This is a genomic window from Pseudonocardia sp. (assembly GCF_025465255.1).
Classification (GTDB): Bacteria; Actinomycetota; Actinomycetes; order Mycobacteriales; family Pseudonocardiaceae; genus Pseudonocardia.
On record NZ_JAODNI010000102.1, the window covers coordinates 1 to 54,924 of the forward strand.

Genomic DNA, 54,924 nt, shown 5'->3' on the forward strand with positions numbered 1-54,924 from the left:
ACCACCCGCTGTCCTCGCACTTCGAGGAGGCGGACTGCCTCGTCGTGTTCGACGACGTGCTGGTGCCGTGGGACCGGGTGTTCCTGCACGGCGACGTGGAACTGGCCAACGCCCTCTACGCCGAGACCGACCTGCGCCAGCACACCGCGCACCAGACCGGCGTCCGCGGCCTGGTCAAGCTGCAGTTCGTCACCGGGCTGGCGATGAAGCTCAGCCAGTCGGTGAAGATCGACGGTTTCCTGCACGTGCAGCAGAAGCTCGGCGAGTGCATCGCCGCCGTCGAGCAGGCGCACGCGCTGCTCGTCGCGGCGGAGGCCGAGTACGAGACCACCGCGACCGGCACGGTCCGACCCCGGTTCAACGCGCTGCAGACGCTGCGGGTGGTGCTGGCCACGCAGTACCCCAAGCTGGTCGAGGTGCTGCAGACCCTCGGTGCGGGCGGCCTGCTGATGATGCCCTCGGCCGAGGACTTCGGCTCGCCGATCGCCGAGGACATCGCGCGCTACTACCGCGGCGCCGAGATGTCCGCGGTGGACCGGATCCGGCTCTACAAGCTGGCCTGGGACCTGTGCGGCGACGCGTTCGGGCAGCGCGCCGTGCAGTACGAGCGCTACTACGCCGGCGACCCGGTGCGCATCCTCGCCATGAACTACCTGGCCTACGACAAGTCCGAGTGCTTCCGTCTGGTCGACCGCGCGCTGGCACTCGCCGGCGATCCCGACACCCCGGCACCGTGACGGCGGCCCCGCGAGCGGTGGAGCCCGGACGCTTCCGCCACGCGCTCGGCCAGTTCGCCACCGGCGTCACCGTGATCACGACGACCACCGCCACGGGGCCGGTCGGCTGCACGGTGAGCGCGTTCTGCTCGCTCTCGCTCGACCCGCCGCTGGTGCTCGCCTGCCTCGGCCGGGACCGGTCGATGCACCGCGCGCTCATGTCGGCGCCGGGGTTCGGGGTCAGCATCCTCGCCTCCGACCAGGGGCCGCTCGCCCGCGACTTCGCCCGACCGGCGGACCGGTTCGCCGGCGTCGCCCACTCCCCCGGCCGCTACGGCCCGCACCTCGACGGCGCCCTCGCCCACCTCGACTGCGCGGTGCACGAGATCCGCGAAGGCGGCGACCACGTGATCGTCCTCGGGCTCCTCGACGCGGTGGCGGTGCACGTGGGCGAACCACTGCTCTACGCCCAGGGCGCGTTCCTGGACCTTCCCGGCCCCGACTGGGAGCGCGCCGCCGCGTCCGCCCCACAGGAATGGTTGCTCTCCGCCCCCTGGTGAGCCGCTCGCACGCCCCTCTCTACCTGCAAAGGAGCAGTTGATGGAGTTCTTCATCGGCACATGCGCCAAGATCGACCAGGTCGGCATCGTCAAACAGGCCGAGGACGTCGGGGTCACGCACTTCGGCGCCGGCGAGGGGCCGCTGCTGTTCAGCGACCCCTACCAGTACCTCGCGCTCGCCGCCCGCGAGACCTCCACGATCAACCTCGGCACCTGGGTCACCAACCCGCTGACCCGCATCCCCGCCGTGACGGCCAACTCGCACGCCACGCTCAACGCCCTCGCCCCCGGCCGCACCTTCCTCGGCATCGGCACGGCGAACAACGCGCTGCGCTCGATGGGCCACAGCCCGGCGAGCATCGCCCAGCTCGACGACGCGCTCCGGGTCACCACCGGCCTGCTCGCCGGCGAGCGGGTCACCGAGAAGTGGCGGGGCAAGGAGCGCGAGCTGGAGTTCCTCGACAAGGACGGCAGCTGGTACAACCTCGACGACCCGATCCCGGTATGGATGGCCGCCGGTGGCCCGCGCGGCATCCAGGTCGCCGCCCGCTACGCCGACTACGTGGCCTACTGCCTCGGCCCGGACCCCGAGATGATCAAACTGGTGCGCCGGGAGCTGGACAAGGCGGTCGCCGACGCCGGCCGCCCGCCCGGCTCGGTCAAGCTCGTCGCGGTCAGCTGGTTCTACCAGCTGCGCAACGGCGAGACCTGGGAGGACGGCGTCGACCACGGCTTCGCCTCCGGCCCGATCAGCTCGTGCCTGACCAACATCGGGTTCATGCGCCAGCACGCCGCCGAGCTCGACCCCTCGATCGTCGAGGCCAGCGCGGCCGCGGCCACCGCCTACCTCGGCGACCCGAACACCACCGAGCAACCGCACTACCTCGACACCTGGTCGAAGTACCAGAAGGGGCTCGACGACTCGCACCGGCCGCTGATCACCAAGCAGCTGTGCGACTACTGGTGCCTCTACGGCTCCCCCGACGAGATCTGGGAGAAGGCCCAGGGCATGGTCGAGGCGGGCGTGGACATGCTCAGCGTGTTCCTGTCCAACCCGTTCACCGCGGAGCGGGACATCGCCGACATCGGAACCTCGATCCTCGCCCGCGCATAGCTCCTCCCGGCGATCGGCCGGGGCTCCGGAAACTCGGCCGCCGGCTCAGCCGGGGACCAGCCCGAGCCGGCCACCATCCCGGCAAGATGGGGTTTTCTCGCCGGAGGGTCGCGAGGACATTCGGGCGGCGTGGCCTGGAGAGCGGGCGGCGCGCGGGCCGAGCGCGATGTCGTGCGCCTGTGCCATCGCGGCCTCGACATCGACCGGTTGCCGCAGCAGCTGCTGCAGTCGCTGCGCCGGGCGGTGTCGATCGACGCGGCGTTCTTCACCACGGCCGACCCCGGGACGCTGCTGTTCACCGGCGCGTACCAGGAGGAGCCGCTCCCGTCCGCGGGGCTGCTGCTCCTGGACAACGAGTTGGCCGGGGAGGACGTCAACACCTTCACCTCGCTGGCCGGTTCGGCACCGCACGTGGCATCCCCGGACAGGGCTGCACCCCGCCGAATCAGCGAACTCCCGAGGGCGTTTCCGCGCTGCGGCCGGCTCGAGGCCGACTCGGGGCAGGCGCGATGTTCTGGTTCAACCGGAAGACGTTCGCGGGATCGTAGACCTGTTTGAGTTCCGCCAACCGCCCGCGATTGGGGCCGTAGGCGGACCGAACGCGGTCGGGGCCCTCGACACCGAGATTGTTGACGTACACGGCGTCCTCGAGGTGCGGAGCCATTGCGGCGAACGATTCCCGGGCCCAGGCGATGGTCCGCGCAGATTCCTCCGGATCCGCCCATTGGGCGAGGATCAGGAAGTCGTACTGGTCGGCACGATGCGGGAACGCGGTCGCGGCGACGGGGACCCGGGCGGCCGCTCCGCGCAGGGCCTGCAGCCCGATCCCGCTCACGCCCGGCGGCATCCCCCGAACGATCTCGAGCAGTGTGCCGATCGCCTCGTCGGTGAGGTGGCGCAGGTAACCGGACTTCCAGTAGTGCTGCATGCCGAGCGGGAAGCCCGCATCCGGCGCGCTCTGCAGCGCGACGTACGGCATCACGGTGATCGCATCCAGCGCGGGCCGCCCGAAGGCGCGCAACGGGCGCAGTACCCGTTCTCCCTCGTCCGGCGATCCGCACCAGCAGACACCGAGGGACAGCATCGGGGCGCCGGAGGGGCCGAGCGCGAGCGAGACCGCCGTCGTCAGCTCGTCGGGGGCCGCCGCCATGAACTCGTCGTGGAAGCGCAGGACGTCCCCCGCCACGTCCCAGGGAAAGGACAGCCCGCCCGCGAGCACGGGCCCGACCGGATGCAGGCGATAGCCGAACGAGGTGACGACACCGAAGTTGCCGCCACCACCGCGCAGCCCCCACAGCAGGTCGGTGTGCTCCTCCGGGCCGACCCGCAGCACCTCTCCGTCGGCGGTCACCACCTCGGCGGCGACGAGGTTGTCGCACGCCAGGCCGTACCGGCCGTTGAGCCACCCGAGGCCGCCGCCGAGGGTGAGGCCGGCGATGCCGGTCCTGGACATCACCCCGAGCGGGGTGGCCAGGCCGTGGCGTTGGGTCGCGCGGTCGAGGTCACCCAGCAGCAGCCCGGCTCCGGCCTGTGCGAGACGGCGCTCCGGGTCGACGCGCACCCCCGTCATCGGTGACAGGTCCAGCATGATCCCGCCGTCGCAGACGGCGCTGCCCGCGACGTTGTGCCCGCCGCCGCGGACGGAGAGCACGAGGTCGTGATCGCGCGCGAACGCGATGCCGCGTACGACGTCCGCGGCGTCGTGGCACCGGACGACGGCCAGCGGCCTCCGGTCGATCATCGCGTTGAACACGGCACGGGCGGAGTCGTACCCGGCGTCGCCGGGCCTGAGCACATCGCCCGGGACGTCGAGGGTCGGTTGCGTGGTCACGGCATGCTCCCGGTTGTCGGAGTGGGCCGCCGAGTGTCGGCGGCCCGGCTAACCGGCGGCTAACCGTGCGGGGCGTGGAGCGGCCGGGTGGGAAGGGGGACGCCGATCTCGGCCCGCAGCGCCGCGGCGTCGGCGAGCAGGCCGGCCGCCGTCCGGTCGTCGCCCCCGGCGGTCGCGACGCCGGCGAGGCCCTCGAGCGCCGCCGCCGTCCCGGCACGGTGACCGATCCGCCGGCACAGCTCCAACGAGCGCCCGAAGGCCGCACGGGCGGGCGCGCGCTCGCGCGCGGCCAGCGCGATCCGCCCGGCCAGGTGCAGCGCGGAGGCCTCGCCCTCCCGGTAGCCCACGAGCCGGTAGTGGCCGAGGGCCTCCTCCACCAGCCGCCGGGCCTCGGACACGTCGCCCCAGCGGTGCTCCAGCGAGGCGAGGACGTCGACGGCCAGTCCGCGCGCCAGCTCCTCCCCCACCTCGTCGGCGTGGGCCAGAGATCGGACCGCCACCGCCCTGGCCGCGTCCGGCTCGTTCCGGTCGCGGTGCAGCCGGGCCAGCTGTGCCTCCGCCATCGCTGCCCGCCACAGGTCGCCACCGGCGATCGAGGCTTCCACGGCGTCCTCGTAGAGCTGCCGAGCCCGGTCGAACCGGGCACGCGCCCACTCCACCGTGGCCTCCATCGCGAGCGCGTCCCCCTCCCACGCACGCTCCCCGGTGGTGCGCGCCAGCCGGAGCTGCTCGCCGGCCAGTACCGCGCTGGCCTCGAACTCGGCCCGGCCGAGATGCATCAGGGCTCCGGCCGAGAGCAGGGGCAGGCGGTCCGACGGCCGGTCGGCGCCGACCGCATCGAGACCGGCGTGCACCCAGTGCAGTCCCTCGTCGCGTGCCCCCCGCAGATCCCAGTAGTGCCACAGGCATCCGACGAGCTGCGCCCCGGACTCGGGGTCGCCGCCCCGCCCGAACGACCATTCCAGCGCGGACCGGAAGTTGTCGCTCTCGCGGTGCAGCCGGGCCAGCCAGGGGGCGGAGTCCGCTCCGAACAGGTGCGCCCCGGATTCGGTCGCCCACACGAGGTAGTGGCGGGCGTGCCGCTCCCGCAGCAGGGGGAGTTCGCCGTCGGCGAGCCGCTCGCGGGCGAACCGGCGGGTGGTCTCCAGCAGGTGGTAGCGCATCTCGCCACCCACTCCTTCGTCGAGCTGGACCGTGCTGCATGCCACCAGCCGGGAGAGGAGCCGGGCGACATCGGCGCCGACGAGCTCGCCGCCTCCGGCCACCGCCTCCGCGGCGTCGAGCCCGAAGGCCGCAGGAAACACCGCGACCCGGGTCAGGAGCACCCGCTCGGCCGTCGCCAGCAGGTCATGGCTCCAGGCCACGGTCGCGGCCAGGCTGCGGTGCCGCGGGTCCGCGGTCCGGGTGGCGGAGTCGAGCAGCCGGAAACGGTTGTCGAGCCGGTCGGCGAGGTCCCGCAGCGGCATCGACGCCGCGCGGGCGGCCGCGAGCTCGAGAGCGAGCGGCAGCCCGTCGAGGCGACGGCACACGTCCAGCACGAGACGTGCGTTGTCCGCCGTGACGGCGAACCCGGGACGGGCCGCCGCCGCGCGCTCGGCGAACAGACGCACCGCCTCACACGACGCGATACGGCGCCAGTCGTCGTGCTCCGCGGCCAGCCCCAGCGGCCGCACCGGGTGGACCTGCTCCCCCGGCACGCCCAGTCGCTCGCGGCTGGTCGCGAGCAGTCGCATCCGCCCGACGCGGGCGAGCACGGCCTGGACGAAGGCCGCACAGTCCTCCACGAGGTGCTCACAGTTGTCGAGGACGATCAGGGTGTCGCGTCCGGACAGGGCCGCCGCGATCGTCGCGGTGAGGGCCTGGCCGGGCTCGGCGTGGACGCCCAGCGCGGCGGCGAGGGTCTCGTCGAACAGCGCCGACGCCGTCAGCGGTGTCAGGTCGACGAGGAACGCCTCGGCCGCACCACCGTCGGCGAGCCGGCCGGCCACCTCCAGGGCGAGCCTGGTCTTGCCGGAACCACCGGGCCCGGTGAGGGTGACGAGACGATGCGTCCCGAGCAGCGCCGCCACCTCGTCCCGCTCGCGTGCCCGCCCGATGAAAGTGCTGACGGGCGCGGGAAGCCCGCTGCCGGGACGCCGGCCCTCCACCCGGGCCCGCAGCTCCAGGTCCCCGCTCTGCCGCAGGATCTCCCGCTCGAGACGTCGCAGATGCGGGCCGGGCTCCAGGCCGAGGTCGGCGGCCAGCCTCCGCCGCACCGCCCGGTACGTCTCCAGTGCCTCGGACTGCCGGCCGCAGCGGTACAGGGCGACCATGAGCCGGCCCCGCAGCCCCTCCCGCAACGGATGCGCCGCCACCAGAGCCTCCAGGTCCGCGACCACCTCGTGGTGGCGGCCCAGCCCCAGCTCGGCGTCCACCCGGAGCTCGGCGCACTGCACGCGGAGCTCGTCGAGGCGTACGGCCGCGTCCCGGGCGAATCCCTCCTCGAGACCGTCCAGCGCGGGCCCACGCCACAGGCCGAGTGCCTCGGCAAGTACCGGCGCCGCCCGCGCCGGGGCCCCTTCGACCAGCCGTCGCCCCTCCGCGAGAAGCGTCTCGAATCGGGAAGCGTCCAGCTGCTCCGGACGCACCTGCAGGGCGTACCCGCCGCCACGGGTGAGGAGCAGCGGCGGCTCCCCGCTCCCGCGAGGTCCCGCGACGGCCCTGCGGAGCCCGGCGATCGCGCCGTGCACCATCGTCGACGCGGTCGGCGGGGCGACACCGGGCCAGAGCATGTCGACCAGCTGATCGACCGGGACCGTGCGGCCGGCCTGGACCAGGAGCGCGGCGAGCACCGCACGCCGGCGCGTCGACCCCAACGCCAGCGACGTCCCGGTGGCGTCGTACGCGGTGACGGCGCCGAGGAGACCGAACGTCACCCTGCCCGGCCCGGCGTCCCCCGCTGCCCCGCCCATGAGCGCTCCACCCTCGACCGCCCCGACCCCGGCGGCCGCCCGGTGGAGAATCCCGCGACTCACCCGGCCTGACAAGACGCCCATGCCCCCGGCCGCCTCGGTGGCGGACCCGGAGCGATCGGGGCTCCCGTCACCCCTGGAGGTCGCGGAGCCGCTTCTCGATCTCCTCGCGGAGCCGGTCGAGGCCTTCGCCGGTCGCCGCGGAGACGGGGACCGACCCCGGGTAGGCGTGCTCCAGGGCGGCGACCCGGTCGGGTTCGGCGACGTCGATCTTGTTGAGGGCGAGCAGCTCTGGCCGGTGTGCGGCCTCGATGTCGTGCAGGACGCCCCGGACCGTCGTGATCTGGTCGATCGCGTCGGGAGCCGAGGCGTCGACGACGTGCAGGACGAGGTCGGCGGCGGCGATCTCGTCGAGGGTGGACCGGAACGCGTCGATGAGCTGGTGGGGCAGATGCCGGACGAAGCCGACGGTGTCGATGAGGGTGGCGGTGGTGCCGTCCGGGAGGCGGGTGCGGCGCACCAGCGGGTCGAGGGTCGCGAACAGGGCGTCCTCGACCAGCGCGTCCGCCGTGGCGAGCCGGTTGAGCAGTGAGGACTTGCCCGCGTTGGTGTAGCCGCTGATGGCCACCGACGGGACGCGGTTGCGGGAGCGGCGGGCGCGGGTGGTCTCCCGGCGACGCGCGAGCCTGCCGATCTGGTCGCGCAGCACGGACATCCGCTGCCGCAACCGCCGGCGCTGCGTCTCCAGGCGCTGTTCGCCCGGGCCGCGGACGCCGATGCCGGCGCCGCCCGCCACCCGGCCGCCGCCGACCCGGGACAGGCCCTGTCCGCTGCCGCGCAACCTGGGCAGCTGGTAGGCCAGCTGGGCGAGCTCGACCTGGGCCTTGCCCTCGCGGGAGTGCGCGTGCTCGGCGAAGATGTCCAGGATCAGGGCGGTCCGGTCGGCGACCCGCACCCCCGTGCGGTCCTCGAGTCCGCGGACCTGGGCCGGGGTCGGCTCGCCGTCGACGATCACCAGGTCCGCCGCCTCCTGCTCCACCAGCCGGGCGAGCTCCTCGACCTTCCCGGACCCCAGGTAGGTCGCGGGATCGGGAGACCGGCGGTTCTGGGTGAGCTCGCCGACGACCGCCAGCCCGTCGGTCTCGGCGAGCCGGGCCAGCTCGGCGAGGGAGGGGTCGCCGTCGTCGTCGCCGTCGGTACCCGGACGGGGCCCGGCCGGGCGGAGCGCCAGCAGGACCGCGCGAGGGGGCTCGGTCCGGATCTCGCCGGCCTCCCCGCCGTCGGACCCGGTCCGCTGTCCCAGGAGCCAGGTTCCGGGCATCAGCGTCTCCTCCTCCTGGTGTGGACTCCTCAGACCGGGCGGCTACCCCGTCGCGCGACCGTGATGCGCCGACGCGGCGACTTTGCGCCCAGCGCCGCCCGCCCGGGTCGACGGGCCCGGGCGGGCTGCGCGGTGGACGTCAGCCCGTGTCGCGGCCGGTGAGCTTGTCCCGCAGCCGATCCACCAGTCCGACGCCGGGCCCGGCGACCTTGTGGAAGAGCTCGTTGTTCGGTGCATTGGGGTGCGGCCGGGTCGGCGCGATCTTCTTCGCCGTGTCCACCTTCTCCCGGAGCTCGACGAGCTTGTCGCGCGGAACCGACTCGCGCAACCGCGGGAACTGCTCCGTCTCCTCGGCGTTCGCGTGGTGCCGGAGCGTCTCGGTCATGTCCCGGACCAGGGTCTCGAACCGGGCGTCGGCCGGGTCGGCCCCCTCGAGCTGCTTCATGATCTTCTCGAGCTGCTTGTGCTCCTCGGCGTCGTGCTCCACGGTCCGCTCGCCGTCGGGCAGGTGTTCCTTCATCACCGGGTAGACGTACATCTCCTCCGCGACCGAGTGCCGGACCACCTCGGCGATCACGGTGTCCGCGAGGTCCCGCTTCTCGGCGGGATCGGTGCTGTTCGTGATCCGCTCGAGCAGCTCGAGCGCCTCGCGGTGGTCCGTAGTCAGCTCGTCGATGACGTCGATCTGGGTGGGCTGGGCCACGATGGCCTCCTCGAAGACGGGTCCGCCCCGGCCGTTCCGGGGCGTCGCCGTGGTACCCGCGCGGCGACGGCCCAACCACCACCGGGCGTCCGCGCGAAGTGGGCCGGCCCGTGGCGCGGGGGCCGTCCGTGTCACGCCGACTGCTGGGCCCGGGCGTACGCCAGGTGCAGGAAGTCCGCTCCGGTCAGCGCGGTGAACGCGCCCATCACGAAGCGGGTGTGCCGCGGGGCGAAGACGAGCCCCACGGCGAACCCGGTGGCGATCCACAGGTCCAGGCAGAACGGGCACGTGATCAGCTCGCCGATGCTGTGCCGCAACCCGTTCGCGGTGCGCACCTCCTCCGTCACCTCCGCGGGCCCGCCCGTCCCCGAGTACTCGGTGAACGGGGCGCGGAGGGGGCTGGTCACGGCGTCCTTGGTGAGGGTGCGCGACAGCTTGTGGGTGCCGGCGGCCATCAGCAGCAGGTCGCGGCCGTCGAGGCCGGACGGCAGGCGGCGTCCCGTCGCCGCGGCCAGCCCGGCAGCGCCGGCGACGAGGGCGGCGAACACCGCCATCACCAGGACGTACCCGGTCAACGGGCGGTCCTCGCCCTGACGATAGACGTCCGCCTCGGCCCGCGCGTCCGCGGTGAGTTCGTGCACGGTCTCGGACATTCGGATTCCTTTCGTCGGGCCCGCATACCCGTTCCGCACCCCTTGACCCGCCGACCGCGCGACCTCAGGAGGCGACCCGGAACGCGTGCCACACCGCCGCCATGTCCTCGGCGTCGTGGCCGGCGCCCGCCGCCGCGGCGAACTGCGCGTACAGGGCCTCCATCGGGGTGTCGTCGGTGCCCGCGGCGCGCATCGCGTCGGCGACGAGCGACGAGTCCTTCATCGCGCCGCCCAGGATGAACGCGGGCACGAACTTCCGCGATCATCGCCTTCGCCTTGAGCCGCGTGTAGTCGCAGTCCAGCGGCCCGCCGGCGATCGAGTCGAGGAAGAGCGACGGGCCGGAGAGCGCTCGGGCCTTCTCCGGGCTGCGGTTCCACACGGTCACGTCCGGCCCGGCGGAAGCGAGGTCGCGCGCCATCCCGGCGCCCATGGTCCCCGTCCCCAGCACGGTCACGGTCTTGATCACGTCGTCTCCCGCCGCCGTCCCGCCGGCGGACGGTGCGCCGCCAACCGGCGGCTACCCGTCCCGGGCCGTCCCACTCCTGCCGCCGGGACGGGCAATCCCCCGCACGAGGGGATGGCCGCCGTCTCGTGGGGTAGCTCAAGCGCTATCAGGAGAGGGGAAGCAGTGTGCTCAGCGGTGACGAGAAGCGCGCGCTCAGAGACATCGAGCAACGCATGGAACGTGACGACCCGGGCCTGGCCCGCCAACTGGCGCGCCTCGCTCCGGAGAAGCCGCCGGGCGAGCCCGTCCGCGCGGCCGGTGCCCCGCCGTACGGGCGGTCGCGCGGTGGCGACGGTGGCTCGGACCGGTACGCGGAGCTGCTGGGTGCCGGGGTGCTCATCCTGGTCGGCACCGTCGGCATCCTCGCCGGCGTGACGACGATGACGCTCAGCACCTTCCTGTGGGGTGCCGCCGCCGGAACGCTCGGCAGTCTGTGGTGGGCGTCGGCCCGTCGATCACGACGCTCGGACCGGACAGACGGCGACCCCCCGTGACGGCGGGAGCGTGCCGCTCGTCCTCACCTGGCGCGAGGCCTCAGCCGAGGCGGCGGACCCGGTCGAGGATCTCGGTGAGCACCGCGTCGGTGTCGGCGTCCAGCGCCACGTGCACGGCCGGGCCCACCGCATCCGGACGGCCGTCCGGGATCGTCGCCCCGCGGGCCGGCCCGAGGTCGCAGGCGACCCTGATCGGCATCGACGTCGTCCGCAACGTCCCGGGGAGGATCGCCTCCAGGACCGCCAGCGCGTCGTGCAACGCCACCGCGTCGACGCCGTAGCGCTCCCGGAACGCCGCGCGGTAGAGCTCCAGGACTCCTGCCAGCGTCGCGCACCGCGGTCCGCTCGCGGCCAGCGCGTCGAGCCACGTCGCGCCGGCGAGGCAGCGCATCGTGAGGTCCAGCGGCACCAGCGTCACCGGGACGTCCGGCTGGGTGAGCACCCGGTGCGCAGCCTCGGGGTCCGCCGAGACGTTGAACTCGGCGCGGCCGCGGGTGTTGCCCGCCCCGAGCGAGCCCGCCATCGCCACGATGCGGCTGATCCGGGGCGCCAGCTCGGGGTGCACCGCCAGCAGCAGCGCCACGTTGGTCAGGGGCCCGATCGTCGCGATCGTGACCGGTTCGGTGGCCTCCGCCAGCACGTCGGCCATCAGCGCGACCGCGCTCCGCGGGTCTGCGGCGACGGGGGCCGGGAAGTCCGCGGACCGCATGCCCAGACCGTCGGCGCCGTGCCACTCCGGCGCCCACTCGTCCTGCAGGTGGACGAGCGACCTCGCCGCCCCCGCCGCGACGGGCACGTCGGTGCGGCCGGCGAGCGCGAGCACGCGTCGGGCGTTGAGGAACGTCTTCTCGATCTCGACGTTGCCGAACGGGACCGTCACCGCCCGGACGTCCGCCTCGGGACTCTGCATCGCGAGGACCAGCGCCACCGCATCGTCCACGCCCGGGTCGGTGTCGATGATCAGCGGGATGCGCGGCATCGGGTCGTGCTCTCCTTCGTCCGGTTCGTACTCCCCGGGGACTTTATGGCAGCACGGGTGACGGCCGCGGAGCGGTCGGCGAAGAGGCCGGGCGGATCAGGTCGGCAGGTCGGGCCCGGCGTCACCCCGCCATTCGCCGCTCACGCCGGAGTCGGGCCCGCCCTCCTTGGGCCGCCGCTCCTGCTCGGACTCCTCGGTCTCGCCACCGTCCCCCTCGTCGTCGGCGACGGCGAGGTCGTCGACGTGGTCCTCGTGCAGCGGGGACGCCGGTTCCGGCTCGGTCGGGTCATCAGCCATGGCCGGGGATTCTGCCCGCCCGGGGCGCGCCGGCCAACCGGCCGCCTCCGGGTGCGACCCGGCCTGGCGGACCGAGCGAACCGGCCGCGGTTGGCCGTCCCATGACGGTGCGCACGCGGGCCGGCGTTCCCAGGATGTCGGGCGTGGAGCGCGAGGACGTGGGGCCGGGTGTGCACGAGGAGGTGGCGGACCTCGGACGTCCGATCGCCTACCTCGCGCTCGCCGAGGGCACTCCCGTCCTCGACCCGGACCGTCGCCGGGTCGGGGTGGTCGACCACGTGGTCGCCGACGTCGACCTCGACCTCTTCCACGGCGTCGTCGTGCACACGCACCCGCTGCCCGGAGCGCACCGCTACGCCGATCGCGACCAGATCGCCGGGCTCCACGAGCGCGCGGTGCTGCTGGCGGTCGGGGTCGATGACCTGCACGAGCCCACCGAGCCCGGTCCTCCGCGCCGGGACGACCATCCCCGCGGGCCCGAGACCCCGCTCGAGGCCGGGCTGCGCCGGGCCTGGGACTGGATCACCGGCCGACGCTGACGCAGGAGGAGCGCGATGGACCACCAGCAGTTCCTGACCATGGTCGCCCAGATCGCCGAGGCCGACCCGGACACCGCCGAGCGCGCGTCCGAGGCCGTCCTCACGGTGCTGGGACGGCACGTGACCCGCGGCGAGGCCGCCGACGTGCTGCGGCGCCTCCCCCCGGAGCTGCAGCCGTTCGCCTGGTCGCCCGGCAGCCCCGAGTCCTTCCCGCCGGAGGAGTTCCTGCGCCGCGTCGGCGAGCAGGAGGGTACCGATCCGGTCACCGCCGAGCGGCACACCCGGGCCGTGTTCATCGCGTTGCGGCAGACCATCGGCGACGACGAGTACGCCGACGTCCGGGCCCAGCTCGGGAGGCACTACGACGCCCTGCTGGACGCGGAGACGTTCGTGCCGTCCGTCGAGGCCGTCGTCGGCGCGGTCGCCGCGAAGAGCGGGCTCGACCAGGACGCCGCGCGGAGGCTGACCGAGGCGGTGCTCGAGACCCTTGCCGAACGTATCGCCCCCGGCGACTCCGACGACCTCGCGACCCGGCTGCCGGTGGCCCTGCACCCCCCGCTGCACCGCGGCCGCGACGCCGACGACCTGTCCCGCCGGATGGAACTCGAAGAGTTCGTCCAGCGCGTCGCCCGGCGGGCCGACCTGCCGCTGGGCGACGCGGTACGCCGCACCCCTGCGGTGTTCGCCGTGCTGCGCACCATCGTCGGTGACGAGTTCTTCGACATCACCGTGCAGCTGCCGGACGACTACCGCCCGCTGCTCGGCGCCGCCCGGACCGGCTGAGGAGGAGGGGCCGTGCTCCCACGTATCGATCGGGTGGTCACCGCCGCGACGATCGCGACCGACGACGGGCAGCGGACCGTGGAGACCACCACGTGGCTGCTCGGCGACGAGGAGCAGGTCCTCGTGGTCGACGCCGCGCACGACGCCGCGCCGATCCGCGCCGCGGTCGGCGACCGGCGCGTGGTCGGGGTCGCGTGCACGCACGGCCACCGTAACCATGCAGACCAGGCCGTGGCGCTGGCCGATGCGGTCGGGGCGCCGACGATGGTGAACGAGGAGGACCGGCCCCTGTGGGACGAGGTCCACCCCGACCACGGACCCGACGAGGACCTCGCGCACGAGGAGGAGATCGCCGTCGCGCACGTCCAGGTCCGGGTGCTGCACACCCCGGGCCACACGCCCGGCTCGGTGTGCCTGTACGTGCCGGCCCTCGACGTCGTGTTCACCGGCGACATGCTGCTCAAGGGCGGCCCGCTGCGCGTGGACCGGACGCTGAGCCGCTACCCGCCGATCACCCGGTCGCTGCGCGAACGGGTGCTGGGGCTCCCGCCGCAGACGCGCGTCCTGCCCGGGCACGGGGACGAGACGACGATCGGCGACGAGCGCGACCTCCCGGAACTCGTGCCGCCGCTGGAACCCTGACGGGACCGACCTCCGAGGGCCAACGGCGGCGCGGCACCTGGGCTCGCCGGACCGGTGACCGGTTGGGCCGCCGCGAGCAGCATCGTCGGCATGTCTGCGAGCCGAGCCGCCGCCCCACCGGTCCGTGTCCCGCGCGGCGCCACCCCCGAGGGGGACGGCATCGTCGTCGGTGCCGGGCCGGTGGACGTCGAGGCCTACATCGACTTCGGTTGTCCCTTCTGCAAGCAGTTCGAGCTGATGGCGGGGCCGACCCTGGACCGGCTGCTCGAGGACCGGATCATCAGCTTCGTCCGCCACCCGATGGACTTCCTCGACGCGGTCTCCACCACCGAGTACTCGACGCGCGCCGCCGCGGCCTCGGGGGCGGCCTCGGACGCGGGCAGGTTCCACCAGTACGCCCAGACCCTGTTCGAGTACCAGCCGCCCGAGGGCGGGCCCGGCCTCACGGACGGGCAGCTCGTCGAACTCGGCCAGACGATCGGGATCACGGACCCCCAGTTCCCCGAGACGATCCGGCAGGGCACCTACCTGCCCTGGCCGCCGTTCGTCACCCAGCGCGCCACCGAGCGGGGCGTGGCGGGGACGCCGAGCGTCTTCGTGCGCGGCGTCGCGGTGCCGGCCCGGCCGGGTCCGATCCTGGCCGCGGTCGAGTCCGCGCTCGCCTGAGCGGCACCGAGAAGGTTCCGTCGTCGATCCGCCCTCGGGAGGTCCCCGTGCGACCGCACGACATGCAGGCCTTCGAGGAGGCCCGCAGCGAGGCCTACCGGCTGCTCGGCGATGTCCAGGACCTGCTCGACACCGACTTCTCGCCGGGAACGGCGCCGACCGGGCTGGCCGCCGCCGCGCTCGCGGAGGCGCTGCGGCACATCGACGCCGCCGAGGACGCGCTGGACCGGGCAGGGCTCGGGTGAGCCTGCGACCGTCCTGCCGGGCCGAGCCGCCGACGCCGGGTTCGCCCGTACAGGTCGACGCACCGCCGGGCCGTGGACGCCACCGTTGCCCGGGAACCGGCGGAAGGAGCTCGCGATGGCATCGGGACCGGCAGTGATCGGGTTCGACGGGACCGCGGCGGCGGAGCGGGCGGTGCGCGAGGCGGGAGAGCTGCTCGCCCCGCGCCAGGTGCTCGTGGTGGTCGTCGTCGAGGAGGGGGAGACGTTCGGGTCGGCGGTGGCTCCGATGTTCGCCGCCGGGCTGCCGGTCACCGAGGTGGAGATCCGCAACGCGCTGCTGGCCGAGGAGGAGGTGGTGCAGCAGGCGAAGCGACTGACGCAGAGGGGCGTCGTCCTCGCCCTGGAGGCGGGGCTCAAGGCCGTCGGCCTCACCGTCGCCGACGACGTCCCGATCGCGACGACCCTGCTCCGGGTGGCCGAGGAGCAGGACGCGCCGGTGGTCGTGGTCGGTGCGCACCGGCGCGGGGCCCTCAGCGAGCTGCTCGTCGGCAGCACGACGAAGGACCTGCTCAAAAGGGCCACGATCCCCGTGCTGGTGGTGCGCGAACCGGACGACGACGAGCGCGCGGACGGCTGAGGCCCGCGTCCCCTGCGCGGCACGTGTCGATCACCGAGGAAGGGTCGTGCATTGCAGACCGAGACGATGTCGCGCGGTCCCTCGCCCACCCGGGCCGCCGACGACCTTGACCGGCCGGCCCCGCACGTTCTCGTCGTGCTGGGCGCGACCGGCGACCTGGCGCGACGGAAGTTGTTCCCGGCGTTGTTCCGGCTGTGGCAGCTCGACCTGTTGCCCCACGAGTTCCGCATCGTCTGTTCCGGTCGAGAGGCTCCCGACACCGCGGACACGTTCGTGGCGACGATCCGGGCGGCCATGGAGCTCCACCGCGGCGCGCTGATCGATCCCGACGCGTGGCAGGCGTTCGCCGAGCGGATCAGCTTCGTGGCCACGTCGGAGGACGGCGGCGCCGAGCTGGGCCGGGCGGTGTCGGCCGCGGTCGAGGAGCTGCCCCGTGATGTGGAGTGCCTGTACTACCTGGCGGTTCCCCCGTCGGCGACCGAGTCCGTCGTGCGCATGATCGGCACATTCGAGGTGACCTCGCCGACGAAGGTGGTGCTCGAGAAGCCGTTCGGCACGGACCTGGAGTCGGCCAAGAGGCTCAACGCCACGCTGCACGAGGTCTTCGACGAGCGGCAGATCTACCGGATCGACCACTTCCTCGGGAAGGAAGCCGTGCAGAACATCCTGGCGCTGCGCTTCGCCAACGGGCTGTTCGCCTCGGTGTGGAACCACCAGCACGTCTGCTACGTACAGATCGACGTGCCGGAGGAGCTCGACATCCAGGGCCGGGCCGCCTTCATGGAGTCCACCGGGACGTTCCGGGACATGATCTCGACGCACCTGTTCCAGCTGCTCGGCTTCGTGGCGCTGGACCCGCCGTCGCGGCTGGAGGCCGACTTCCTGAACCAGGAGACCACCAAGGTCTTCCGCTCGCTGCGCCCGCTCGATCCCGACCGGGTCGTCTTCGGCCAGTACGAGGGGTACCGCGACGAGGCCGGGGTGGACCGGTCCTCGACGGTCGAGACATTTGTCGCCATGGAGGTCTACGTCGACGACTGGCGCTGGATCGGCGTCCCCTTCTACCTGCGGACGGGCAAGGCGCTCGCCGAGGGCCGGCGCACGATCACGATCGGCTTCAAGCAGCCCCCGCTCAAGGTGTTCCCCGGAGACGTCGACGACTCCTGCAACGAGCTGGTCCTCGAGCTCACGGACGACCCGAGGATCTTCGCCGACGTGCGGTCCAAGGTGCCCGGCCCCAGGCTCACGGTCGGCCGCGGCCGGATGCGGCTCGACCTGCTGGAGGCCTTCCCCGGCGCCGAACCGCTCGAGGCCTACGAACGCCTGCTGCTCGACGTGATGCGCGGGGACCCGACGTTGTTCATCAGCACCGAGCAGGTCGAGCTGCTGTGGCAGCTGTGCGACCCGCTGCTGCGGAACCCGCCCAAGCCGAGGACCTACCCCCGCGGGTCGTGGGGCCCGAGCGAGGCCCTGCGCATTCCGGGCTGGAACGGCTGGCGGTTGCCGGACTCGTAGGGAGCCGGTGCCGCCCGTCCTGGACCTGCCGGGGCGACCGGGAGCCGGCAGTTCGGCCATGCCGGGCCGATCAGCGCGCCCCGCCGCGCTGGCACCGTAGGCGCCGCCGGCAGGGAGCCGGCCGCCGAGCCGCACGCGCTGACGATCATCCTCGACGGGGTGCCGGTCAGCGGAGGAGGACCGTGATGCTGGAGGTCGAGACGGTCGACCGGATCCTGCGGGTGCACGGTGACGGGCTGCCGGTGCTGAGCCTGTACGCCCGGTTCGACCCCGACGACCGCAGGGCCTTCCCGAGCCGGGTGGACGAGCAGCTGCACGAGGTGCGTCTGCTCCTCAAGGACCCCGCGCTGAACCGGGACGCCCGGCTGTCGCTGCGCGGCGACGTGGCGCGCATCGAGGAGGCCGTGACGGAGGAACGCCTGCACCCGCAGGCGGTCGCGTTCTTCTCCTGCTCCGGACGGGACCTCTTCGAGGACGTCGAGCTGCCCCGCCCGGTGCACGACCGGCTCGTGACCGACGAGACGGCCTGGGTCCGGCCGCTCGTGGCGGTCCTCGACGAGTACCACCGCTGCCGGGTCGTGCTGGTCGACCGCGGCCTCGCCCGGTTCTTCGACCTCTACCAGGACGAGCTGGTGGAGCGTGGTGGGCCGCTCCGGGACCGGGCGCTGCGCAAGCCCGACTACGCGGCCGGGATGCGGGAGCACACCACGCAGAACAAGGCCGAGCTGCTGGCGAAGCGGCACTACCGCGCCGTGGCCGAGCGACTGGACGAGGAGGCCCGCCGGCACGAGTTCGACATCGTCGCCGTCGGCGGCCACGAGCACGAGATCCCGGAGTTCCTCGACCACCTCCCGGCGGCCGTGCGCGAGCGCGTCGCCGGGACGTTCTCCGTGCACCCGCGCGAGGACGACCTCGGGACGATCCGCGGCCGTGCCGAGGAGGTGGTGCAGCGCTACGAGCGGGCGGAGGAGCAGCGGCTCGTGGCCGAGACCCTCGAGCGGTGCGCGGCAGGCGGGCTCGCGGTCGCCGGGCTGCCGGACTGCCTGTGGGCCGGTGCCACCGCCGCCGTCGGGCAGCTGCTCGTGCAGGACGAGGTCGTGCAGCCGGGGCTGGTCTGCGACACCGACGGCTACCTGGCGGTCGAGGGCGAGCGGTGCCCGGTGTGCGGCCGGGAGCTCCGCCGGACCCCGGACGTCATCGACGAGCTCGTCCAGGCCGTCATCGACGAGGGCGGGGGCGTCGAGCACGTCGAGGCGGACACGCCGCTGCGCGAGCACGTCACCGCCGCCTCGCTCCGTTTCCCCCTGCCTGCACGCCCGGCGAGCTGACCCGCAGGGAGGCTCGGTGACCGCCCCGGCACGCGATCGTCTCGAGAGTCTGATCCTCGTCGAGGCGCCGAGGGACCCCTACCTCGCCGCGTTGGAGCAGGTCTTCCGACGGCTCGGCGAGAGCGTCGCGGCGGCCGAGACGCGCTCGGGCGTCGTCGGCTGCCTGCGGTGCGGACGGCGCAACCGCGTCCCCGCCGCCGGGACAGGGGTGCCCGTGTGCGGGAACTGCCGGCACGCGCTGCCGTGGGTCGCCGCCGCGCGCGACGACGACTTCGCGCCGGTCGCCGAGCAGGCGTCGCTGCCGGTGCTCGTGGCGCTGTGGGCGCCCTGGTGCGGGCTCAGCTGGCTGGTGCGGCCGGTCGTCGAGCGGTTGGCTCTCGGCCGCCCCGGCGAGGTCAAGCTGGTGGAGGTGGACGTGACCGCCGCGCCGCGGCAGGCACAGCGCCTCGTGGTGCGCGCCGTCCCGACGCTGCTGGTGCTGCGGCGTGGGGAGGTCGTCGCCCGCCGCTACGGCGTCGCGCCCGCCGCCGAGCTGCGCGACTGGGTGGACGCGGCACTGCCGGGCGCGCGCGTCGACGAGAGAACGTGACCGAGCGGGTTCCTCCCGCTGCGGGTCCGGTTCCGGCTGGTGGCCGGACGTCAGACTTGGCTCGCGCCGCTCCCGTCCCGCCCGCCGCTCGCCCGCTCGTGGGCGAGCAGCAGACGGCCGGCGAACCACACGAGGGTCCGCCCCGACGTGTCGACGCCCGGCATCAGGCGCAGCGACTCGTAGGCGGTCTCGACGCAGCGCACCAGGAGGAGCCGCTCCCGCTCGATGGCGGCCGCGACCTCCTCGGTCTCGGCGAAGGGGTCCTGGCGGGTCGAGGTCATGAGTATCGCCTTTGCGGAGGATGGGTCGGGCAGGGCAGGACGATGGTCGACCGCGGCGCGCCCGTCCGCACGGTTCCGGTGGGACGAAGACCCGCGAGGCGAGTCGGCCCGACGGGGCAGGACGCCGTTGCCTGCTCCCTCCCGGTCGCGCCGATTCACCCGGCCGGCGGGAGGCGGTGTCGAGGCCCGTGCGCCGGCGAGCGGCATCCGCCCGTCCCGGCGGGGCAGCCCGGGCGCCGGACGTCGCTCTCCCAGGCTCATGCCACGGGTGCGACCGCGGTCGCATCATTTCCCCCGGGTGTGCGCGTGCACCGCGTGTCCTCAGGAGGTGCCTCATGAAGCTGAAGAACTCGGCCCCACCGCTCATCGACGATCCGTTGACCGACCCGCTGGTACGGGGGGTCACCTCGGCCCGCACGGTCCTCGTCGTCCGGGCCGTCCTGGCGGTGGCCTTCGGACTCGTCGCGCTCTCGTGGCCCGGCCTGACGGTGCTGGCCCTGGCCATCGCGTTCGGGATCTACGCGATCCTCGAGGGCGTGGCGAGCGTGGTCGACGCGGTCCGGAACCGCGGGCGGTCGCGTTGGTGGTGGGGCCTTCTGAGCGGACTCGCGGGCGTCGCGGCCGGTGTGCTGGCGCTCCTCTGGCCGAGCATCACCGTGATCGTCCTCGCCGTCGTCGTGGGTGTCTGGGCCCTGGTGACGGGGGCGACGGAGATCGGTACGGCGTTCCGGTTGCGGAGGGCCGGCGGCCGCGTCCGGCTGCTCGCGCTGGCCGGCGTCCTCGCGGTGGTCGCGGGAGTCCTCATCCTGCTCCAGCCGGCGGTGGGCGCGATCGGGCTGGCGGTGCTGCTCGGGGCGTTCGCGGTGGTCTACGGCGCGACGCTCGCGGTGCTCGCCGTGACTCTCCGCCCCGCGGTTCCGTGACGGAGCCGGGCGGTCCGGTCTCGGTCTTCCGGCTGGACCCCGAGCTGGTCGACGCCGTCGTCAGCGGCGACGCCGACCCGCAGGCCGTCGCCGCGCTCGCCGACCAGGTGGCCACCGTGCTGCCGTGGCACGCCTCGCTGCCGCCCGACATCGCCGGGCACCTGACCCGGCTCGTCCGGCACCTCGGCGGGGACGACGCCCTGCTCGGCTGGCTCGACGAGCATCCTGGCCGGCCGCGCGTGGCGGCGCGGCTCTACCGGCTGATCGGGCTCCTCGACGGGATCAGCGGCTCGAGCGCGGTCATCACCGCGCTGCGCGAGCTGCGCGAGCGCACCCCGTACCCGGCAGGGCTCGAGGGCTACCTCGTGCCCGACACCGACTCGTCGACACTGGGCTCCCTCGCCCAGCAGATCGAGGAGCTGCTCGGAAACGGCCGTCCCGACGACGCCGTGGCGCTCTCGCTCGCCACGATCGCCGCGCTGCGCGACGTGGTGCCGCGCGCCGTCGAGCTCGACCCGGAACTCCAGGGTCTGGACACGCTGCTGGAGCAGGTCCGACGCGGGGTCGAGGAGGCCGGGCAGCCCGGCTGAGGGGTCTCGACCCGGCGGGGTGAGCGGCCTCGCGGACGTTCGTCCCGCGGGACCGGTTCGACGGCGGCGCCTGCGCTGCCATCGTGAACCGCCGGTCCGGGCGCCCCGGGCGCCCGGACACCGCACCACCGACCCGCTCTGGGAGAGCACGATGACACTGATGCGATTCGACCCGTTCCGCGAGCTCGACCGCCTGGCCGAGCAGGCGCTCGCCGTCGGGGCGAGGGCGACGCGCAGCATGCCGATGGAGGCGCTGCGCCGGGGCGAGGAGTTCCTCGTGTTCCTCGATCTGCCGGGTGTCCAGCGCGACGACGTCGACGTGACGGTGGAGCGCAACGTCGTCTCGATCCGGGCCCGCCGTGTCCCGCAGCGCCAGGAGGACGACGAGGTGATCGTCGACGAGCGGCCGTACGGGGAGTTCGCCCGCCAGCTGTTCCTCGGGGAGAACCTCGACCCCGGCGGCCTGACGGCCGACATGGACAACGGCGTGCTGACCATGCGCATCCCGGTCAGCGAGGCGAGCAAGCCGCGCCGGGTGTCGCTGGGCTCGTCCGAGACCTCGCAGGAGAACGCGGGCTCGACGGAGGGCGACCGCGCGTCCACCTCCGCGTCCACCTCCGCGTCCAAGAACGCCACCACGACGAGCTCGTAGCCGGCCGTCCTCCGGGAGCCCTGCCATGACCGAGGAACCGCGCACCGGCACCGTGGCCGGCCGAGCGACGAGGGTGGAGGCGACGGCATGACCCGTCCGGCGGGGATACCGGTGTTCGAGCGTTTCTTCCGGTCCGTGGGGCGGGTCGACATCGACAAGGACGACGTGCGCCGGTACAGGCGCTTCGTCGACGACAAGATCGACGACATCGCGATCGCCGGGCGCAACTCCGCGAAGTGGAACGGGCGGGACGTGATCGCCCCTCAGGACCTGCCGATCACGAAGGGCCTGCAGGAGCGTATGCGCGACTTCGACAAGCTCGACGTGGCGGACGAGGTCCGGGAGCTGCTGCGCCAGTCGATCCGCAGGCCCCCGGCGGACGTCACGTTCGCCGAGGACACCGAGGAGATGCTGCCGGAGGTGTTCGGGGGGTTGAGCGTCGCGCTGGCTCGGTCGTTCCGGGTGCTGGACCCGAACCTGTCCAACCCGGCGACCGAGCACTGGGACCGGGCCTTCGAGATGTTCGATCTGATCTTCTGACGGGCCGGGCTCGAGGGCCTCGTGCCGGCCGCCGCTAGGGTGGCGGCGTGGGCGTGGCGGGACGACGGAGCTGGAGGCAGGTGCTCCTGCTGTTGACCATCGTCCTCGGTGTGGTGCTCATGCACTCGCCCGTCGCGGGCCCCGCCGCCCCGGCCGCCACGGACCCGGTGTCGCCCGGGCCGATGGCGGTCGCGCCGATGCCCCTGGACCAGAGGCCGCCCGGCGTCGTCCTCACGACGGGCACGGGCCTCGCCTCCGTCGTGGACGCGCACCTGTCAGGTACGCAGGGCGGGTCTGTCGGCGGCCACGACTCGATGCCGGCGGGCGCGCTGCACGAGCTGATGCACTTGTGCCTGGCCGTGCTCGCCGGGCTCGTCGTGCTCGGGCTCGTGGGCCTGGCCTTCCTGCTCCGCCGGCCGACCCGCTCGGCCGCCGCTCTCCTCCCGGCCCCTGTGGTCGTCCCGCCCAGGCCGCCGCCGCGGACGGCGGTTCGTCTGGCCCAACTCTGCGTACTGCGGAACTGAGTCGACCAGCGCGATCCGCTGGCTCGATTCGCTGACGCACGTCCACAGAGGAGTACACGCACGTGAACCGCACTTCCGTCCTCGGCATGCTCGCCGCCGCCTCGACCGCCGTCGTCCTCGCCGGCTGCAGCAACTCCGAGACACCCTCCACCAGCACGGTCACCGCGACCCCGACCACCGTGGCCGCTCCGTCCGTGAGCGGGTCGACGTCGGCCCACGACGACGCCGACGTCGCCTTCGCGCAGGGCATGATCCCCCACCACAGCCAGGCCGTGGACATGGCGGGACTCGCCGCGGACCGGGCCGGCAACGACCGGGTGAAGCAGCTCGCGGCCTCCGTCGAGAACGCCCAGGGACCGGAGATCGAGCAGCTGCGCGGCTTCCTGGCGGCCTGGGGGCAGCCGGAAGCCCCCGCCGGAACGGACCACGCCGGCATGGGCCACAGCAGCACGGGTGGGAGCGGGATGACGACCGACGCCCAGATGCAGCAGCTCGAGCAGGCCCGGGGCGCGGACTTCGACCGCATGTTCCTGCAGATGATGACCGCGCACCACGAGGGCGCCGTCGAGATGGCCCGGACCGAGCTCGCCGGCGGTCGGAACCCCGAGGCGAAGGCGCTCGCCCAGAAGATCATCGACGAGCAGCAGGCCGAGATCGCCACGATGGCGAACCTGCTGAGCACCCTGTGATCCCGGGGCGGGGTGGTCGGTCCCGGACCGCCCACCCCGCCCGCACGGGCTCCCGCAGTCACCCGGGGTCGGCCGGGTCCGCGTACCGCATCCCGCTGTACGTCAACGCCGCCTGCGTCCGGTCGGTGACACCGAGGCGTCGGTAAGCGCTGGTGAGGTGGCTCTTCACGGTGCGCAGGTAACCGATCGCGCCCGCGCGCAGGGCCTCGCGGATGCGCTCCTGGTCGAAGAACGCCGTGAGCACCACGACGGCCGTGTCCGGCAGCGCCGCGGTGATCGTGGCGGTCGCCGTCTCGCCGGACATCCCGGGCATGGACATGTCCATCAGGACGAGGTCGGGCTTCCCCACGCGCACCGGACTCCCTCGGCGCCGTCGGCGGCGGTGGCGACCACGGTCATGTCGGTTTCGGCGTTCGATCAGGGGGGCCAGCCCGGCGCGGACGAGCTGGTGGTCGTCGACCAGGAGCACCCGGATCATCGGGGCACCTCCAGCCGGACGCGCGTTCCCCGGCCCCGGTGCGGAGTCGAGCGTCAGGGCGGCGGCGCCGTGGGGGGACCGGACAGGCTCATCGGAGGGGCACCTCCTGCTCGCCGCGCATCCGTCCGCCGTGGCCCGTGGAGGCCGAACCGCCGACGTCGATCGCTACCCACACGGTGTCCTCGCCACCCGGGAGTCGTCCTCGCGCCGCCGGACAGCCGCACGCGGTGCGGCGGCGGAGAGTGACCGCTCACAGACCGCCCGGTCAGCCGGGCACGTCATGGCACCGTGGAGTGCACGAGTTCCCCGTCTGAAAGCAGCTCCCCGTGTTCGAATCCTCGCCCGAGAGGGCGGTCCCCCGTCCGTCCCGCCCGACGCCCCGCGAGACCCCCACGGTCACCTTCGAGGAATGGCTGGTGACCCAGACCGACGCGCCCCGCCCGCGTCGCACGATCGCGCGGCTCGCCCTCGACCGTCGGCTGCACGAGGTGGACTTCGGTGCCCGCCTCGTCCGGGCGGAGTTCCGCCGCATGCTCGACGACTTCGAGGCCGCCACCCGTGGCCTGCCGGTACGCAGCACGCCCTTGCCCTTCCGCTCCGCCCGCCAGGGCCGCCGCCCGGCCCTCGACCTTCCCGGGCGGGACTGACCCACCCGGCCGTCCCGCCGCGTCCCGGGCCGCCGTCGGGTCGGGCCGGGACGGCGGCGCGGGTGCGCCGGTCGTCCCCCACGACCGGCCCGCGTGGACGGGCGGCTACGACGGCATCGTCAGGTCGAACAGGGCCAGTTCCATCTCGTGGACCTCCGATGCCGCCGGCCCGTCGGGAGCCGCGCCGCGTGCGGCGACGAGCGCGTCATGTCCCGTGAACGCCTCGACGCACTGCACGAGGCCGTTCTCGCGGTCGACCATCCCGAGGATCATCGCGGCCCCGTCGCGCGCCGAGAACGACGGGACCGCGTCGGCCAGGAAGGACGAGGCCGCCGTGTCGGGGTCCGCCGTCGGCTCGAAGCGGGTCACCCGGGCCCAGAGGTCCCCCGGACGGTCGGGGCGGTGGCCGTCCATGCCGATCACCTCGAAGAGCTCGACCGTCGTCTCGCCGGAGCCGATCTCCCGCCCGGCCGAGGCCCGCCTGGCGACGACGGCCTGATGGCTCGCGTCGAGCGACGCCCGGTCCTCCCAGCACGTCAGGACGGCCGCCCGCCCCGACGATCGGTCCACACCCATGACCAGTCCGAGGCTGCCCTTCATCTTGCTCGTGAAGGGCAGGACCTCGTCCCGGACGAAGACGATCCCGGCGTCGACGCGCTCGGGGTCGCCGCGGAAGACCGTGACGCGTACCCACATGATCCGACCGCCCTCGTACGCCGGCCAGGTCGTGCCGTGGCCGTGGGCTGCTCAGGGTCTCCCGACGAGCGTGGGCTGGCAATACGCTTCCGAGTGCGTTGCCGCTCAGGGTGCCGGTCGGCTCCCGGCGCGATGCCTCGCCCACGGACGCAGGGCGAGGCGCTCGGTACGCGGTGGGAGGATGGGCCGGTGGACGTGCTCAGGAGGAACCACGTCGTCCTGACCGGGCCGGAGGACGGCCCGCCGGTGCTGCTCGCCCACGGGTTCGGCTGCGACCAGCACATGTGGCGGCTCGTCGAGCCGATGCTCTCCGCGACCTGCCGGGTGATCATGTTCGACTTCGTCGGCGCCGGCCGGTCGGATCGAACCGAGTGGAGTGCTGCGCGGTACTCGACGCTGGACGGGTACGCCCGGGACGTCGCCGAGATCTGCCGCGACCTGGACCTGCGCGACGTGGTGTTCGTCGGGCACTCCGTCAGCGCCATGATCGGCCTGCTGGCCGACCAACTCGAGCCGGACCGCTTCTCGAAGCTGGTCATGGTCACTCCCTCCCCCTGCTACCTCGACGACGGGGAGTACCGCGGCGGGTTCAGCCGGGCGGACATCGACGAGCTGCTGGAGTCCCTCGACAGCAACTACCTGGGGTGGTCGGCGGCGATGGCACCGATCATCATGGGCAATCCGGACCGCCCGGAGCTGGGCCGGGAGCTGACCAACAGCTTCTGCCGGATGGATCCCCGCATCGCGCAGGTCTTCGCCCGCGCCACGTTCCTGTCTGACAACCGGCCGGACCTGGCCGCCGTGCGGGTGCCCACGCTGATCCTGCAGTGCGCCCAGGATGCCATCGCCCCACCCGAGGTCGGCGCCTACGTGCACGCCTCCATCCCCGGAAGCACGCTGGTGACACTGGACGCCACAGGACACTGCCCGCAACTGAGCGCGCCGGCCCAGACGGCGTCCGCGATCCGGTCTTTCATCGATGAACCACGATGACGCTCCGGGCGGCGCCCCTGTGAGGCGTCCGCCCGCTCCCGTACCGGCACCCGGCACCGCCGGAGCTGCAGACACCGAGCACGAGGCCGTGGATCGACGTCGCGCGCAGATCGACGCGGCCGTCGCCGAGGAGAACGCCGGCTCCGACGCGCTCTACGAGGACGCGCCGTGCGGCCACCTGTCCACGCTCCCCGACGGCACGATCATCAGGATGAACGACACGTTGCTGTCCTGGCTCGGGCGCGCGCGCGAGGACCTGGTCGGGTGGCGCCGGTTCAGCGATCTGCTCACCGTCGGTGGACGAATCCACTACGAGACGCACCTCGCACCGTTGCTGGCCATGCAGGGGACCGTGGGTGAGATCGCAGTCGAGCTCCGCACGGCGGACGGCGCACGGCTCCCCGTCCTCATGTCCTCCGTCGCCACCCGGGATGACGACGGGAACCTGAGCCGGATCCGTTCCGTGGTGTTCGAGGCCCGCGACCGCCGCACCTACGAGAGCGAGCTGCTGCGCGCTCGCCGAGAGGCCGACGGGGAACGGGACCGTTTCCAGCGCCTGGCCGGCGTGTTGCAACGAACGCTGCTGCCGCCGCAGCTGCCGGAGGTCCCGGCTATCGAGACCGCCGCCTACTACCACCCTGCTTCCCTCGACGAGGTCGGCGGCGACTTCTACGACCTGTTTCGGTTGCCCGACCAACGATGGGGCTTCTTCCTGGGCGACGTCTGCGGCAAAGGCGCCTCGGCCGCGGCGCTGACCTCGCTGGCCCGCTACACCCTGCGATCGGCCGCGGTCCACGACCCCGACCCCGTCGCGGTGCTCACGAACCTGAACTCCGTCCTGGCCCAGGAGCAGGACGGGTTCAACCCCAGGTTCTGCACGGTGCTCTTCGGAATCCTCGCTCCCGCGCCGGACCACGCCACGATCACCCTCGCCGGTGGCGGCCACCCACCGCCCCTGGTGCTCCGCGCCGACGGAACAGCCGATTTCGTGGACCTCGCCGGCGGCCAGCTCGTCGGCGCGCTCGCGGACCCCGTGTTCGTCCGCGCCGACGTCGACCTCGCCCCCGGCGACACGCTCCTGCTCTACACCGACGGCCTCACCGAGGCTCGTGTCGATACAGCCAGGAATCGCTACGACGAGCACGATCTCCGCCGGCTCGCCGGATCGCTCGCTCCGGCCTCGGCGGCCGGGATCGTCGGGTCGCTCACCGGGCTGCTCGAGGGGTTCGGTGACGGCCTCGACGACGACGCGGCCCTCCTCGCCATCGGGGTCGCCCGAACCTGAGGGCGCGATCCTCGTGTCGCCACCGCCGTCCGGGGCGGCGCTGTCGAACGCGGACCGGGAGGAGGGCCTCCCCCTCCGGCCGGCTGGCAGCATGAGGGTCGTGGGCACCAACGGCGGTACGGCCATCGTCCTGGGCGGGGGCGGCGTGCTCGGCGCCGTACAGGCGGGCATGCTCCGCGCGCTGCTCGAGTTCGGCGTCCAGCCGGACCTGGTCGTGGGCACCTCGGTCGGGGCACTCAACGGAGCGGTACTCGCGGCCCTGCCCCGGGACGAGGTGGCCGACCGGCTCGAGGCGCTGTGGCTCTCCCCCGAGGCGCAAAGCCTGTTCGCGGCGGGGACGGTACGACGGCTGCGCACGCTCGCCCACAGCGGCGTGGCCGCCCACTCCCCCGAGCCGCTGAGGCGGGCGGCGAGCACGGTTCTGGGCGGATGGCGGATCGAGGACCTGCCCGTGCGCTTCACCTGTTGCGCGGCGAGCATCGAGGACGCCGCGGAGCACTGGTTCGAGCACGGCCCGGCCGTCGACGCCGTGCTCGCGTCGGCCGCGGTACCGGGCCTGCTCCCGCCTGCGGTCGTCGAGGGGCGCCACTACCTCGACGGCGGCCTGGTCAACAGCATCCCCTTGGGCCGCGCGGTGGAACTGGGCGCCGAGCGGGTATTCGTCCTGCACGTCGGCCGTGTCGATCAGCCGCTGCGGCCGCCGAGGCGGCCTTGGGAGGTGGGGCTCGTGGCCTTCGAGATCGCCCGTCGACACCGTTACGCACGCGATCTGGCCGCCGTGCCCGGGGGCGTCGAGGTGCACGTCCTACCCGCCGGCGAGGGCGGCGCGCCGCGGTGGGACAGCCGCGCCGCCCTGCGCTACCGCGCCACGACCGCGTCCGCCGATCGGATCGACGCGGCCTACCGGGCGTCGAAGGACTATCTGCGGTCGTGTCTCGGTACCGGAGGCCGGCGGTGAGCCTGCCCCCACGCTGGGTGCGACGACTGGTCCTCGCTCCTGCCGTGGTCATCGCGACCGTCGCCGTGCTGACGACGTTGCCGCTGTGGCTCCTGGTCGCCGGGGCGCTGTCGCCGTTCCTTCCGGGCCGCTTCCGCGCGGTACGCGTGCTGTGGGTCGCGGTCGTCGCGCTGGTCATGGAGAGCGTCGTGCTCTGCGCACTGCTGGGGCTCTGGCTCGCCGCCGGGTTCGGCCTCGCACTGCGCACCCCTTTGCTGCAGTACCTGCACTATCAACTCGTGGGCTGGTACCTCCGAACGCTCTATCACGAAGCGGCTCGGGTTCTCCGGCTCCGGGTCGAGATCGAAGGACCGGACCCGGATGAGTACCTCGACCGGCCCCTTCTCGTGTTCTGCCGGCACGCCGGACCCGGGGACTCCTTCCTGCTCGTCCACGCGTTGGTGAACTGGTACGCGCGAGAACCCCGGATCGTCCTGACCGAGCGGCTGCAGTGGGACCCGGCGCTCGACGTGATGCTCAACCGGCTGCCCAACCGGTTCATCCCCGCCGGCGGCGGCGCGGGACTCGAACGCCGCATCTCCGAACTGGCGACCGCACTGGACCACAACGACGCCTTCGTGATCTTCCCCGAGGGCGGGAACTTCACCCAACGCCGTCGAACCGCCGGCATCGCCCGCCTGCGGGGGCGCGGACTGGAGCGCATGGCCCGCCGCTCCGAGGCGATGCGCCACGTCCTCCCGCCCCGCCCCGGCGGTGTCACCGCCGCGCTGGCCGCGGCACCCGACGCCGACGTCGTGTGGGTGGCCCACGCCGGCCTGGACCATCTCTTCACCGTGGCCGACATCTGGCGTGCGCTACCCCTCGACTCCACCGTGCACATGCGGTGGTGGCGGGTGCCGGCCTCCGACGTGCCGCACGACGAGGACGACCAGGTGGACTGGCTCTATCGATGGTGGGGACGGATCGACCAGTGGGTGGACACCCACAGGCAGCCGTCCTGAGGGTCCGGTCGGTACAGCTAGGCGCGCCGGGACGCGCGCCTCGCCTCTTCGAGCTGGTCCTCCAGCACGACGATGCGGCAGGCGGCGTTCAGGGCCATGCCCTCGTCGAGCAGTTCGCGGACCCGAGCGGCGAGCCTGAGCTCGTGGCGGGTGTAGCGGCGGTGCCCGCCCGAGGAACGCTGCGGGGCGAGCAGCTTCGCCTCGTCCAGGCTGCGCAGGAACCCGGGGGTGGTGCCGAGAATCTCGGCCGCCCGCCCCATCGTGTAGGCGGGGTAGTGCTCGTCGTCGAACTTGTCGGCCGCGGTCGGCGGGCCTTGATCCATGGAGCCTCCACGAACGAGGGGCCCGGTGCAATGTGCACCGGGCCCCAGGGGTTGACATTCACACCATCAACCGACGCTCACGTCGGTCTTCTCGATCCGCCGGACCATGTCCCGCGGCTGTCGCATCCACGCAGTAACTGAAGATCACCTTCCGTTCCGACGAGATTGCGGTGCCCGCCCGGCCTCGACGGCCGTCACGAGCGATCGGACAGTGTGGGTTCCCTCCTCCTCGATCGAACTCTTTCCACGAACGGCGAGATCTTGTTCCTGACGGGGACAAGACTACCGCGGGCGATCTGCGAATGTCTAGACCGGCCAGGACAGATTCTCGCGGCTGAGACGGCGAGGTCGCCGTGGGCCGATGCCGCCGGGTCCGGCATCGAGAATGATGACCGGAACCTGATCGAAGGAGCACCGCATGCCCAAGCCGTCCGAACCGTTGGAGAAGCTCGGCTTCCTCACCATCGGCTCGTTCGACGGCGACGATCCCCGGCCCGGGCACGAGACGACGCTGCAGGTCATCGAGCTGGGCGAACGGCTCGGCTTCGACAGCGCCTGGGTCCGCCACCGGCACCTGCAGTACGGCATCTCCTCCCCCGTCGCGGTGCTGGCGGCCGCCACCCAGCGCACCCGGCGGATCGAGCTCGGCACGGCGGTGATCCCGCTCGGCTGGGAGAACCCGCTCCGCCTCGCCGAGGACCTCGCCACGGTCGACGTCCTGTCCGGCGGGCGGCTCAACCCCGGCGTCAGCGTGGGTCCCCCCATGCGCTTCCCCGACGTCCGGGAGGCGCTGTACCCCGACACCGCCGGCGCCGAGGACTTCAGCCACGAGCGCGTCTCCCGGCTGCTCCGGCTGGTCGGCGGCGAGCCGGCCAGCGGATTCCGGGGAACCGTGGGGATCGAGGAGTTCTCCGACCGGGTGCAGCCCCACTCGCCGGGACTGCGCAGCCGGATGTGGTACGGCGCCGCCAGCCTCGGCTCGGCCCGCCTCACCGGCGAGCACGGCATGAACCTCCTGACCAGCAGCGTGGTCAAGGCCGAGGGGCCGGGAACCTTCGCGGAGATCCAGGGAGCCCACATCGCGGCGTTCCGGGCGGCCCACCCCGACGGCACGGACGCCCGGGTCTCGCAGGGACTGGTCGTCATCCCCACCGACAGCGCCACCGCGGCCCAGCGGGCGAAGTACCGGGCCTACACCGACGCCCGGACCCCACGGACGTCGGAACCCCAGGGACCACAACGCCTGTTGTTCGCCCGGGACATCGTGGGCTCCTCCGCGCAGATCGCGGAGGAGCTCTACGCGCACGCCGGGTTCCAGCAGGTGCGCGAGGTCGTGTTCGCGCTGCCCTTCAGCTTCGCCCCCGACGACTACCTGCAGATCCTCACCGACCTCGCGACCCATCTGGGCCCGACCCTGGGATGGGGGCCGTCGGCCGCGACGTGAGCGGTGCGGAGCACCCCGCCGAGGTCCCTCGTGGAGGAACACCGCCGCGGCGCCTCCGGTCGAGCGCGAACCGGTTCGCCTCACAGGACGGCAGTGGCGTGCTCGAGCGGGATGCCGGGGTCTCCGAGCCGGAGGGTGTCGACCCGCTCACCGGAGCGGATCAGCTCCCGGATCGGGTCACCGACCTCCCAGACGTTCACGTTCATCGCCGCGAGAACTCGTCCGTCGCTCACCCAGAAGGCGATGAACTCGCGGGCCGGAATGTCGCCGCGGACCACGACCCGGACGTCGCCGACCTCGGGATCGACGTGCCCGGTGTACTCCATGCCGAGCTCGTACTGGTCGGAGAAGAAGTAGGGAAGACGCTCGTAGGTGGCAGCCTCGCCGAGCATGGTCTTCGCGGCCACGACCGGTTGGTAGAGCGCAGTGGCCCAGTGTTCGACGCGCAGCTGCCGGCGCAGCAGCGGATGGTAGGCGTTGGCGACGTCGCCGACGGCCAGGATGTCGTCATCCGACGTGACCAGGTGCCGGTCCACGAGTATGCCGTTGTCGCAGTTCAGGCCGCACGCACGCGCCAGCCCGTCGTTCGGGCTTACCCCGATGCCGACGACGACGGTGTCGGCCTCGATCACGGTGCCGTCGGCGAGCCGCACGGCGCCCACCCGCATCGGGTCGGCGGCCGCGGGCTCGATCGCCGAGACGGCGACCCCACAGCGCAGCGTGACGGCGTGCTCGCGATGCAGGTCGGCGAAGACCTTCGCCATCCGGGAGCCGAGGACCCGCAGCAGGGGCAGCTGGGCCTGCTCGAGCACGGTGACCTCGGCACCGCGCGCACGGGCTGCCGCGGCGGTCTCCAGGCCGATCCAGCCCGCGCCGACGATGACGACCTTTGCGCCTTCGCCGAGTTCGGCCCTGAGGTCGTCGCAGTCGTCGAGGCTCCGGAGGCAGCGCACGCCACCGAGATCGGAGCCCGGCACCGTCAGCCGCCGTGGTGAGGCGCCGGTCGCGAGGAGCAGCTTGTCGTAGGGCAGCCGGTCGCCGTGGCCGGTGGTGACCTCGTGGACGCCGCGGTCGATCCCGACGGCCGCGACGTCGAGCCTCAGTTCGACCTGGTGCTTCTCGTACCACTCCGCGGGGTGCACGAAGACCGCGGATCGGTCCGAGCCACCCAGCAGGTATCCCTTGGACAACGGGGGCCGCTCGTACGGCCGGTGCGGCTCGCTCCCGAGCAGGACGAGGCGACCGTCGAAGCCTTCGGCGCGGAGCGCCTCGGCGGCCTTCGCGCCCGCGAGCCCCGCCCCGATGACGACGAACGTCGGAGAGGACGGGTCAGCCACGACGGCCACCGGTCGCGTCCGCACGCACCGACGTGGCGAGAGCCAGGAACTCGGCACGCGAGCGAGGGTCCTCGCGCAAGGTGCCGAGCATGGTCGACGTGACGGTGCTCGTCCCGCCGGCCCGGACGCCGCGAAGAGACATGCACAGGTGCTCGGCTTCGATCACCACGCCGACGCCGCGTGGCTGCAGATGAGTCCACAGCCAGTCGGCGACCTGCGTGGTCAACCGCTCCTGGACCTGGGGGCGGCGGGCGAACAGCTCGACCACCCGCGCGAGCTTGGACAGACCGAGGATCCGTGGACCGGGCAGATAGCCGATGTGGGCGGTGCCGAGGAACGGGAGCATGTGGTGCTCACACACCGAGTGCACGGGGATGCTGCGCGCCACCACGAGCTCGTCGTAACCCTCGTCGTTGGCGAACGTGGTGAGGTCGAAGGAACGAGGGCTGAGCATCTCGGCGTAGCCGTGTGCCATGCGGCGAGGGGTGTCCGTGGTCGCGGCGGTGTCCGTGGGGACGCCGAGGGCGTTCAGGAACGCGGCGGCGGCGCGTTCGGCGCCGGAGAGGTCGATGCCCTTGGCGGGCGGGACGACCCGCAACGGCGCGGGTGACGCGGAGGTGACCGGGGCGGCCGACATCACGGGGTACGCGTCCGGGGGCCACGGTGGTCGAACGCGACGGCGAGGCGGGCGAGGGCGAGCGCGCCGACGAACAGCCCGAAGTCGCGCAGGGCGACGTCGAAGAAGTCGCCGAGGAGCAACAGGTCGACGATGATCCCGGCCAACCAGAGCGCGACGACATACCCGCCGATCCGCGGCAGCACCGCGACCAGCAGCCCGGCCAGGATCTCCACGACCCCGACCGCGAGCATCGCCTGGTGAGCTGACCCGGGAAGGAGACCGTCGACCTGCGGAGCCAGGTAGCGCTCCCAGCCGGTGAGCAGCCCGAAGAACTTGTCCAGCCCGAAGACCACCGGCGCCACGGTGAACACGGTTCGCAGCAGCAGGAAGGCCTGCCGGGCCGCCGGGACCGAGCCGATGTGGGGGTTGCCGAGAGCCGGAGCCGGTGGGTCGCGGTGAGTGGTCATGGTCTCTCCCGGTTCTAAAGGACGATAGCGTGAACGCTAGAACCTCGACCCTCTTTAGTCAACGAAACTGTCCGATAGAAGGTGCAGATCGATGGACGACTTCGTCTCGCAGGTCAACGGCGTCGGCGCGCTCGCCGAACCGGCCCGGCGGGCGCTGTATCTCTACGTGGCCGCGCAGTCGGAGCCGGTGAGCCGGGACCGCGCCGCCGAAGGCGTCGACCTGCCTCGGCACACCGCCAAGTTCCACCTCGACAAGCTGGTCAAGGAGGGCCTGCTCGACACGGAGTTCCGACGCCTGTCGGGGCGACGCGGCCCTGGCGCCGGCCGTCCGACGAAGCTCTACCGGCGCTCCGCGCGACAGGTGACGGTGACGCTCCCGGAACGGCGCTACGACCTGGCCGGCCAGATCCTCGCCGCCGGCGTCGACCTCGCAGCCGGCGAGGGCACACCGGTCCTGGACGCCGTCCGCCGCGCGGCGACCGCCGCGGGGCGCCGCCTCGGCGCCGCGCAGAACCGGCGAGCCGGCGCCTCCGCCGCGGTGACACCCGACGACGTCATGACGGCCCTGGCCGCCCTCGGTTACGAACCTCGCCCGCAGGGCGACGTCACCGTGCTGGCGAACTGCCCGTTCCACGCGCTGGCCCGCGAGCACACCGCACTCGTGTGCGGCATGAACCTGCAGCTCATCGAGGCGATGCTCGACGAGCTCGGGAACCCTTCGGTACAGGCCCGGCTCGACCCGGCCCCCGAGCGGTGCTGCGTGACGCTGACCCGCGAGTGAGACCGCGCTCTCCGTGGCCGGTCAGGTCAGGCGTGCCCCGTCCGCCCCGCGGATCTGCATCCCCGGCCTGCGTCCGTGCACGGTGAGATAGGCGAGACCGTCGACACCGGTGGTGAAGCCGCGGGTCGAGCCGTGCGGCAGCCACACCACCGCGCCCGGGAGGAGCGGCCGCGCGCCGTCGTCGGTGTTCATCGTCGCGCTGCCGGCGACGACCACCATGAGGACATCGAGATCGGGTTCGGCGTGCGCCTCGATGACCGTGCAGGGAGGCAGGTTCAGGACGTTGGCGTCGAGCTGACGTCCGGCCTCGGCGAGCCGCCACACCACCCCCGCGGGAACGGCCGTGTTGTCGGCGACGGTGGGCTGCATGTCGTGCAGCACGCGCGGGATGTTCTGCGTCACCGTCTTACGCATACCAGGCCGAGGACCCGTACCCGTCGGCGTGGGCCAGGTTCACGCATCCGCGTCACGAGCCGTTCTTGGCCGGGGCGGCCGGCCCCGGGCGGAGCTGCGCGATCGTCTCCGCGATCTGGCCGGCGGTCCCGACGACGTCCGCCGGAACGGTCTCCCCCACCGGCCGGGCCTCCGGCACGTCATCGGACCTCACGGGAGCAGGGGCGTTCCCGTCGGTGGAGGCCGTGCCGGCAGGTGCACCGCCCGGGGGCGTGGACCGCTCGAGAAAGCGGAGCAGCTCGACGGGGAAGGGCAGCACGAGGGTCGAGTTCTTCTCCGCCGCGACCTCGACGACGGTCTGCAGCAGCCGCAGCTGCAGCGCGGCCGGATGCGCGGCCATCACCTCGGCCGCCTCGGCGAGTTGCCTGGAGGCCTGCAGCTCCCCCTCGGCCGTGATCACCCGGGACCGCCGCTCGCGCTCGGCCTCGGCCTGCCGGGACATCGACCGTTTCATCGATTCGGGCAACAGGACGTCCTTGATCTCGACGCGGTCGATGTGCACCCCCCAGCCGACGGCCGGATTGTCGAGCATCAGCTCGAGTCCCTGGTTGAGGCGTTCGCGGTTGGACAGCAGGTCGTCGAGCTCGCTCTTGCCGATGATCGACCGCAACGACGCCTGGGCGACCTGCAGGATCGCGGAGCCGTAGTCCTGGACGTCGACCGCGACGCGGAGCGGGTCCTCGACGCGGTAGTAGACGACGGCGTCGACGCGCACGGTGACGTTGTCGGACGTGATGCCGTCCTGGGCGGGGATCGGGAGCGTGACGATCTGCAGGTTGACCTTCTGCATCCGGTCCGCGATCGGCACGAGCACGGCGAGGCCGGGACCGCGGGTCTGCGGCTGGACCCGTCCGAACCGGAACACCACGCCCCGTTCGAACTGCTGGACGACCCGCATGCTCGTCGCCGCGCCGACCAGCAGGCAGAGGACTCCACTGACGATGAGAACCCAGAGAACGAACATCACGCCTCCTGGCGTCTGTGATGCCGGCTTTGTATCGTAACACGATAGAAAGCGGCCGGGAAGCCCCGCAGACCCCGGCACGTGGTCTCATGACGGCGTGACGGTGCAGGACAACGGCTCACCGATGTCGAGACCGCTGACGAAGCAGGACTTCGAGGCCCTGGCACGGTTCCGCTTCGGCATCCGGCGGTATCTCCGATTCAGCGAGGAGGCGGTTCGCGGCCACGGGCTGACCCCTCAGCAGTACCAACTCCTGCTGGCTCTGAAGGGCTTTCCCGGCCGCGAGTGGGCGACCGTCGGGGAGCTGGCCGAGCGGTTGCAACTGCGCCACCACAGCACGGTCGAACTGGTCAACCGGGCTCAGGGCCAGGAGCTGGTGGACAGGGCCGCGCATCCGGACGACGCCCGCGTCGTCCGGGTGGTCCTGACCCCTCAGGGCGAACAGGTGCTCGGGGAGCTCAGTGCGCTGCACCGCGACGAGCTCAGCCGGATGCGCAGCGTCCTCGCCCCGCCGCTGTGGCAGGAGCCCGGATAGCGTCGCCGGCCAGCGGTTCGGCGGCGGCGCCCCTAGCCTCGCGGTGTGCCTGCCGCTTCCTCGACCCCGGATCCGCGCACAGCCCGGGCGGCCGTCGTGGCCGGCGTGCTCGTCGCCGCCGTCGTGTTCGTCGCGACCCTGTTGTGGGCGAAGTGGCTGCCGTACGCGGCCCGGGTGAGCGACCTGCGGGCCGGCGGGGCGTGGAGCGGGTCGAGCGTCCTGGGTGTCGGAGGAGTCCGACCCGGTGACCCGCCGTCCTGGCACGCGGCCACGTCGTTCACCGCCGCCTACGTCCAGGCGGTGTGGAAGGCGCTCGTCGCCGCCCTGCTGATCAGCGCCGCGCTCCAGTCGCTCGTGCCGCGGGCCTGGCTGCTGCGGCTGCTCAACCGCCGTGGCCGGATGAGCAGCGCGCTGGCCGGCGGGCTGTGCAGCACGCCGTCGATGATGTGCACCTGCTGCACCGCGCCGGTCGCGGTCTCCCTGCGCCGGTCCGGCGTGTCGACCCCTGCCGCGGTGGCGTACTGGCTGGGCAACCCCCTGCTCAACCCCGCGGTCCTGGTGTTCCTCCTGCTCGTCGCGCCATGGCAGTGGACCGTGACGCGCCTCGTCGTCGGCGCGCTGGTCGTCGTCGGCGGCGCCGCTCTCGTCGCCCGGCTCACCGACGGCCGGCGGGAGACGGTCACCCCGGCCGCGTCGTCACTCGCCGGGAACGACGAGCCGGAACCGGTCGGCACCGAACGGCTGTCCCGAGCGCCGGCTCGCTTCGGTCGCGCCCTGCTCCGGCTGTCGCTCGTCCTGGTGCCGGAGTACCTGGTGATCGTGCTGCTGATCGGGGCCCTCCGCGGCTGGCTGTTCCCGCTCGGCGCCGGCCTGAGCTCGGGGTTGCTCGTCGTGCTGACGGCCGCGGTCGTCGGCACGCTGCTGGTCATCCCGACCGCCGGGGAGATCCCGGTTCTGCAGGGCCTGGCCCTCGCGGGCGTCGCGGCCGGTCCGATCGGCGCACTGCTGATCACCCTCCCTGCGGTGAGCGTGCCGGGGATCGTCATGGTCGGCCGCGCCCTGGAATGGCGGACCACCGCCGCGACGGCCGCGATGGTCGCTGCGGGCGGGCTGCTCGGCGCGGGCCTGCTTGCAGTGCTCTGATTCCGGGGCGTACTCCACCGGGGCCCACTCTCAGACTTCCCTTGTATAGGCCGTCGACACCGCGCCACTGCAGGAGGCCGACCTCTGGATGGGGCGGTCCCGCCACCTGTGGGGCCGTCATCTGGACGCGTTGGCCACCGAGATCGCTCGCGGGAAGCGCGAGCGGCGCGACGAGCTTCGTCACCCTCACGCTGAGCCCCGCCGGGAACGGAACACAGCTCCGCCTCGAGCGCACCGTGCCTCTCGCCTTGGTGGGGAGCGTGGCCGGCGCCCTGTTCGTCGGACCCGGGTGGGACGAGTCAGCTCGGCGCGGATCGGCGCGGCCGCGGGCGTGTTCGTGGTCGACTCGCCGGCCTTTGGCGTCGTTCACCATCCGGTCGTCGAGAACGTCCCCGTCGACGGGGAGTCAGCCCTGCGCGGGAGGGCGGTAGCTGGTCGAGATGCGCTGGATCCGCTCGAGCATGTCGTTGCTCGGGAAGCCGGACTCGCCGGCCTTGTCGATCAGCACCTGCACGTAGTCGGGGACCATCTCGACCGGGATCGACTCCTCGATGAGGTCGAGCTGCTCCCTGCTCGGGTAGGGGTCCGCACGGACCTTGTCCAGAAGGAACTGCACGAACGACGACCTGGGCTCGTCTGACGTCATTGCCGCGCTCCCGTTCGGTGGTCGTTTCGGCCGGGCCTGCAGGGGAGTACCCGGCACGGCGACGAACTACGCGGGCCGGGAGAACGGAATGGTTCAGCCCCGCGGTCGACCCGGATCCGGCCTTCGTACTCCTGCGCCCGCGCTCCCTCCGACCACACCACTGTCCAGGTCCGCCTGGCAGCGCCTCCGGCGGACGCTCACGGCCGGCCTGTTCGTGGTGGCGACCGTCGCCGGGATCGGCGTCGGGCTCCCCGAGGGCGTCGGTCTCGCCGGTATCGCCCGCCGTGGCCGCCGCGGTGGCCCCGATGACGGCCGACGTCCACGGTGCGCACACCGGCCACAGGCCGCACCGATGAGCTCTCGCTCCGGTTCGCCCGGGGTCTCGCGCTGGTCGGCGTCCCCGCTCCTCCACCGGGCGTCGAGCCCGAGCGACGCCCGGGCTCTCGCAGGCCGTACGCACGGCTCTCCACGACGCCGGCCTTCCCCGAGGCCGGCTGCACGAGGAGGTCTTCGCGTTCTCAGACGGCACCGTCTCGTCGGTGACCACCGGGCGCCGGGCTGCGACGACGCGGCGCCGTCGATCCTCACAGCCGGTGCACAGCAAGCACAGAACCGGAGCCCACCCTCCGCGACGACCATCATCTGCGGTCACCTCCTGAAGCGGCGCCGCCGGCCCCGCGACCACCCACCGCAGACGTCTACGGCAGAGCCGGCGAACAGCAGGCTCACGTCCGCCTGATGCCGAAGGAACATCGTGAGCAACGACTTCTCCACCGGCGGGTCCCGCCGGGAACCGCGTTCCGGCGCTGGTGGGATCGACGCGCCGGGGCCGTCCACGTGAGCGTCACCCTCGAACCGAGGCGCCACGGCTCGGGTGTGGACACCCGCGCGGCGCGCACCGACTCGGTGGTGCGCTACGTGGCCGGAGTCCTGGTGGCGGCGAGCCTCGCCTTCGTCACCTCCCTGTGGATCACCGGCGGAGGCGTCGGCGACCTCGGGGGCTGGGCCGACGGCCTGACCTCGGTGGGCCGGTGGACCGGTCTGCTCGCCTCGGATCTGTTGCTGGTCCAGGTGCTGCTGATGGCGCGCATCCCGCTGGTGGAGCGCGCGGTCGGGCAGGACCGGCTGGCCCGGACGCACCGCTGGGTCGGGTTCACCTCGTTCACCCTGATGCTCGCCCACGTCGGCCTGATCACCTGGGGGTACGCCGCGGGCCGCCTCGGCGCCGTCCCGGGCACCTTCTGGGACCTGACCGTCGACCATCCGGGCATGCTGCTGGCGCTGGCCGGCACGCTTTGCCTGGTCCTCGTCGTGGCCACCAGCGTCCGGGCCGCCCGCAGCCGGCTGCGCTACGAGTCCTGGCACCTGCTGCACCTCTACGCCTACCTCGGGGTCGGGCTCGCGCTGCCGCACCAGCTGTGGACCGGGCAGGAGTTCCTGTCCTCCACCGCGGCCACCGCCTTCTGGTGGACGCTGTGGGCCGCCGCGGCCGGCGCGGTCCTCGTCTGGCGCCTCGGCGCACCGCTGTTCCGCACGCTGCGCCACGACCTCCGGGTCACCGCGGTGGTGCCCGAGGACCACGACGTGGTCTCGGTCCACGTGACCGGACGGCACCTGGACCAGCTACCCGTGACGGCGGGACAGTTCCTCACCTGGCGGTTCCTCACCGGCCCCGGCTGGACCCGCGCCCACCCCTACTCGCTGTCCGCCGCCCCGGACGGGCGCAGCCTGCGCATCACCGTCAAGGACCTCGGCGACGGCAGCGCCCTCGTGCGCAGCCTGCGTCCCGGGGTCCGGGTGGTGATCGAAGGCCCCTACGGGCGGCTCACCGAGCGGCCCCGGACCCGCGACAAGATCGCCTTCATCGGTGCCGGTGTCGGCGTCACCCCGCTGCGGGCCCTGGCCGAGGGGTTGCCCTACGCCCCCGGCGACGCCGTACTGCTGCAGCGCGGCACCCGCCGGCCCCTGTTCGCCCCCGAGTTCGACACCCTCGCTCGCGAACGCGGCCTGCGGGTGCACTGGCTCCCGGGGCGCCGGCGCTCCGCGGACTCCTGGCTCGGCGACGGCGCCGGATCCGCCGACGACCTCACCCTGCTGCTCGGCTGGGTGCCCGACATCGCCCGGCGCGACGTCTACGTCTGCGGCCCCGAGGCATGGACCGACTCGGTCCGCCGCACCCTCTCCGCCGCCCGGGTCCCCGACACCCGGCTCCACGTCGAGAACTTCGGATGGTGACCGGATGAGACGCCTCCTCACCTGGATCCTGAGCACCGTCGCCGTCGTCGTGCTCCTCTTCGGCTACAAGACCTCCACCGGCAGCGCCGTGCAGCCCACCGGCACCGTCGTCGCCGCACCCGGCACCGGCACGACCACCGCCCCCGCCCCGGCCCCGGCCACGAGCGGGTCGACCGCGGGGACCGGCCGGACCTACACCGGTGCGGCCGCCCAGACCCATTGGGGAACCGTGCAGGTCTCGATCACCGTCACCGACGGGAAGATCACCGACGTCACGGTCCCCCTGTACCCGAGCGGAAACGACAAGGACCAGCGGATCAACGCCCGCGCGCTGCCGATCCTCACCCAGAACACGCTCACCAACCAGAACGCGGACATCGACATGATCAGCGGCGCCACCGTCACCTCCGACGGCTACGTCCAGTCCCTGCAGAGCGCCCTGGACCAGGCAGGCCTCGCATGACCCTCACCCCGGCGATCCCCTCGGCGGCGAGCGGGGCCCCGCGCCCGGTCCGCCACGTCGAGCAGGTCATGGGCATGCCGATCAGCGTCGCGTTCCGCGGCCGCCACGCCGCCGACGCCCGCGCCCACGCGGCCTGGACCGGCGCGCTGGCCGTCCTGCGCGAGGCCGACCGGGTGTTCAGCGCTTATCGCGCCGACTCCGTGATCTCTCGACTCGACCGCGGCGAGCTCGCCCTCGCCGACTGTCCGCCCGAGGTCGGCGAGGTGCTCGCCCTCGGAGAGAGGGCACGACGCGACTCCGACGGCGCCTTCGACGTCCGCCGCGGCGGCCGGCTCGACCCCTCCGGTGTCGTGAAGGGCTGGGCCGCCGAACGGGCGGCCGCCCACCTCGCACAGCTGCCGGACACCGACTTCTGCCTCTCCGCCGGCGGCGACCTGACCTGCCGCACCCTGAACCCCGACGACCCGCCCTGGCGGATCGGCATCGAGGACCCGCACGACCCGAGCCGGCTCGTCGCCGTCGTCCCCATCCACACCGGCGCCGTCGCTACCTCCGGCACCGCCCGCCGCGGCGCCCACATCCTCGACGCACGCACCGGACGGGCCCCGTCCGGGATCGCCTCCGTCACCGTGATCGGCACCTCGTTGACGGAGGTCGACATCGACGCCACCGCCGCTTTCGCCCGCGGCCCCGACGCCGCTCGCTGGCTCGACATCCGCGGCCGGACGGCGCTCATCGTCCGCACCGACGGATCCACCGTGCTCCTCTCCCACGACAGCGGCGGCTGACCGCGCCGAGCGAGCCGGCGCCCACACGACCGGGTCCGGACGAAGGATCCTCCGGGGCATCCGTGCCCCGCCCGCAAAGCCCGAATCGTGGGCGTGCGGTGGGGTAACCGCTGACGATGAGCTCTCTCACCGACCCTGCGGCCACCCCGATCGAACGTGTGCCGCTGTCCGTCCTCGATCTGGCACCCGTGTCGAGCGGCCAGGACGTCGCCGAGGCACTCGAGAACACCACCCGGCTCGCCCGGACCGTGGACGACCTCGGGTACCAGCGCTTCTGGCTCGCCGAGCACCACAACAGCGACACCTTCGCCAGCTCCGCCACGGCGCTGCTCATCGAACGGGTGGCGTCGGCGACGTCCCGGATGCGCGTCGGATCCGGTGGCATCATGTTGCCCAACCACGCGCCGCTCACCGTCGCCGAGCAGTTCGGGACGCTCGCGACGCTGCATCCGGGACGCATCGACCTGGGCCTCGGCCGGGCGCCGGGCACCGACCCGCGCACCGCCCAGGCGCTGCGCCGCGGCGCCGCGAACACCGACAGCTTCCCCCAGGACGTGCAGACGCTCGCCGGGTACCTGGCGCCGGCCGGGCCGGAGCGGAGCCCGGTGCGGGCGATCCCCGGGCAGGGCACGGAGGTCCCGCTGTGGATGCTGGGCTCGTCCGTGGCGAGCGCGGAGCTGGCGGGAAGGCTCGGGCTCCCCTACGCGTTCGCGAGCCACTTCGCGCCGTACCAGCTCGACGAGGCGCTCGCCGTGTACCGCGCGAACTTCGACCCCTCCGGCCCGCTCGCGTCCGTCGACCGGCCGACGGTGATGGCCGGGGTCAACGTCATGGTCGCCGACGACCAGGAGAGCGCCGAGGCGTTGTTCACCACCATCCAGCAGATGTTCCTGCGGCTCGCCTCCGGTGCCCCGGCACCACTGGACCCGCCGCTGCCGGAGCTGCGGAACATGCTCGACGCCCAGCAGGCCGCCGCCATGGAGGGCCCGCTCGGGGTCTCCTTCGTCGGCACCCCGGACGTGGTGCGCGACGGCCTGGACGAGTTCGTCGCCCGGACCGGAGCCGATGAGCTCCTCGTCGTCACCTACGCGCACGATCCGGTCGCGCGCCGGCACTCCTACGAGCTGCTCGCTGACGCCTGGGGGCTCCGCGGGCAGAACGCCGCGGCCTGAGGCGCGCCCTCGACCGGCGGTTCCCGGCCTCTCCGCCGCGTTCCGAGGATCCGCGGTGCGCGCGCTCCCACGAGCAGTGAATCTCCGGGTGCCGGCCGGGGTATCCCTCGGAGCAGCGATCGACATCAGGGGTAGGGAGAGAAGATGCAGGGCCCCAGCGCCGTCGTGCCCACGCCGCACGGCACCGAACCACCGCTTCCCGATCCACCGATCCCGCCCGGCCCGGAGCCGCAGCCGCCCGGTCCCGGGCCGCTCCCGGGCCCGCCGCCCAGCCCGATCCCGCCTCCCGGGCCACTGCCCCCGATACCACCTGATCCAGGTCCGATTCCGTGATCGCCACCCGTGTCGGGTGAGCGAGCCGGATCCCCGGCCTGGTGCCGGTGGAGCGCCGTCAGGCCGGGGAGGCCGGCCGCGGAGCCTGGACCATGAGCGCCTGAAGGCGGTCGGCGACCGTGCTCGGGGGGGCCGCCGCGACCAGGTAGTGCTGGGTGCCGTCGGGCGCGGCGGTCCAGGTGTTCGCCCCGTCCGGGGCGACGGTGTTGCGCCCCGCCCCGCTCAGCTCGAACAGCCCCGCCGTCCCCTTCGCGGCGACGTGGACCGCGGTCTGGTCCCAGCTGGCGCGATCGACCCCGGCGCCGGCGTAGATCTCGTAGGCCCGGCGCACGGGATTCGTCGTGGGTGTCCGCGCCAGCGTGGATCCGGTCTGGATCTCGACGCCGATCTCGAATCCGCTGAAGATCACCGGAGTCGGCCAGTCGTTGACGGCCCGGACCGCGGCGGACGGATCCATGAGGAAGTTCGACTCCCTGCCCTGCGGGTACCGGCCGCCCATCAGCACGAGTCTGCCGACCTTCCGGGCGACGAGCTGGCGCCCGGTGAGCGAGCTGACCGCGTCGGCGGGGGAGTCGAGCAGGTCGGCGAGGTTCGTCTCCGCGCCGATGGCCGCGATGACGACGCCGTGGTCGGGCTGGGCGGCGAGTAGCCGTCGGTAGAGCCCGACGGCTTCGGGGGCCCGCGCGCCGTCGGCCAGGTTGTGGGGGAACTCGCGCGCCAGCGGCCGGGCGTAGTCCTGCGCGGCGACGCTGTCGTCGACGGGCTTGAGGGCCCCCACCGGGACGTCCCCGTGCCCGTACCAGGTGTTGATCGCATCGACGGCGGGGGCGCCCCACCGGCTCCGCGAGTTCACCATGACCCCGAGCAGCCGGACGCCTCCCTGGTCCTGCAGCGCGTGGGCGACCGCAAGGGCGCCCGCGTCGTCGGCGTCACTGAACAGGTCGGTGTCGACGATCAACCGAACCGGAGCACCCGTCGGCGGCGCGGCGCCGGCCGGCCCGGCACCGGTGAGCATCAGTGTGGATACACCGATCGCGACGGCGAGGGCACCGGTGATCCGTCGTCTTCTCGTCACGTCGCCGCCCCTTCGTCCTCGGGCGCACCATCATCGGGGTGATCCCGGTCCGACGCAACGAGCCACCGTCGATCGCCTCGCTCCGGCACGCCGCCGCTTCCGTGCGTCTCCGCGGCGTTCGGGCACCCTCTCAGGACGCGAACGCCGGGATGACCTCCTTCGCGAACAACCGCGCCGAGGACATCGCCTGGTCCCGGGTGATGCCCGGCAGCTGCGTCCAGCACTGCATCTCGGTCACGCCGAGCTCGTCCCGCAGCCGCGTGACGTGCGCGACCGCGTCGTCCGGGGTGCCGATGATGTAGCGGTCCTTGAAGGTCTCGAAACTGACGGTGTCCGCGTCCGCGACGACGCTGCCGTCGTCGGCCCGCAGGACCCGCTCGCCCGACGCCGACTTCTTGCCGTAGAGCTCGCGGAACAGGTGGGTCACGGCGGGGGCCGCGATCTCCTCCGCCTTCTCGCGGGTCTCGGCGATGAACCCGCCCCGCATCACCGGGCGCTCGGCCGGGACGTACCCGACTTCGGCGGCGGCCGCGTCGTAGGCGGCGAGGTGTTCCGCCAGCTCGGCAAAGCCGTGCCGGGGTGAGCACACCAGCGGGCAGTGACGCTCGGCCGCCTTGCGAAGCAGCTTCGGCCCGGACACGCCGTACCAGATCGGCGGGTGCGGCGCCTGCACCGGCTTCGGGGAGAGCCGTGTCTCCGGGACGTGCACGAACCGCCCGTCCATGCTGAACGTCTCCTGCGTCCACGCCGCCTGGAGCACGTCCAGGTACTCCTCGAAGCGGCTGGCGCGGTCGTCGTAGGACACCTGCAGGCCCGCGAACTCCTCCCGCACGTAGCCGGGTGCCACGCCGAGCGTGAACCGCCCGCCGGAGAGGTTGTCCAGCACGGCCACGTCCTCGGCGAGCTTCACCGGGTTGTACAGCGGCGCCAGCAGCACGTTGGTGCCCAGCGTGATCCGGTTCGTGACGGCCGCGGCGGCCGCCAGCACCATGAGCGGGCTCGGGTTGTGCCCGTCCGCCTGGAAGTGGTGCTCGGTCACCTGCAGGGAGTCGTAGCCCAGGTCCTCGACCTCGGGGGCGACCTGCACGAAGTCCTGGACGGCATCCGCCCACGTCATCCCGCTCCCGGCGGGGGTCACCATGCCGAACACCATTCCGAAACGCACGGTCGGCCTCCTGTCGTCCTCGGCCCGGCTCCGGGTGCGGCCCACACTCCGGGCCCGGCTCCGGCGGCGCCACTGGCGGATACGCAGTGTGCGCCGCGGCGAATTGGGGAATCCGAGATTGCCCAGCTCATCGACGTGAGGAAGCCTTCGGCATCGTCCGACCACCTCCTCGGCGCACCTCCGGAAGGAGCCAGCATGACGGACCACCAGGCCCTGCGGGCCGTGGACATCAACTGCGACATCGGCGAGGGCTTCGGCAACTGGGCCATGGGCGCCGACGCCGAGATCATGCCCCTGATCACGACCGCGAACGTCGCTTGCGGCTTCCACGCCGGCGATCCGGTGATCATGGGTCGCACCGTCGAGCTGGCCGACCAGCACGGCGTCGTCGTGGGCGCGCACCCCGGGTACCAGGACCTGATGGGCTTCGGCCGCCGCCCGATACCGCTCGCCCCGGAGGAGGTCGCGGCCATCGTGACGTACCAGGTGGGGGCGCTGACCGGGTTCCTCCGGGCGCGGGACATGCCGCTCAACCACGTGAAGCCGCACGGCGCGCTGTACGCGTACCTGCGCGACAACGCCGAGGCCGGCGCCGCCGCCGCGGGCGCGGTCCACCGACTCGCGCCGGAGGCGAAGGTCTACTGGCCCGCCCCGACGACGGGCGCGGTGTTCTGCGAGGAGCTCGCGGAGCTGGGCCACGAGGTCATCGGCGAGATCTACCCGGACCTCAGCTACTCCCCCGACGGCCACCTCGTGATCCAGAAGCAGAAGCTCCGCACGGACGTCGCGTTCGCGGCGTCGCAGGTCAAGCGCTTCCTGGCCGAGGGCGTCGTGCAGGCGGAGGACGGCACCCTGCTGCCGCGCGAGGCGCGCAGCGTGTGCATCCACTCGGACGGACCCAACGCGGTCGACGTCGCGCTGGCCGTCCGCACCGCGATCACCGAGTCCGGCGCGACCATCGCGGCCGTCGGGGCCGACGCGTGACGGCGGCGGCCCGCCCCGAGCTGGCTCCCGGGCCCGACGGCAGCCTCTACACCTTCGGCGGCGACGAGTGGATCGTCGCGCAGCTGTCGGAGTCGATGAGCCTGCGGGCCAACCTCCGCGCCCAGGCCGTCACGCGGCGGCTGGCGGAGCTGGCCCTGCCCGGCGTCGTGGAGATCTGCCCGTCGAACGCGGCCTACATGGTGCGGATCGACCCGGACGTCGTGCACCCACGAGCCATGCTCGAGCGGCTGAAGGAGCTCGCCGAGGAGGTCGGCGAAGCCGAGGACTTCGTCCTGCAGACCCGCATCGTGGACGTCCCGGTGCTGTTCCGGGACGAGTGGACGCACGAGACCGTGATGCGCTTCCGCGACCGGCACCAGACCCCGGACCGCACGGACCTGGAGTTCGCGGCCGAGCTCAACGGCTACCCCGACACGGACTCCTTCATCGCCGCGATGGTCGGCGCCCCGTTCATCGTCTCCATGATCGGGTTCGTCCCGGCCGTGCCCTGGGGCTACCAGCTGGTGCCCGCCGACCGGCAGATCGAGGTGCCGAAGTACGTCCGCCCGCGCACCTTCACCCCGGAGCGGGCCTTCGGCTGGGGCGGCGGCTTCTCCGCGATCTACCCGGTCGACGGCGCCGGCGGCTACCAGCTGTTCGGGATCTGCCCGGGGCCGATCGTCGACCCGGCGCAGCGGCTCGCGGACTTCCGGGAGCAGTTCACCTTCCCGCGTCCCGGCGACATCTTCCGGTACCGCGCGATCGAGCGCGCCGAGTACGACGCCATCCGCGCGACCGTCGAGGACGGCACCTTCCGGTACCGGCAACGCGAGGTCGAATTCGTCCCGCACGACTGGTTCGCCGACCCGGACGGCACCGTCCGGCGGCTGGAGGGAGTGCTCGATGCTTAGGGTCCACCGCCCCGGCCTGATGACCACCGTGCAGGACGCCGGCAGGGTCGGCGCTTACCACCTGGGCATGCCGCCCTCGGGCGCCATGGACCGGTTCTCCTTCTCGGTGGCGAACCTGCTGGTCGGCAACACCGACGCGCACGCGGCGCTGGAGTGCACCTACCTCGGCCCGGAGATCGAGTTCACCGAGCCCGCGCACATCGCCGTCACCGGGGCGGACATGCCGCTGAAGATCAACGGAGAGCCGGTCGACGGCTGGACCTGCCACGCGGTCTCCCCCGGCGAGGTCGTGTCGTTCGACTTCCTCAAGGCCGGTGCCCGCGCCTACCTCGCCGTCTCCGGTGGGATCGACGTGCCGCCGGTGCTCGGCAGCCGCTCGACCTACACCCTGACCGGCACCGGCGGGCTCGACGGCCGCGCGCTGCGGGAGGGCGACGAGCTCAAGACCGGTGCCGCGGCCACCTCCGCCGCCGCGGGCGCGAGCGTGCCCGAGGAGCTGCGGACCGTGCACCCGTCGCAGGTGGAGCTGCGTGTGGTGGTGGGCCTGGCCAGCTACCGGCTGGTCCCGGAGAGCCTCGCCGCCTTCTTCACCACGGACTGGCGGGTCACCCCGGACGCGAACCGGGTGGGCTACCGCTACCGCGGCGGCGCCATCGAGTTCGTCGACCGCACACCGCCGGCGGGCGCCGGGAGCGATCCGGCCAACGTCGTCGACATCGGCTATCCCGTCGGGTCGATCCAGGTACCGGGCGGCTCGGAGCCGATCGCCCTGCTGCACGACGCCGTGACCGCCGGCGGGTACGCGACGATCGCCACGATCATCAGCGCGGACCTCGGCCGGGCCGGCCAGTCCAGGACCAACGACGTCACCCGGTTCGTCGAGGTCACTCTCGAGGAGGCCCTGACGGCCCGCCACGAGCTCGCCGCCCGGCTCACCCGCGTCCACGAGGCGCTCGGCGCCGGTTGACCCCCCACCCGCATCCCCGAGGAGGCCCCATGGCCGAGCACATCGTCCACGCCCCGTTCCCCGGCGTGTTCTACCGGCGCCCCGACCCGGAGTCGCCGCCCTTCGTCAACGAGTCGGACACCGTCGCCTCCGGTTCGGTGGTCGGGCTGATCGAGGTGATGAAGATGTTCCAGGAGATCCGGTCCGAGGCCGACGGCACCGTGACCGAGTTCCTGGTCGAGAACGAGGCGGCGGTCGACGCGGGCCAGCCGCTGATGCGGCTCACCTGATGGGCGCGGCCTCCCTCCCCCGGAAGGTCCTGGTCGCCAACCGTGGCGAGATCGCGGTGCGGGTGATCCGGGCCTGCCAGGACCTCGGCGTCACCGCCGTCGCCGTGCACTCCGAGGCGGACACCGACGCGCTGCACGTCGCCCTCGCCGACGAGGCGGTCGCGATCGGCCCGGCGCCGGCGCGCAGCAGCTACCTGGACGTCGGGCGGATCGTCGACGCCGCCCGCACCGCCGGGTGCGACGCCGTCCACCCGGGCTACGGCTTCCTGTCCGAGAACGCTGCGCTCCCGCGGGCTCTCGCGGAAGCGGGGATCGCGTTCGTGGGCCCCCCGGCCGAGGTGATCGAGCAGGTCGGGGACAAGGTGGCCGCCCGCGGCGCGGCGAAGGCCGCCGCCGTCCCGGTCGTGCCCGGCAGCGACCGGCTCGACACCGCCGAGGAGGCCCTCGGCTTCGCCACGGACGTCGGGTTCCCGGTCCTGCTCAAGGCGGCGGCGGGGGGCGGCGGTCGCGGGATCCGCCGCGTCGACGAGCCCGACGAGCTGGCCACGGCCTTCGCCGAGGCGTCCCGGGAGGCGGAGGCGGCCTTCGGCGACGGCGGCGTGTTCGTGGAGAAGTGCATCATCGACGCCCGGCACGTCGAGGTGCAGATCCTCGCCGACGCGCACGGCGCGGTGGTGCACCTGGGCGAACGGGAGTGCTCGCTGCAGCGCCGCCGGCAGAAGCTGGTGGAGGAGAGCCCGGCGCCGGGGCTGCCCGCGGGGCTGCGCAAGGAGCTCGGCGCGGCGGCCGTCCGGCTCGCCACCGAGGTCGGGTACCGCGGCGCGGGCACGGTCGAGTTCCTGGTCGACCCGCACACCTGGAGCTTCTACTTCATCGAGGTCAACGCGCGGATCCAGGTCGAGCACGGGGTGACCGAGCTCGTCACCGGCGTCGACCTCGTCGTCGAGCAGCTCCGGATCGCGGGCGGCCTCCCGCTCCCGCTGGCCCAGGACGAGATCTCCTGGTCCGGCGCGGCGATCGAGTTCCGGATCAACGCCGAGGATCCCGAGCGCGGGTTCTTCCCGTCGCCGGGCCGGCTCACGCTGCTCCGGCTGCCCGCGGGGCCCGGCGTGCGGGTGGACACCGGGTTCGAGACGGGCCGCAGCATCCCGCCCTACTACGACTCGCTCATCGCGAAGGTGATGGTGTGGGGCTCGGACCGGGAGCAGGCGCTGGCCCGGGCCCGCCGCGCGCTGGCCGAGCTGGCGGTGGACGGGGTGGCCAGCACGGCCCCGTTGCATCGCAGGATCGTCGGCTGGGACGCCTTCCGTAGCGGGCAGTTCCACACCGGTTCGCTGGAACGGTTCCTGGCGGGCTGAGGGTCAGGCCGCCCCGGCCGTCTCCCCCGGAACCGCGTCGCGCAGCATCAACGCGACGTAGATCTCGGCCAACCGGGGCGCCGAGTGCAGGTCGAAGCCGAGCAGCGTCCGCACCCGGTTCAGCCGGTGGCGGACGCTGTTCTCGTGCACGTGCAGCGCCCGGGCCGTCGCCGGCACGTTCAGCGAGGTCCGCAGGTAGACACGCAGGGTGTCCAGCAGGTGGTCGTGCCCCTCGAGCGGGCGCAGGACGTCGAGCACCCGTTCGCGCACGGACTCCACCCCCGCGCTCAGCACCAGCCACTCCATCAGGCCCAGGTCGCCGTAGCGGACCACGGCCGGGCCGTCGCCGCCCGGTACCGCGGAGAGCGCCGCGCAGGAGAAGGCGACCATCGCGTCGTCGTAGGAGGTCCGGACGCCGTCCGGGCCGCCCGCGGGGCGTCCGACGCCGAGCGGCTCGGCGCCGGCCGCCCGGCCCGCCTCGGCGAGCAGACCGTCGTCGACGTCCGCCGGCAGGCGCAGCACGAGCATGCCCTGCCGGCAGGTCAGCAGGTGCGGGACGCGCGAGCGGTTGAGCAGATCCTCGACGGGGGCGGGGGACGCATCCGTCCTGCCCACGGCGACGACCCCGGGCGTCCCGAGGTCGACGCCCAGTTCGGCCGCGCGGTCCTCGCTGTCGAGGATGCGCGGGTCGCGGACGCGTTCCGCCAGGGGCCGCAGGAGCTCGTCGAGGAGCTCTCCGCGAGCCGAGCGACGCAGCCCGCTCCGTCGCCCGCGCACGCCGAGCAGCCCGTCGAGCAGCCGGCCGGTGACGGTGAGGGCCCGCAGGATCAGCGGGACGGCCAGCGAGCCCCGGGACACCTCGAGGACCACCCACGCGACCACCGCGCCGTCGACCTCGACGGCCGTGGCGAAGAGCCCGTCCGCCACGATCTGGACCGGCGGCGCCGAGAGGGGCAGCTCCCGCAGACGCTGCCAGCGCTCTGCGGTGTCCGCCGCGGAGGTGGAGCTGTAGAGGACGGTCCCGTCGGAGCGGTGCAGCGAGGCCTCGCACCGCAGCAGCCTGGCCAGGCTCGCGACGAGCGCCCGCTCCGGGTCGGGGTCCCCGAGCGCCTGGACGAGCGTGTCCGTGATGGACGCGGACCGGCGGAGGGTCTGCAGGTCCCGGGCCACGAGATCCGCGTCGACCATGCGGACGATGTCCCGGAACGGGGTCTCCTCGGGTACGGCGAACAGCGGCAGCCCGTGCCGCTCCGCCTCCTGGACGATCGCGCGGGGGACCGTCTCGAACGCGATGCCGGTGCCGAAGCCGAGCGCGACCACCCCGTTGCCGGCGAGCTCGGCGACGAGCGCCCGCTGCGCGGCGACGTTGCGCCGCAGCCGCATGCCCGTGGTGAGGACGATCCACTGCGGCGGGACCCAGCGTGAGGGGTTCTCCGTCTCGATGGCATGGGCGCCGAGCACCACGCGCCGCCGTTCGTCGTCGCCGCTGACCAGCAGTTCCAGCTTGAAGTCCGGGTGCGCCAGGACGTCGCCGAGAATCATCGCCCACCTCCGCCTTGCGAGATCACGGCGTTGACGAAAACACAGAGCTGTTGCCGCGGTGTTGCGGAATCCACCAGGAGTGACTGACGGTTCAGAAGTGACGCACGAGATCATCCGGCGGGGTCCGCGCCGTCTCCGTCGAGGAGCGGGTTCGGCCGCGGGCAGTGTCGGCACAGAATCCCCCGGTGGCCATCGTCGATTCCCCGATTCCCCGCTCCCGCGTTGTCGTTTCCCCTCACCACCGGGCGCGGCCGCGCACCTACGGTCCAGAGGACCACCACCAGCGCGACGCACGAGCCCACCGGAGGGACACCAGTGCACGACCCCGCCGACCATCCCCTCTGGCACCCGTTCGCCGCCATGGACCGGGTCCGCCACCACCGGACGGTGATCTCCCGGGCCGAGGACGTCTGGGTCTTCGACGACACCGGCAAGCGGTACCTGGACGGCACCGCGGCCCTCTGGTACTCGAATGTCGGCCACGGTCGTCGTGAGATCATCGACGCCATCCGCGATCAGCTCGACACGCTCGACGCCTACCAGGTCTTCAACGACTTCGCGAACGAGCCGGCCCTGCGGCTGGCCGGGGAGCTCGCCGAGCGGGCGCCCATGGACGGCGCGAAGATCTTCTTCACCAGCGGTGGCGGGGACTCCATCGACACCGCCGCCAAGATGGCCCGCGCCTACTTCGCCGCGATCGGGCAGCCGGACCGCACGATCCTGCTCCACCGCGAACACAGCTACCACGGCACGCACGGCCTGGGCACCTCGCTGGCCGGCATCCCCGGCAACCGGGTCGCGCCGCCCTTCGTCCCCGACGTCGTGCAGACCGCCTGGAACGACGCCGAGATGCTCGAGGAGACCATCCGCGAGCTCGGCGCGGAGCGGGTGGCCGCCTTCTTCTGCGAGCCGGTCATCGGCGCCGGCGGCGTGCTCCCGCCCCCACCCGGATACCTCGAGGCGGCAGCCGAGGTCTGCGCGCGGCACGGCGTGCTGTTCGTCGCCGACGCCGTCATCTGCGGGTTCGGCCGGCTGGGCAACTGGTTCGGCATCGAGCGGTTCGGGGTGCGCCCGGACCTGGTGGTCTTCGCGAAGGGCGTCACGTCCGGGTACCAGCCGCTCGGCGGGGTCGTCGTGTCCGGTCGCGTCGCCGAGCCCTTCTGGGATCGCCCCGGCCAGGTGTTCAAGCACGGCCAGACCTATTCCGGACACCCGGTCGCCTGCGCCGCCGCACTCGCCACCATCGGGGTGCTGGAGCGCGACGGGCTGCTCGAGCGGGCACGGCAGACGGAGGAGACCCTCGCCCAGGTCCTGAAGAGCCTCGCCGACCACCCGCTCGTCGACCATGTGCGGGCCGGAACCGGCGTACTGGGTGCCCTCGAGCTCGACGATCGACAGCTCACCGCCCGCCCCGACCTGCCGGCCGTGCTGTTCGCGGCCATCCGGGAACGAGGCGTCCTCGTCCGTCCCATGGGATCATCGCTCGGCTTCTCCCCGCCCCTCACCGTCACCGACGAGCACCTGGACCTGATGGCCGACGCCGTGCGGATCGGACTCGACTCCGTCGGGGTCGTCTGAGCGGTGGTTCTCGACGGGCAGCGTCGCGCCCGGGTCGGACGGATCCGGGTGGTGCAGAGCGCGACCCCGGCTATCCCTGGCGGTTCGACGTGGCGAGTTCCGCGCGCAGCAGACGCGCCGCACCCGCCATGGCGCGCATCTTGCCCTCCGCGCCGGCCCGGGGCAGGTACTTCATCCCGCAGTCGGTGGCGATCACGACCTGCTCGGGTGGGATCCGGTCGAAGGCCCGGCGGGTCCGCTCGGCCACGACCTCGGGTGTCTCGACGTCCGGCGTGGACAGGTCGATGACCCCGAGGATGATCGTCTTGTCGGTGAGGTCGGACAGGACGCCGAGGTCCAGCCCGGACTGGGCGGTCTCGATGGAGATCTGGTCGACCGGGCAGCCGGCCAGCTCGGGCAGGAACGAGTAGCCCTCGGGGCGCTCGTGGACGATCGCGGCGTAGCCGAAGCAGAGGTGCACGGCGGTCGTGCCGGTGACGCCGTCGAGCGCGGCGTCGAGCGCAGCCAGGCCGTACGCGCGGGCGGCGTCGGGCCGGGCCTGCATGTAGGGCTCGTCGATCTGCACGATGTCCGCGCCGGCGGCGAACAGGTCGCGGATCTCGGCGTTGACCGCCGCGGCGTAGCCCATCGCCGCGGCCTCGGCGTCGGGGTAGTGGTCGTTCTGCGCCTGCTGGCTCATGGTGAACGGCCCCGGCACGGTCATCTTGATCGCCCGGTCGGTGTGTCGGCGGAGGAACCGCAGGTCGTCGACCTCGATCGGGCGCGGACGGCGGATGGGGCCGGCGATGCGGGGGACCGGGTTGGGGTGTCCGCTGCGGTCCAGCGCGGTCCCGGGGTTGTCGATGTCGACGCCGTCGAGTGCGGTGGCGAAGTGGTTGGAGTAGCTCTCCCGGCGGATCTCCCCGTCGGTGATGATGTCCAGCCCCGCGTCCTCCTGGGCCCGGATCGCGAGCAGGGTCGCGTCGTCCTGGGCCTGGGCGAGGTACTCGGGGTCGATCCGCCACAGTTCCTCGGCCCGCACCCGGGGCGGGAACCGGCCGGCGAGCTTGGCGCGGTCGATCAGCCAGTCGGGCTGGGCGTAGCTGCCGACCAGGGACGTCGGCAGCAGCGGCGACGGTGACATGGAGAACCTCCAGGGGCCGTTCAGGGAACGAGCACGATCCGGCCGGCGGCGGCTCCGGAGGCCTGGCGCTGCCAGGCCGCGGCGACGTCGTCGAGCGGCACGATCTCGTGGGCGACGGTGAGCGCGCCACGAGCGGCATGCTCGGCGACGATCCTGAGAGCCGCGCCGCGCTGCTCGGGGGTGAGCGCGTTGTTGGTGTAGCCCAGCAGCCGCAGCGACCGGCTGCGCAGTGTGGAGGAGTCGATCGGGCAGGTCTCCCCCGCCGAGCTGCCCAGGTTGACCAGCCGCCCGCCCGGGCGCAGCGTCCGGGCCGCGGCGGCGGCAGGCGCGCCGAACAGCGGGTCGAGCACCAGGTCCACAGGGCCGTCGCAGGCCGCCTCGAACCGGGCGGTCAGCTCGGTGACGTCGTCGGTGTCGAGGGCGACGACGGCGTCGGCACCGGCCTGCTTCGCCCGGTCCTGCCCGGCGGCCGAGCGGGCGCCCGCGACCACCCGGCGGGCCCCGCCCGCACGCGCCAGCTGCACGGCGGCCTGCCCGACCACCCCGCCCGCGCCCAGCACCACAACCTGCTCCCCCGCCGTCAGCTCGCCGCGCCAGGTGAGCGCCATGTGCGCAGCTACGGCCGAGAGCCCCAGCGCTGCGACGAGCACCGGGTCCGCACCGTCGGGCAGCGGGACGAGATCGGCCCGCAGGACCGCGGCGAGTGCGGCCATGCTGCCGTCGCCCGGCGCCATCCCGGCCGTGGTGGGGAACCACACCGGTCGGCCGTCCAGCGTGCCGACCCCCTGGATGCCGGGCACGTAGGGCGTCACCGGGACGCCGAAGTAGGACGTGCCGGACGCGCACAGCAGGTCGAGCGGGGTGATCGGCGCCGCGGTGACCTCGACCGGCACCTGCTCCGGCGTGGCATCGGGCGGCTCCCGGTCGACCACTGCGGGCGGTCG

At 73.1% G+C, this 54,924-nt stretch carries 61 protein-coding genes and 2 pseudogenes (1 of these 63 only partly in view); 39 read left to right on the top strand and 24 right to left on the bottom strand.

Features of this window, described 5'->3' with window-relative positions:
* The 3 genes from JWP64_RS11205 to JWP64_RS11215 all read left to right on the top strand — a co-directional run.
* A partial coding sequence (locus tag JWP64_RS11205; protein ID WP_297495595.1) for a 4-hydroxyphenylacetate 3-hydroxylase C-terminal domain-containing protein occupies window positions 1-737 on the top strand: 737 nt, incomplete at its 5' end.
* Window positions 734-1,276 carry a flavin reductase family protein gene (locus JWP64_RS11210; protein WP_297495597.1) on the top strand — a complete coding sequence of 181 codons (543 nt, stop codon included), beginning with the start codon at window positions 734-736 and terminating at the stop codon, window positions 1,274-1,276. The genes JWP64_RS11205 and JWP64_RS11210, both read left to right, overlap by 4 nt.
* A gap of 40 nt (window positions 1,277-1,316) precedes the next feature.
* Window positions 1,317-2,390, top strand: coding sequence for an LLM class flavin-dependent oxidoreductase (locus tag JWP64_RS11215; RefSeq protein WP_297495599.1), 1,074 nt, complete (start codon window positions 1,317-1,319; stop codon window positions 2,388-2,390).
* Window positions 2,391-2,835: 445 nt separating this feature from the next.
* Here the strand turns inward: JWP64_RS11215 and JWP64_RS11220 are convergent, their stop codons facing one another.
* From JWP64_RS11220 to JWP64_RS11250, 7 genes and pseudogenes are all read right to left on the bottom strand, one after another.
* Entirely contained in the window at window positions 2,836-4,221 is a 1,386-nt protein-coding gene (locus tag JWP64_RS11220) for an FAD-binding oxidoreductase (RefSeq protein ID WP_297495600.1), read from the bottom strand.
* Window positions 4,222-4,280: 59 nt separating this feature from the next.
* Window positions 4,281-7,172: a BTAD domain-containing putative transcriptional regulator gene (locus tag JWP64_RS11225; protein ID WP_297495602.1), complete on the bottom strand. Its 2,892-nt coding sequence runs from the start codon at window positions 7,170-7,172 to the stop codon at window positions 4,281-4,283.
* 130 nt (window positions 7,173-7,302) lie between these two features.
* A complete protein-coding gene (gene hflX / locus JWP64_RS11230) occupies window positions 7,303-8,493 on the bottom strand; it encodes a GTPase HflX (protein WP_297495604.1) in 1,191 nt (396 codons plus the stop codon).
* A 139-nt stretch (window positions 8,494-8,632) separates the two neighbouring features.
* Complete coding sequence (locus JWP64_RS11235) at window positions 8,633-9,196, bottom strand: hemerythrin domain-containing protein (protein WP_297495605.1); 564 nt, start codon at window positions 9,194-9,196, stop codon at window positions 8,633-8,635.
* Between the two features lie 131 nt (window positions 9,197-9,327).
* Window positions 9,328-9,849, bottom strand: a complete 522-nt coding sequence (locus JWP64_RS11240) for a DUF1360 domain-containing protein (protein ID WP_297495607.1) — start codon at window positions 9,847-9,849, stop codon at window positions 9,328-9,330.
* 64 nt (window positions 9,850-9,913) lie between these two features.
* Entirely contained in the window at window positions 9,914-10,099 is a 186-nt protein-coding gene (locus JWP64_RS11245) for a hypothetical protein (protein ID WP_297495734.1), read from the bottom strand.
* A gap of 103 nt (window positions 10,100-10,202) precedes the next feature.
* A pseudogene (locus JWP64_RS11250) lies at window positions 10,203-10,316 on the bottom strand (NAD(P)-binding domain-containing protein); the annotation flags it as partial.
* A gap of 164 nt (window positions 10,317-10,480) precedes the next feature.
* Between JWP64_RS11250 and JWP64_RS11255 the strand changes: the two are divergent.
* Window positions 10,481-10,849, top strand: coding sequence for a DUF3040 domain-containing protein (locus tag JWP64_RS11255; RefSeq protein WP_297495610.1), 369 nt, complete (start codon window positions 10,481-10,483; stop codon window positions 10,847-10,849).
* Window positions 10,850-10,889: 40 nt separating this feature from the next.
* Here JWP64_RS11255 and JWP64_RS11260 read toward each other — a convergent pair whose 3' ends face one another.
* Together JWP64_RS11260 and JWP64_RS11265 are read right to left on the bottom strand one after the other, a co-directional pair.
* Window positions 10,890-11,828, bottom strand: coding sequence for a nucleoside hydrolase (locus JWP64_RS11260; protein WP_297495612.1), 939 nt, complete (start codon window positions 11,826-11,828; stop codon window positions 10,890-10,892).
* 96 nt (window positions 11,829-11,924) lie between these two features.
* The gene (locus JWP64_RS11265) at window positions 11,925-12,125 is read right to left on the bottom strand and encodes a hypothetical protein (protein WP_297495614.1); all 201 of its coding nucleotides are present in this window, start codon (window positions 12,123-12,125) and stop codon (window positions 11,925-11,927) included.
* Window positions 12,126-12,268: 143 nt separating this feature from the next.
* Between JWP64_RS11265 and JWP64_RS11270 the strand changes: the two genes are divergently transcribed.
* From JWP64_RS11270 to JWP64_RS11310, 9 genes are all read left to right on the top strand, one after another.
* A complete protein-coding gene (locus JWP64_RS11270; protein WP_297495616.1) occupies window positions 12,269-12,664 on the top strand; it encodes a PRC-barrel domain containing protein in 396 nt (131 codons plus the stop codon).
* 15 nt (window positions 12,665-12,679) lie between these two features.
* Window positions 12,680-13,447 (top strand): DUF2267 domain-containing protein, encoded by a 768-nt coding sequence (locus tag JWP64_RS11275; RefSeq protein WP_297495618.1) that lies wholly within the window; start codon window positions 12,680-12,682, stop codon window positions 13,445-13,447.
* A gap of 12 nt (window positions 13,448-13,459) precedes the next feature.
* Window positions 13,460-14,089: an MBL fold metallo-hydrolase gene (locus tag JWP64_RS11280; protein WP_297495620.1), complete on the top strand. Its 630-nt coding sequence runs from the start codon at window positions 13,460-13,462 to the stop codon at window positions 14,087-14,089.
* Window positions 14,090-14,179: 90 nt separating this feature from the next.
* Window positions 14,180-14,755, top strand: coding sequence for a thioredoxin domain-containing protein (locus JWP64_RS11285; RefSeq protein ID WP_297495622.1), 576 nt, complete (start codon window positions 14,180-14,182; stop codon window positions 14,753-14,755).
* A 47-nt stretch (window positions 14,756-14,802) separates the two neighbouring features.
* Window positions 14,803-15,000: a hypothetical protein gene (locus tag JWP64_RS11290; protein ID WP_297495624.1), complete on the top strand. Its 198-nt coding sequence runs from the start codon at window positions 14,803-14,805 to the stop codon at window positions 14,998-15,000.
* 115 nt (window positions 15,001-15,115) lie between these two features.
* Window positions 15,116-15,616, top strand: a complete 501-nt coding sequence (locus JWP64_RS11295; RefSeq protein ID WP_297495626.1) for a universal stress protein — start codon at window positions 15,116-15,118, stop codon at window positions 15,614-15,616.
* Between the two features lie 66 nt (window positions 15,617-15,682).
* Window positions 15,683-17,131 carry a glucose-6-phosphate dehydrogenase gene (zwf, locus tag JWP64_RS11300; protein WP_297495628.1) on the top strand — a complete coding sequence of 483 codons (1,449 nt, stop codon included), beginning with the start codon at window positions 15,683-15,685 and terminating at the stop codon, window positions 17,129-17,131.
* Between the two features lie 185 nt (window positions 17,132-17,316).
* Window positions 17,317-18,459 carry a hypothetical protein gene (locus JWP64_RS11305; RefSeq protein WP_297495630.1) on the top strand — a complete coding sequence of 381 codons (1,143 nt, stop codon included), beginning with the start codon at window positions 17,317-17,319 and terminating at the stop codon, window positions 18,457-18,459.
* A gap of 16 nt (window positions 18,460-18,475) precedes the next feature.
* Window positions 18,476-19,048, top strand: coding sequence for a thioredoxin domain-containing protein (locus tag JWP64_RS11310; RefSeq protein ID WP_366889769.1), 573 nt, complete (start codon window positions 18,476-18,478; stop codon window positions 19,046-19,048).
* 50 nt (window positions 19,049-19,098) lie between these two features.
* On the opposite strand, the gene JWP64_RS11315 is transcribed toward JWP64_RS11310, so the two are convergent.
* Window positions 19,099-19,329 (bottom strand): hypothetical protein, encoded by a 231-nt coding sequence (locus JWP64_RS11315; protein WP_297495631.1) that lies wholly within the window; start codon window positions 19,327-19,329, stop codon window positions 19,099-19,101.
* 335 nt (window positions 19,330-19,664) lie between these two features.
* Between JWP64_RS11315 and JWP64_RS11320 the strand changes: the two genes are divergently transcribed.
* The 6 genes from JWP64_RS11320 (at window position 19,665) to JWP64_RS11345 (ending at window position 23,247) form a co-directional block, all read left to right on the top strand.
* The gene (locus JWP64_RS11320; protein WP_297495633.1) at window positions 19,665-20,252 is read left to right on the top strand and encodes an HdeD family acid-resistance protein; all 588 of its coding nucleotides are present in this window, start codon (window positions 19,665-19,667) and stop codon (window positions 20,250-20,252) included.
* Window positions 20,249-20,842, top strand: coding sequence for a hypothetical protein (locus tag JWP64_RS11325; RefSeq protein ID WP_297495635.1), 594 nt, complete (start codon window positions 20,249-20,251; stop codon window positions 20,840-20,842). Before JWP64_RS11320 ends, JWP64_RS11325 begins: the two co-directional genes overlap by 4 nt.
* Before the next feature lie 151 nt (window positions 20,843-20,993).
* Window positions 20,994-21,494, top strand: coding sequence for an Hsp20/alpha crystallin family protein (locus tag JWP64_RS11330; RefSeq protein WP_297495637.1), 501 nt, complete (start codon window positions 20,994-20,996; stop codon window positions 21,492-21,494).
* Window positions 21,495-21,581: 87 nt separating this feature from the next.
* A complete protein-coding gene (locus JWP64_RS11335) occupies window positions 21,582-22,034 on the top strand; it encodes a DUF1931 family protein (RefSeq protein ID WP_297495639.1) in 453 nt (150 codons plus the stop codon).
* Between the two features lie 80 nt (window positions 22,035-22,114).
* The gene (locus JWP64_RS11340; protein WP_297495641.1) at window positions 22,115-22,558 is read left to right on the top strand and encodes a hypothetical protein; all 444 of its coding nucleotides are present in this window, start codon (window positions 22,115-22,117) and stop codon (window positions 22,556-22,558) included.
* A 62-nt stretch (window positions 22,559-22,620) separates the two neighbouring features.
* Window positions 22,621-23,247 carry a DUF305 domain-containing protein gene (locus tag JWP64_RS11345; RefSeq protein ID WP_297495643.1) on the top strand — a complete coding sequence of 209 codons (627 nt, stop codon included), beginning with the start codon at window positions 22,621-22,623 and terminating at the stop codon, window positions 23,245-23,247.
* A gap of 58 nt (window positions 23,248-23,305) precedes the next feature.
* Here JWP64_RS11345 and JWP64_RS11350 read toward each other — a convergent pair whose 3' ends face one another.
* Window positions 23,306-23,725 carry a response regulator transcription factor gene (locus JWP64_RS11350; RefSeq protein ID WP_297495645.1) on the bottom strand — a complete coding sequence of 140 codons (420 nt, stop codon included), beginning with the start codon at window positions 23,723-23,725 and terminating at the stop codon, window positions 23,306-23,308.
* A 416-nt stretch (window positions 23,726-24,141) separates the two neighbouring features.
* Here JWP64_RS11350 and JWP64_RS11355 point away from each other — a divergent pair, with 416 nt between their 5' ends.
* Entirely contained in the window at window positions 24,142-24,372 is a 231-nt protein-coding gene (locus JWP64_RS11355) for a hypothetical protein (protein ID WP_297495647.1), read from the top strand.
* A 105-nt stretch (window positions 24,373-24,477) separates the two neighbouring features.
* Here the strand turns inward: JWP64_RS11355 and JWP64_RS11360 are convergent, their stop codons facing one another.
* Window positions 24,478-25,068: a hypothetical protein gene (locus JWP64_RS11360; protein ID WP_297495649.1), complete on the bottom strand. Its 591-nt coding sequence runs from the start codon at window positions 25,066-25,068 to the stop codon at window positions 24,478-24,480.
* Window positions 25,069-25,257: 189 nt separating this feature from the next.
* On the opposite strand from JWP64_RS11360, the gene JWP64_RS11365 reads away from it, so the two are divergent.
* From JWP64_RS11365 to JWP64_RS11380, 4 genes are all read left to right on the top strand, one after another.
* Complete coding sequence (locus tag JWP64_RS11365) at window positions 25,258-26,061, top strand: alpha/beta hydrolase (protein WP_297495650.1); 804 nt, start codon at window positions 25,258-25,260, stop codon at window positions 26,059-26,061.
* Between the two features lie 88 nt (window positions 26,062-26,149).
* Window positions 26,150-27,346, top strand: a complete 1,197-nt coding sequence (locus tag JWP64_RS11370) for a SpoIIE family protein phosphatase (RefSeq protein WP_297495652.1) — start codon at window positions 26,150-26,152, stop codon at window positions 27,344-27,346.
* Between the two features lie 100 nt (window positions 27,347-27,446).
* Window positions 27,447-28,304 (top strand): patatin-like phospholipase family protein, encoded by an 858-nt coding sequence (locus JWP64_RS11375; RefSeq protein ID WP_297495654.1) that lies wholly within the window; start codon window positions 27,447-27,449, stop codon window positions 28,302-28,304.
* Window positions 28,301-29,305: a 1-acyl-sn-glycerol-3-phosphate acyltransferase gene (locus JWP64_RS11380; protein WP_297495656.1), complete on the top strand. Its 1,005-nt coding sequence runs from the start codon at window positions 28,301-28,303 to the stop codon at window positions 29,303-29,305. Before JWP64_RS11375 ends, JWP64_RS11380 begins: the two co-directional genes overlap by 4 nt.
* Before the next feature lie 17 nt (window positions 29,306-29,322).
* Here JWP64_RS11380 and JWP64_RS11385 read toward each other — a convergent pair whose 3' ends face one another.
* Window positions 29,323-29,628 carry a MerR family transcriptional regulator gene (locus tag JWP64_RS11385; RefSeq protein WP_297495658.1) on the bottom strand — a complete coding sequence of 102 codons (306 nt, stop codon included), beginning with the start codon at window positions 29,626-29,628 and terminating at the stop codon, window positions 29,323-29,325.
* A gap of 418 nt (window positions 29,629-30,046) precedes the next feature.
* Between JWP64_RS11385 and JWP64_RS11390 the strand changes: the two genes are divergently transcribed.
* A complete protein-coding gene (locus JWP64_RS11390; RefSeq protein ID WP_297495660.1) occupies window positions 30,047-31,072 on the top strand; it encodes an LLM class flavin-dependent oxidoreductase in 1,026 nt (341 codons plus the stop codon).
* Between the two features lie 80 nt (window positions 31,073-31,152).
* Here JWP64_RS11390 and JWP64_RS11395 read toward each other — a convergent pair whose 3' ends face one another.
* Genes JWP64_RS11395 through JWP64_RS11405 form a run of 3 tightly spaced genes read right to left on the bottom strand, consistent with a single transcriptional unit; the run spans window position 31,153 to window position 33,495 of the window.
* A complete protein-coding gene (locus JWP64_RS11395; protein ID WP_297495661.1) occupies window positions 31,153-32,409 on the bottom strand; it encodes an FAD-dependent oxidoreductase in 1,257 nt (418 codons plus the stop codon).
* Window positions 32,402-33,046 (bottom strand): GTP cyclohydrolase I FolE, encoded by a 645-nt coding sequence (gene folE, locus JWP64_RS11400; protein WP_297495663.1) that lies wholly within the window; start codon window positions 33,044-33,046, stop codon window positions 32,402-32,404. The genes JWP64_RS11395 and folE overlap by 8 nt, the downstream gene beginning before the upstream one ends.
* Complete coding sequence (locus JWP64_RS11405) at window positions 33,046-33,495, bottom strand: hypothetical protein (RefSeq protein WP_297495665.1); 450 nt, start codon at window positions 33,493-33,495, stop codon at window positions 33,046-33,048. Before JWP64_RS11405 ends, folE begins: the two co-directional genes overlap by 1 nt.
* A gap of 91 nt (window positions 33,496-33,586) precedes the next feature.
* Between JWP64_RS11405 and JWP64_RS11410 the strand changes: the two genes are divergently transcribed.
* Window positions 33,587-34,276 (top strand): helix-turn-helix domain-containing protein, encoded by a 690-nt coding sequence (locus tag JWP64_RS11410; protein WP_297495667.1) that lies wholly within the window; start codon window positions 33,587-33,589, stop codon window positions 34,274-34,276.
* Window positions 34,277-34,297: 21 nt separating this feature from the next.
* Here JWP64_RS11410 and JWP64_RS11415 read toward each other — a convergent pair whose 3' ends face one another.
* Entirely contained in the window at window positions 34,298-34,690 is a 393-nt protein-coding gene (locus JWP64_RS11415) for a hypothetical protein (protein ID WP_297495668.1), read from the bottom strand.
* A gap of 52 nt (window positions 34,691-34,742) precedes the next feature.
* A complete protein-coding gene (locus JWP64_RS11420; protein ID WP_297495670.1) occupies window positions 34,743-35,693 on the bottom strand; it encodes a slipin family protein in 951 nt (316 codons plus the stop codon).
* A 97-nt stretch (window positions 35,694-35,790) separates the two neighbouring features.
* On the opposite strand from JWP64_RS11420, the gene JWP64_RS11425 reads away from it, so the two are divergent.
* From JWP64_RS11425 to JWP64_RS11435, 3 genes and pseudogenes are all read left to right on the top strand, one after another.
* Window positions 35,791-36,228, top strand: a complete 438-nt coding sequence (locus JWP64_RS11425) for a MarR family winged helix-turn-helix transcriptional regulator (protein ID WP_297495672.1) — start codon at window positions 35,791-35,793, stop codon at window positions 36,226-36,228.
* A 45-nt stretch (window positions 36,229-36,273) separates the two neighbouring features.
* Window positions 36,274-37,371, top strand: a complete 1,098-nt coding sequence (locus JWP64_RS11430; RefSeq protein ID WP_297495674.1) for a permease — start codon at window positions 36,274-36,276, stop codon at window positions 37,369-37,371.
* Window positions 37,372-37,420: 49 nt separating this feature from the next.
* Window positions 37,421-37,540: pseudogene (locus JWP64_RS11435) on the top strand (transcriptional regulator); the annotation flags it as partial.
* A 237-nt stretch (window positions 37,541-37,777) separates the two neighbouring features.
* Here the strand turns inward: JWP64_RS11435 and JWP64_RS11440 are convergent.
* Complete coding sequence (locus tag JWP64_RS11440; protein ID WP_297495676.1) at window positions 37,778-38,017, bottom strand: hypothetical protein; 240 nt, start codon at window positions 38,015-38,017, stop codon at window positions 37,778-37,780.
* Between the two features lie 837 nt (window positions 38,018-38,854).
* Between JWP64_RS11440 and JWP64_RS11445 the strand changes: the two genes are divergently transcribed.
* From JWP64_RS11445 to JWP64_RS11460, 4 genes are all read left to right on the top strand, one after another.
* Window positions 38,855-40,252, top strand: coding sequence for a ferredoxin reductase family protein (locus tag JWP64_RS11445; RefSeq protein WP_297495678.1), 1,398 nt, complete (start codon window positions 38,855-38,857; stop codon window positions 40,250-40,252).
* 4 nt (window positions 40,253-40,256) lie between these two features.
* Window positions 40,257-40,715, top strand: coding sequence for an FMN-binding protein (locus JWP64_RS11450; RefSeq protein WP_297495680.1), 459 nt, complete (start codon window positions 40,257-40,259; stop codon window positions 40,713-40,715).
* Window positions 40,712-41,503: an FAD:protein FMN transferase gene (locus tag JWP64_RS11455; RefSeq protein WP_297495681.1), complete on the top strand. Its 792-nt coding sequence runs from the start codon at window positions 40,712-40,714 to the stop codon at window positions 41,501-41,503. Before JWP64_RS11450 ends, JWP64_RS11455 begins: the two co-directional genes overlap by 4 nt.
* Before the next feature lie 116 nt (window positions 41,504-41,619).
* The gene (locus tag JWP64_RS11460) at window positions 41,620-42,675 is read left to right on the top strand and encodes an LLM class flavin-dependent oxidoreductase (protein WP_297495683.1); all 1,056 of its coding nucleotides are present in this window, start codon (window positions 41,620-41,622) and stop codon (window positions 42,673-42,675) included.
* A 391-nt stretch (window positions 42,676-43,066) separates the two neighbouring features.
* On the opposite strand, the gene JWP64_RS11465 is transcribed toward JWP64_RS11460, so the two are convergent.
* Both JWP64_RS11465 and JWP64_RS11470 read right to left on the bottom strand, forming a co-directional pair.
* Window positions 43,067-44,083, bottom strand: a complete 1,017-nt coding sequence (locus JWP64_RS11465) for a nucleoside hydrolase (RefSeq protein ID WP_297495685.1) — start codon at window positions 44,081-44,083, stop codon at window positions 43,067-43,069.
* A 130-nt stretch (window positions 44,084-44,213) separates the two neighbouring features.
* Window positions 44,214-45,248, bottom strand: a complete 1,035-nt coding sequence (locus JWP64_RS11470; protein WP_297495687.1) for an LLM class flavin-dependent oxidoreductase — start codon at window positions 45,246-45,248, stop codon at window positions 44,214-44,216.
* Window positions 45,249-45,443: 195 nt separating this feature from the next.
* Between JWP64_RS11470 and JWP64_RS11475 the strand changes: the two genes are divergently transcribed.
* The 5 genes from JWP64_RS11475 to JWP64_RS11495 are packed head-to-tail and all read left to right on the top strand — an operon-like array spanning window position 45,444 to window position 49,737.
* Window positions 45,444-46,232 carry a 5-oxoprolinase subunit PxpA gene (locus JWP64_RS11475; protein ID WP_297495688.1) on the top strand — a complete coding sequence of 263 codons (789 nt, stop codon included), beginning with the start codon at window positions 45,444-45,446 and terminating at the stop codon, window positions 46,230-46,232.
* On the top strand, window positions 46,229-47,143 hold the full coding sequence (locus JWP64_RS11480; RefSeq protein ID WP_297495690.1) for a carboxyltransferase domain-containing protein: 915 nt from the start codon (window positions 46,229-46,231) through the stop codon (window positions 47,141-47,143). The genes JWP64_RS11475 and JWP64_RS11480 overlap by 4 nt, the downstream gene beginning before the upstream one ends.
* On the top strand, window positions 47,136-48,110 hold the full coding sequence (locus JWP64_RS11485; RefSeq protein WP_297495692.1) for a biotin-dependent carboxyltransferase family protein: 975 nt from the start codon (window positions 47,136-47,138) through the stop codon (window positions 48,108-48,110). The genes JWP64_RS11480 and JWP64_RS11485 overlap by 8 nt, the downstream gene beginning before the upstream one ends.
* 29 nt (window positions 48,111-48,139) lie before the next feature.
* Complete coding sequence (locus JWP64_RS11490; protein WP_297495694.1) at window positions 48,140-48,379, top strand: acetyl-CoA carboxylase; 240 nt, start codon at window positions 48,140-48,142, stop codon at window positions 48,377-48,379.
* Window positions 48,379-49,737, top strand: a complete 1,359-nt coding sequence (locus JWP64_RS11495; RefSeq protein ID WP_297495696.1) for an acetyl-CoA carboxylase biotin carboxylase subunit — start codon at window positions 48,379-48,381, stop codon at window positions 49,735-49,737. The genes JWP64_RS11490 and JWP64_RS11495 overlap by 1 nt, the downstream gene beginning before the upstream one ends.
* A gap of 3 nt (window positions 49,738-49,740) precedes the next feature.
* On the opposite strand, the gene JWP64_RS11500 is transcribed toward JWP64_RS11495, so the two are convergent.
* Entirely contained in the window at window positions 49,741-51,279 is a 1,539-nt protein-coding gene (locus JWP64_RS11500) for a PucR family transcriptional regulator (protein ID WP_297495698.1), read from the bottom strand.
* Between the two features lie 315 nt (window positions 51,280-51,594).
* Between JWP64_RS11500 and JWP64_RS11505 the strand changes: the two genes are divergently transcribed.
* Complete coding sequence (locus JWP64_RS11505; protein WP_297495700.1) at window positions 51,595-52,857, top strand: aspartate aminotransferase family protein; 1,263 nt, start codon at window positions 51,595-51,597, stop codon at window positions 52,855-52,857.
* Window positions 52,858-52,927: 70 nt separating this feature from the next.
* On the opposite strand, the gene JWP64_RS11510 is transcribed toward JWP64_RS11505, so the two are convergent.
* The gene (locus tag JWP64_RS11510) at window positions 52,928-53,980 is read right to left on the bottom strand and encodes a uroporphyrinogen decarboxylase family protein (RefSeq protein WP_297495702.1); all 1,053 of its coding nucleotides are present in this window, start codon (window positions 53,978-53,980) and stop codon (window positions 52,928-52,930) included.
* Between the two features lie 20 nt (window positions 53,981-54,000).
* On the bottom strand, window positions 54,001-54,924 hold the 3' portion of the coding sequence (locus JWP64_RS11515) for a zinc-binding dehydrogenase (RefSeq protein WP_297495704.1). The gene runs 36 nt beyond the window's last position; the window shows 924 of its 960 coding nt (coding positions 37-960); its start codon lies off the right edge, out of view — the gene reads right to left on this strand; the stop codon is at window positions 54,001-54,003.

Bases quoted from the DNA above. Each gene is read 5' to 3' on its own strand.
- JWP64_RS11215 (WP_297495599.1), top strand. From the start codon at position 1,317: ATGGAGTTCTTCATCGGCACATGCGCCAAGATCGACCAGGTCGGCATC.
- JWP64_RS11225 (WP_297495602.1), bottom strand. From the start codon at position 7,172: ATGGGCGGGGCAGCGGGGGACGCCGGGCCGGGCAGGGTGACGTTCGGT.
- hflX (WP_297495604.1), bottom strand. From the start codon at position 8,493: ATGCCCGGAACCTGGCTCCTGGGACAGCGGACCGGGTCCGACGGCGGG.
- JWP64_RS11240 (WP_297495607.1), bottom strand. From the start codon at position 9,849: ATGTCCGAGACCGTGCACGAACTCACCGCGGACGCGCGGGCCGAGGCG.
- JWP64_RS11260 (WP_297495612.1), bottom strand. From the start codon at position 11,828: ATGCCGCGCATCCCGCTGATCATCGACACCGACCCGGGCGTGGACGAT.
- JWP64_RS11265 (WP_297495614.1), bottom strand. From the start codon at position 12,125: ATGGCTGATGACCCGACCGAGCCGGAACCGGCGTCCCCGCTGCACGAG.
- JWP64_RS11275 (WP_297495618.1), top strand. From the start codon at position 12,680: ATGGACCACCAGCAGTTCCTGACCATGGTCGCCCAGATCGCCGAGGCC.
- JWP64_RS11285 (WP_297495622.1), top strand. From the start codon at position 14,180: ATGTCTGCGAGCCGAGCCGCCGCCCCACCGGTCCGTGTCCCGCGCGGC.
- JWP64_RS11295 (WP_297495626.1), top strand. From the start codon at position 15,116: ATGGCATCGGGACCGGCAGTGATCGGGTTCGACGGGACCGCGGCGGCG.
- zwf (WP_297495628.1), top strand. From the start codon at position 15,683: ATGTCGCGCGGTCCCTCGCCCACCCGGGCCGCCGACGACCTTGACCGG.
- JWP64_RS11305 (WP_297495630.1), top strand. From the start codon at position 17,317: ATGCTGGAGGTCGAGACGGTCGACCGGATCCTGCGGGTGCACGGTGAC.
- JWP64_RS11315 (WP_297495631.1), bottom strand. From the start codon at position 19,329: ATGACCTCGACCCGCCAGGACCCCTTCGCCGAGACCGAGGAGGTCGCG.
- JWP64_RS11320 (WP_297495633.1), top strand. From the start codon at position 19,665: ATGAAGCTGAAGAACTCGGCCCCACCGCTCATCGACGATCCGTTGACC.
- JWP64_RS11330 (WP_297495637.1), top strand. From the start codon at position 20,994: ATGACACTGATGCGATTCGACCCGTTCCGCGAGCTCGACCGCCTGGCC.
- JWP64_RS11335 (WP_297495639.1), top strand. From the start codon at position 21,582: ATGACCCGTCCGGCGGGGATACCGGTGTTCGAGCGTTTCTTCCGGTCC.
- JWP64_RS11350 (WP_297495645.1), bottom strand. From the start codon at position 23,725: ATGATCCGGGTGCTCCTGGTCGACGACCACCAGCTCGTCCGCGCCGGG.
- JWP64_RS11360 (WP_297495649.1), bottom strand. From the start codon at position 25,068: ATGTGGGTACGCGTCACGGTCTTCCGCGGCGACCCCGAGCGCGTCGAC.
- JWP64_RS11385 (WP_297495658.1), bottom strand. From the start codon at position 29,628: ATGGATCAAGGCCCGCCGACCGCGGCCGACAAGTTCGACGACGAGCAC.
- JWP64_RS11390 (WP_297495660.1), top strand. From the start codon at position 30,047: ATGCCCAAGCCGTCCGAACCGTTGGAGAAGCTCGGCTTCCTCACCATC.
- folE (WP_297495663.1), bottom strand. From the start codon at position 33,046: ATGTCGGCCGCCCCGGTCACCTCCGCGTCACCCGCGCCGTTGCGGGTC.
- JWP64_RS11405 (WP_297495665.1), bottom strand. From the start codon at position 33,495: ATGACCACTCACCGCGACCCACCGGCTCCGGCTCTCGGCAACCCCCAC.
- JWP64_RS11410 (WP_297495667.1), top strand. From the start codon at position 33,587: ATGGACGACTTCGTCTCGCAGGTCAACGGCGTCGGCGCGCTCGCCGAA.
- JWP64_RS11415 (WP_297495668.1), bottom strand. From the start codon at position 34,690: ATGCGTAAGACGGTGACGCAGAACATCCCGCGCGTGCTGCACGACATG.
- JWP64_RS11420 (WP_297495670.1), bottom strand. From the start codon at position 35,693: ATGTTCGTTCTCTGGGTTCTCATCGTCAGTGGAGTCCTCTGCCTGCTG.
- JWP64_RS11440 (WP_297495676.1), bottom strand. From the start codon at position 38,017: ATGACGTCAGACGAGCCCAGGTCGTCGTTCGTGCAGTTCCTTCTGGAC.
- JWP64_RS11450 (WP_297495680.1), top strand. From the start codon at position 40,257: ATGAGACGCCTCCTCACCTGGATCCTGAGCACCGTCGCCGTCGTCGTG.
- JWP64_RS11455 (WP_297495681.1), top strand. From the start codon at position 40,712: ATGACCCTCACCCCGGCGATCCCCTCGGCGGCGAGCGGGGCCCCGCGC.
- JWP64_RS11460 (WP_297495683.1), top strand. From the start codon at position 41,620: ATGAGCTCTCTCACCGACCCTGCGGCCACCCCGATCGAACGTGTGCCG.
- JWP64_RS11475 (WP_297495688.1), top strand. From the start codon at position 45,444: ATGACGGACCACCAGGCCCTGCGGGCCGTGGACATCAACTGCGACATC.
- JWP64_RS11485 (WP_297495692.1), top strand. From the start codon at position 47,136: ATGCTTAGGGTCCACCGCCCCGGCCTGATGACCACCGTGCAGGACGCC.
- JWP64_RS11490 (WP_297495694.1), top strand. From the start codon at position 48,140: ATGGCCGAGCACATCGTCCACGCCCCGTTCCCCGGCGTGTTCTACCGG.
- JWP64_RS11495 (WP_297495696.1), top strand. From the start codon at position 48,379: ATGGGCGCGGCCTCCCTCCCCCGGAAGGTCCTGGTCGCCAACCGTGGC.
- JWP64_RS11500 (WP_297495698.1), bottom strand. From the start codon at position 51,279: ATGATTCTCGGCGACGTCCTGGCGCACCCGGACTTCAAGCTGGAACTG.
- JWP64_RS11510 (WP_297495702.1), bottom strand. From the start codon at position 53,980: ATGTCACCGTCGCCGCTGCTGCCGACGTCCCTGGTCGGCAGCTACGCC.